The 53008-nt window shown below is 44.0% G+C and carries 66 protein-coding genes and 3 tRNA genes (2 of these 69 cut by a window edge); 31 read left to right on the forward strand and 38 right to left on the reverse strand.

What is annotated here, in order from left to right:
• From IAE16_RS09185 to IAE16_RS09210, 6 genes are all read right to left on the reverse strand, one after another.
• Window positions 1-785, reverse strand: partial view of a transketolase C-terminal domain-containing protein gene (locus IAE16_RS09185; protein WP_323700541.1) — the 5' portion only. The gene continues 421 nt to the left of window position 1, outside the view; the window shows 785 of its 1206 coding nt (coding positions 1-785); its start codon is at window positions 783-785; the stop codon falls past the left edge of the window.
• Between the two features lie 66 nt (window positions 786-851).
• On the reverse strand, window positions 852-1397 hold the full coding sequence (locus IAE16_RS09190) for a Uma2 family endonuclease (protein ID WP_323700542.1): 546 nt from the start codon (window positions 1395-1397) through the stop codon (window positions 852-854).
• The gene (locus IAE16_RS09195) at window positions 1394-1963 is read right to left on the reverse strand and encodes a carbon monoxide dehydrogenase beta subunit family protein (RefSeq protein ID WP_323700543.1); all 570 of its coding nucleotides are present in this window, start codon (window positions 1961-1963) and stop codon (window positions 1394-1396) included. Before IAE16_RS09195 ends, IAE16_RS09190 begins: the two co-directional genes overlap by 4 nt.
• 11 nt (window positions 1964-1974) lie before the next feature.
• Entirely contained in the window at window positions 1975-2517 is a 543-nt protein-coding gene (locus IAE16_RS09200) for a Uma2 family endonuclease (RefSeq protein ID WP_323700544.1), read from the reverse strand.
• Window positions 2518-2520: 3 nt separating this feature from the next.
• Window positions 2521-3081 carry a Uma2 family endonuclease gene (locus tag IAE16_RS09205; RefSeq protein ID WP_323700546.1) on the reverse strand — a complete coding sequence of 187 codons (561 nt, stop codon included), beginning with the start codon at window positions 3079-3081 and terminating at the stop codon, window positions 2521-2523.
• Window positions 3082-3084: 3 nt separating this feature from the next.
• The gene (locus IAE16_RS09210) at window positions 3085-3315 is read right to left on the reverse strand and encodes a 4Fe-4S dicluster domain-containing protein (protein WP_323700547.1); all 231 of its coding nucleotides are present in this window, start codon (window positions 3313-3315) and stop codon (window positions 3085-3087) included.
• A 115-nt stretch (window positions 3316-3430) separates the two neighbouring features.
• On the opposite strand from IAE16_RS09210, the gene IAE16_RS09215 reads away from it, so the two are divergent.
• Window positions 3431-4519 (forward strand): S41 family peptidase, encoded by a 1089-nt coding sequence (locus tag IAE16_RS09215; protein WP_323701646.1) that lies wholly within the window; start codon window positions 3431-3433, stop codon window positions 4517-4519.
• On the opposite strand, the gene IAE16_RS09220 is transcribed toward IAE16_RS09215, so the two are convergent.
• From IAE16_RS09220 to dapF, 4 genes are read right to left on the reverse strand one after another with little or no spacing between them, the layout of a single operon-like run.
• Complete coding sequence (locus IAE16_RS09220; protein ID WP_323700548.1) at window positions 4452-4994, reverse strand: P-loop nucleotide/nucleoside kinase family protein; 543 nt, start codon at window positions 4992-4994, stop codon at window positions 4452-4454. The genes IAE16_RS09215 and IAE16_RS09220 overlap by 68 nt on opposite strands.
• Window positions 4991-5488: a DsbC family protein gene (locus tag IAE16_RS09225; protein WP_323700550.1), complete on the reverse strand. Its 498-nt coding sequence runs from the start codon at window positions 5486-5488 to the stop codon at window positions 4991-4993. Before IAE16_RS09225 ends, IAE16_RS09220 begins: the two co-directional genes overlap by 4 nt.
• 3 nt (window positions 5489-5491) lie before the next feature.
• Window positions 5492-6352 (reverse strand): 4-hydroxy-3-methylbut-2-enyl diphosphate reductase, encoded by an 861-nt coding sequence (gene ispH / locus IAE16_RS09230; RefSeq protein WP_323700551.1) that lies wholly within the window; start codon window positions 6350-6352, stop codon window positions 5492-5494.
• 40 nt (window positions 6353-6392) lie between these two features.
• Window positions 6393-7238 carry a diaminopimelate epimerase gene (gene dapF, locus IAE16_RS09235; RefSeq protein WP_323700552.1) on the reverse strand — a complete coding sequence of 282 codons (846 nt, stop codon included), beginning with the start codon at window positions 7236-7238 and terminating at the stop codon, window positions 6393-6395.
• Window positions 7239-7332: 94 nt separating this feature from the next.
• Between dapF and hemE the strand changes: the two genes are divergently transcribed.
• Genes hemE through IAE16_RS09250 form a run of 3 tightly spaced genes read left to right on the forward strand, consistent with a single transcriptional unit; the run spans window position 7333 to window position 9969 of the window.
• The gene (hemE, locus tag IAE16_RS09240) at window positions 7333-8334 is read left to right on the forward strand and encodes a uroporphyrinogen decarboxylase (protein ID WP_323700553.1); all 1002 of its coding nucleotides are present in this window, start codon (window positions 7333-7335) and stop codon (window positions 8332-8334) included.
• On the forward strand, window positions 8331-9443 hold the full coding sequence (locus tag IAE16_RS09245) for a tRNA (guanine(10)-N(2))-dimethyltransferase (RefSeq protein ID WP_323700554.1): 1113 nt from the start codon (window positions 8331-8333) through the stop codon (window positions 9441-9443). The genes hemE and IAE16_RS09245 overlap by 4 nt, the downstream gene beginning before the upstream one ends.
• Window positions 9430-9969 (forward strand): hypothetical protein, encoded by a 540-nt coding sequence (locus IAE16_RS09250; protein ID WP_323700555.1) that lies wholly within the window; start codon window positions 9430-9432, stop codon window positions 9967-9969. The genes IAE16_RS09245 and IAE16_RS09250 overlap by 14 nt, the downstream gene beginning before the upstream one ends.
• On the opposite strand, the gene trpE is transcribed toward IAE16_RS09250, so the two are convergent.
• Window positions 9949-11436: an anthranilate synthase component I gene (trpE, locus tag IAE16_RS09255; protein WP_323700556.1), complete on the reverse strand. Its 1488-nt coding sequence runs from the start codon at window positions 11434-11436 to the stop codon at window positions 9949-9951. The genes IAE16_RS09250 and trpE overlap by 21 nt on opposite strands.
• 111 nt (window positions 11437-11547) lie before the next feature.
• On the opposite strand from trpE, the gene IAE16_RS09260 reads away from it, so the two are divergent.
• The 9 genes from IAE16_RS09260 (at window position 11548) to truB (ending at window position 17506) form a co-directional block, all read left to right on the forward strand.
• Window positions 11548-11835: an isoamylase early set domain-containing protein gene (locus IAE16_RS09260; RefSeq protein WP_323700557.1), complete on the forward strand. Its 288-nt coding sequence runs from the start codon at window positions 11548-11550 to the stop codon at window positions 11833-11835.
• Window positions 11836-11888: 53 nt separating this feature from the next.
• The gene (gene gap / locus IAE16_RS09265; protein WP_323700558.1) at window positions 11889-12887 is read left to right on the forward strand and encodes a type I glyceraldehyde-3-phosphate dehydrogenase; all 999 of its coding nucleotides are present in this window, start codon (window positions 11889-11891) and stop codon (window positions 12885-12887) included.
• Window positions 12888-12924: 37 nt separating this feature from the next.
• Window positions 12925-12997 (forward strand) — tRNA-Pro (locus IAE16_RS09270).
• Window positions 12998-13071: transfer RNA gene (locus IAE16_RS09275), tRNA-Arg, on the forward strand.
• Between the two features lie 39 nt (window positions 13072-13110).
• The gene (locus IAE16_RS09280) at window positions 13111-13683 is read left to right on the forward strand and encodes an alpha/beta fold hydrolase (RefSeq protein ID WP_323700559.1); all 573 of its coding nucleotides are present in this window, start codon (window positions 13111-13113) and stop codon (window positions 13681-13683) included.
• Window positions 13646-14302, forward strand: coding sequence for a methyltransferase domain-containing protein (locus IAE16_RS09285; RefSeq protein ID WP_323700560.1), 657 nt, complete (start codon window positions 13646-13648; stop codon window positions 14300-14302). The genes IAE16_RS09280 and IAE16_RS09285 overlap by 38 nt, the downstream gene beginning before the upstream one ends.
• Window positions 14299-15711 carry a Do family serine endopeptidase gene (locus IAE16_RS09290; protein WP_323700561.1) on the forward strand — a complete coding sequence of 471 codons (1413 nt, stop codon included), beginning with the start codon at window positions 14299-14301 and terminating at the stop codon, window positions 15709-15711. The genes IAE16_RS09285 and IAE16_RS09290 overlap by 4 nt, the downstream gene beginning before the upstream one ends.
• Window positions 15711-16643 (forward strand): sigma-70 family RNA polymerase sigma factor, encoded by a 933-nt coding sequence (locus IAE16_RS09295; RefSeq protein ID WP_323701647.1) that lies wholly within the window; start codon window positions 15711-15713, stop codon window positions 16641-16643. Before IAE16_RS09290 ends, IAE16_RS09295 begins: the two co-directional genes overlap by 1 nt.
• Window positions 16643-17506 (forward strand): tRNA pseudouridine(55) synthase TruB, encoded by an 864-nt coding sequence (gene truB / locus IAE16_RS09300; RefSeq protein ID WP_323700562.1) that lies wholly within the window; start codon window positions 16643-16645, stop codon window positions 17504-17506. The genes IAE16_RS09295 and truB overlap by 1 nt, the downstream gene beginning before the upstream one ends.
• Here the strand turns inward: truB and prfA are convergent.
• From prfA to alaS, 3 genes are read right to left on the reverse strand one after another with little or no spacing between them, the layout of a single operon-like run.
• Window positions 17490-18563, reverse strand: coding sequence for a peptide chain release factor 1 (gene prfA, locus IAE16_RS09305; protein ID WP_323700563.1), 1074 nt, complete (start codon window positions 18561-18563; stop codon window positions 17490-17492). The two genes, truB and prfA, sit on opposite strands and share 17 nt — an antisense overlap.
• On the reverse strand, window positions 18563-18748 hold the full coding sequence (gene rpmE, locus IAE16_RS09310; protein WP_323700564.1) for a 50S ribosomal protein L31: 186 nt from the start codon (window positions 18746-18748) through the stop codon (window positions 18563-18565). The genes prfA and rpmE overlap by 1 nt, the downstream gene beginning before the upstream one ends.
• Entirely contained in the window at window positions 18745-21357 is a 2613-nt protein-coding gene (gene alaS / locus IAE16_RS09315) for an alanine--tRNA ligase (RefSeq protein WP_323700565.1), read from the reverse strand. Before alaS ends, rpmE begins: the two co-directional genes overlap by 4 nt.
• Before the next feature lie 54 nt (window positions 21358-21411).
• On the opposite strand from alaS, the gene IAE16_RS09320 reads away from it, so the two are divergent.
• On the forward strand, window positions 21412-22104 hold the full coding sequence (locus tag IAE16_RS09320) for a hypothetical protein (RefSeq protein ID WP_323700566.1): 693 nt from the start codon (window positions 21412-21414) through the stop codon (window positions 22102-22104).
• On the opposite strand, the gene IAE16_RS09325 is transcribed toward IAE16_RS09320, so the two are convergent.
• The 8 genes from IAE16_RS09325 to IAE16_RS09360 all read right to left on the reverse strand — a co-directional run bounded on the left by IAE16_RS09325 (window position 22101) and on the right by IAE16_RS09360 (window position 29971).
• Complete coding sequence (locus tag IAE16_RS09325) at window positions 22101-24584, reverse strand: AMP-binding protein (protein WP_323700567.1); 2484 nt, start codon at window positions 24582-24584, stop codon at window positions 22101-22103. The two genes, IAE16_RS09320 and IAE16_RS09325, sit on opposite strands and share 4 nt — an antisense overlap.
• A 9-nt stretch (window positions 24585-24593) precedes the next feature.
• Window positions 24594-24935: a preprotein translocase subunit YajC gene (yajC, locus tag IAE16_RS09330; protein WP_323700568.1), complete on the reverse strand. Its 342-nt coding sequence runs from the start codon at window positions 24933-24935 to the stop codon at window positions 24594-24596.
• Window positions 24936-24944: 9 nt separating this feature from the next.
• A complete protein-coding gene (locus tag IAE16_RS09335; RefSeq protein WP_323700569.1) occupies window positions 24945-25505 on the reverse strand; it encodes a murein hydrolase activator EnvC family protein in 561 nt (186 codons plus the stop codon).
• Window positions 25468-26991 (reverse strand): NAD(P)H-hydrate dehydratase, encoded by a 1524-nt coding sequence (locus IAE16_RS09340; protein WP_323700570.1) that lies wholly within the window; start codon window positions 26989-26991, stop codon window positions 25468-25470. Before IAE16_RS09340 ends, IAE16_RS09335 begins: the two co-directional genes overlap by 38 nt.
• Complete coding sequence (locus tag IAE16_RS09345) at window positions 26988-28061, reverse strand: tetratricopeptide repeat protein (protein ID WP_323700571.1); 1074 nt, start codon at window positions 28059-28061, stop codon at window positions 26988-26990. Before IAE16_RS09345 ends, IAE16_RS09340 begins: the two co-directional genes overlap by 4 nt.
• A gap of 13 nt (window positions 28062-28074) precedes the next feature.
• Window positions 28075-28776: an SWIM zinc finger family protein gene (locus IAE16_RS09350; RefSeq protein WP_323700572.1), complete on the reverse strand. Its 702-nt coding sequence runs from the start codon at window positions 28774-28776 to the stop codon at window positions 28075-28077.
• Complete coding sequence (locus IAE16_RS09355) at window positions 28766-29335, reverse strand: hypothetical protein (RefSeq protein ID WP_323700573.1); 570 nt, start codon at window positions 29333-29335, stop codon at window positions 28766-28768. The genes IAE16_RS09350 and IAE16_RS09355 overlap by 11 nt, the downstream gene beginning before the upstream one ends.
• Window positions 29336-29398: 63 nt before the next feature.
• On the reverse strand, window positions 29399-29971 hold the full coding sequence (locus IAE16_RS09360) for a UbiX family flavin prenyltransferase (RefSeq protein ID WP_323700574.1): 573 nt from the start codon (window positions 29969-29971) through the stop codon (window positions 29399-29401).
• A gap of 38 nt (window positions 29972-30009) precedes the next feature.
• On the opposite strand from IAE16_RS09360, the gene accC reads away from it, so the two are divergent.
• The 4 genes from accC to IAE16_RS09380 are packed head-to-tail and all read left to right on the forward strand — an operon-like array spanning window position 30010 to window position 33919.
• A complete protein-coding gene (accC, locus tag IAE16_RS09365; protein ID WP_438617123.1) occupies window positions 30010-31341 on the forward strand; it encodes an acetyl-CoA carboxylase biotin carboxylase subunit in 1332 nt (443 codons plus the stop codon).
• Window positions 31338-32282, forward strand: a complete 945-nt coding sequence (locus IAE16_RS09370) for a DNA polymerase III subunit (RefSeq protein WP_323700575.1) — start codon at window positions 31338-31340, stop codon at window positions 32280-32282. Before accC ends, IAE16_RS09370 begins: the two co-directional genes overlap by 4 nt.
• A complete protein-coding gene (locus IAE16_RS09375; protein ID WP_323700576.1) occupies window positions 32257-33123 on the forward strand; it encodes a PSP1 domain-containing protein in 867 nt (288 codons plus the stop codon). The genes IAE16_RS09370 and IAE16_RS09375 overlap by 26 nt, the downstream gene beginning before the upstream one ends.
• On the forward strand, window positions 33098-33919 hold the full coding sequence (locus IAE16_RS09380; RefSeq protein WP_323700577.1) for a radical SAM protein: 822 nt from the start codon (window positions 33098-33100) through the stop codon (window positions 33917-33919). The genes IAE16_RS09375 and IAE16_RS09380 overlap by 26 nt, the downstream gene beginning before the upstream one ends.
• On the opposite strand, the gene IAE16_RS09385 is transcribed toward IAE16_RS09380, so the two are convergent.
• Window positions 33894-34316: a septal ring lytic transglycosylase RlpA family protein gene (locus IAE16_RS09385; protein ID WP_323700579.1), complete on the reverse strand. Its 423-nt coding sequence runs from the start codon at window positions 34314-34316 to the stop codon at window positions 33894-33896. The genes IAE16_RS09380 and IAE16_RS09385 overlap by 26 nt on opposite strands.
• 90 nt (window positions 34317-34406) lie before the next feature.
• On the opposite strand from IAE16_RS09385, the gene IAE16_RS09390 reads away from it, so the two are divergent.
• The gene (locus IAE16_RS09390) at window positions 34407-34679 is read left to right on the forward strand and encodes an acylphosphatase (protein ID WP_323700580.1); all 273 of its coding nucleotides are present in this window, start codon (window positions 34407-34409) and stop codon (window positions 34677-34679) included.
• A complete protein-coding gene (locus IAE16_RS09395; protein WP_323700581.1) occupies window positions 34648-36060 on the forward strand; it encodes a LysM peptidoglycan-binding domain-containing protein in 1413 nt (470 codons plus the stop codon). The genes IAE16_RS09390 and IAE16_RS09395 overlap by 32 nt, the downstream gene beginning before the upstream one ends.
• Here IAE16_RS09395 and upp read toward each other — a convergent pair.
• From upp to IAE16_RS09430, 7 genes are all read right to left on the reverse strand, one after another.
• Entirely contained in the window at window positions 36044-36670 is a 627-nt protein-coding gene (gene upp, locus IAE16_RS09400; RefSeq protein ID WP_323700583.1) for a uracil phosphoribosyltransferase, read from the reverse strand. The genes IAE16_RS09395 and upp overlap by 17 nt on opposite strands.
• Window positions 36651-37025, reverse strand: a complete 375-nt coding sequence (locus tag IAE16_RS09405; RefSeq protein ID WP_323700584.1) for a RusA family crossover junction endodeoxyribonuclease — start codon at window positions 37023-37025, stop codon at window positions 36651-36653. Before IAE16_RS09405 ends, upp begins: the two co-directional genes overlap by 20 nt.
• Window positions 37022-37414 carry a DUF4149 domain-containing protein gene (locus tag IAE16_RS09410; RefSeq protein ID WP_323700586.1) on the reverse strand — a complete coding sequence of 131 codons (393 nt, stop codon included), beginning with the start codon at window positions 37412-37414 and terminating at the stop codon, window positions 37022-37024. Before IAE16_RS09410 ends, IAE16_RS09405 begins: the two co-directional genes overlap by 4 nt.
• Window positions 37407-38297 carry a 4-hydroxy-tetrahydrodipicolinate synthase gene (gene dapA, locus IAE16_RS09415; protein ID WP_323700587.1) on the reverse strand — a complete coding sequence of 297 codons (891 nt, stop codon included), beginning with the start codon at window positions 38295-38297 and terminating at the stop codon, window positions 37407-37409. The genes IAE16_RS09410 and dapA overlap by 8 nt, the downstream gene beginning before the upstream one ends.
• Window positions 38298-38331: 34 nt before the next feature.
• Window positions 38332-38409, reverse strand: a tRNA-Asp gene (locus IAE16_RS09420).
• Window positions 38410-38428: 19 nt separating this feature from the next.
• Window positions 38429-38743, reverse strand: a complete 315-nt coding sequence (locus IAE16_RS09425) for a 4a-hydroxytetrahydrobiopterin dehydratase (RefSeq protein ID WP_323700589.1) — start codon at window positions 38741-38743, stop codon at window positions 38429-38431.
• The gene (locus IAE16_RS09430; protein ID WP_323700590.1) at window positions 38722-39150 is read right to left on the reverse strand and encodes a Fur family transcriptional regulator; all 429 of its coding nucleotides are present in this window, start codon (window positions 39148-39150) and stop codon (window positions 38722-38724) included. The genes IAE16_RS09425 and IAE16_RS09430 overlap by 22 nt, the downstream gene beginning before the upstream one ends.
• 20 nt (window positions 39151-39170) lie before the next feature.
• On the opposite strand from IAE16_RS09430, the gene IAE16_RS09435 reads away from it, so the two are divergent.
• Complete coding sequence (locus IAE16_RS09435) at window positions 39171-39548, forward strand: DUF192 domain-containing protein (RefSeq protein WP_323700591.1); 378 nt, start codon at window positions 39171-39173, stop codon at window positions 39546-39548.
• On the opposite strand, the gene mraY is transcribed toward IAE16_RS09435, so the two are convergent.
• Both mraY and IAE16_RS09445 read right to left on the reverse strand, forming a co-directional pair.
• Entirely contained in the window at window positions 39540-40619 is a 1080-nt protein-coding gene (gene mraY / locus IAE16_RS09440; protein ID WP_323700592.1) for a phospho-N-acetylmuramoyl-pentapeptide-transferase, read from the reverse strand. The genes IAE16_RS09435 and mraY overlap by 9 nt on opposite strands.
• Before the next feature lies 1 nt (window position 40620).
• Window positions 40621-41193, reverse strand: a complete 573-nt coding sequence (locus IAE16_RS09445; RefSeq protein ID WP_323700593.1) for an RNA methyltransferase — start codon at window positions 41191-41193, stop codon at window positions 40621-40623.
• Between the two features lie 17 nt (window positions 41194-41210).
• Between IAE16_RS09445 and IAE16_RS09450 the strand changes: the two genes are divergently transcribed.
• Window positions 41211-41993 (forward strand): glycosyltransferase family 9 protein, encoded by a 783-nt coding sequence (locus IAE16_RS09450; RefSeq protein ID WP_323700594.1) that lies wholly within the window; start codon window positions 41211-41213, stop codon window positions 41991-41993.
• 31 nt (window positions 41994-42024) lie between these two features.
• On the forward strand, window positions 42025-42738 hold the full coding sequence (locus tag IAE16_RS09455) for a hypothetical protein (protein WP_323700595.1): 714 nt from the start codon (window positions 42025-42027) through the stop codon (window positions 42736-42738).
• On the opposite strand, the gene IAE16_RS09460 is transcribed toward IAE16_RS09455, so the two are convergent.
• From IAE16_RS09460 to IAE16_RS09470, 3 genes are read right to left on the reverse strand one after another with little or no spacing between them, the layout of a single operon-like run.
• Window positions 42732-43061, reverse strand: coding sequence for a YraN family protein (locus IAE16_RS09460; protein ID WP_323700597.1), 330 nt, complete (start codon window positions 43059-43061; stop codon window positions 42732-42734). The two genes, IAE16_RS09455 and IAE16_RS09460, sit on opposite strands and share 7 nt — an antisense overlap.
• Entirely contained in the window at window positions 43039-43983 is a 945-nt protein-coding gene (rfaE1, locus tag IAE16_RS09465; RefSeq protein WP_323700598.1) for a D-glycero-beta-D-manno-heptose-7-phosphate kinase, read from the reverse strand. Before rfaE1 ends, IAE16_RS09460 begins: the two co-directional genes overlap by 23 nt.
• The gene (locus tag IAE16_RS09470) at window positions 43973-45211 is read right to left on the reverse strand and encodes an aspartate kinase (protein ID WP_323700599.1); all 1239 of its coding nucleotides are present in this window, start codon (window positions 45209-45211) and stop codon (window positions 43973-43975) included. Before IAE16_RS09470 ends, rfaE1 begins: the two co-directional genes overlap by 11 nt.
• Window positions 45212-45361: 150 nt before the next feature.
• Here IAE16_RS09470 and sfsA point away from each other — a divergent pair, with 150 nt between their 5' ends.
• Genes sfsA through IAE16_RS09485 form a run of 3 tightly spaced genes read left to right on the forward strand, consistent with a single transcriptional unit; the run spans window position 45362 to window position 46946 of the window.
• Window positions 45362-46006 (forward strand): DNA/RNA nuclease SfsA, encoded by a 645-nt coding sequence (gene sfsA / locus IAE16_RS09475; RefSeq protein ID WP_323700600.1) that lies wholly within the window; start codon window positions 45362-45364, stop codon window positions 46004-46006.
• Window positions 46003-46587 carry a nicotinamidase gene (locus IAE16_RS09480; protein ID WP_323700601.1) on the forward strand — a complete coding sequence of 195 codons (585 nt, stop codon included), beginning with the start codon at window positions 46003-46005 and terminating at the stop codon, window positions 46585-46587. The genes sfsA and IAE16_RS09480 overlap by 4 nt, the downstream gene beginning before the upstream one ends.
• Window positions 46584-46946: a hypothetical protein gene (locus IAE16_RS09485; RefSeq protein WP_323700602.1), complete on the forward strand. Its 363-nt coding sequence runs from the start codon at window positions 46584-46586 to the stop codon at window positions 46944-46946. The genes IAE16_RS09480 and IAE16_RS09485 overlap by 4 nt, the downstream gene beginning before the upstream one ends.
• A 2-nt stretch (window positions 46947-46948) precedes the next feature.
• Here IAE16_RS09485 and hpt read toward each other — a convergent pair whose 3' ends face one another.
• Genes hpt through IAE16_RS09500 form a run of 3 tightly spaced genes read right to left on the reverse strand, consistent with a single transcriptional unit; the run spans window position 46949 to window position 48274 of the window.
• Window positions 46949-47473, reverse strand: coding sequence for a hypoxanthine phosphoribosyltransferase (gene hpt / locus IAE16_RS09490; protein ID WP_323700603.1), 525 nt, complete (start codon window positions 47471-47473; stop codon window positions 46949-46951).
• Window positions 47433-47909, reverse strand: coding sequence for a ribosomal protein S18-alanine N-acetyltransferase (gene rimI / locus IAE16_RS09495; RefSeq protein WP_323700604.1), 477 nt, complete (start codon window positions 47907-47909; stop codon window positions 47433-47435). Before rimI ends, hpt begins: the two co-directional genes overlap by 41 nt.
• A complete protein-coding gene (locus IAE16_RS09500) occupies window positions 47906-48274 on the reverse strand; it encodes a Gfo/Idh/MocA family oxidoreductase (protein WP_323700605.1) in 369 nt (122 codons plus the stop codon). Before IAE16_RS09500 ends, rimI begins: the two co-directional genes overlap by 4 nt.
• A gap of 45 nt (window positions 48275-48319) precedes the next feature.
• On the opposite strand from IAE16_RS09500, the gene prfB reads away from it, so the two are divergent.
• The 5 genes in view from prfB to IAE16_RS09525 are tightly spaced (each overlapping or abutting the next) and all read left to right on the forward strand, a layout consistent with a single transcriptional unit that may run on beyond the window.
• Window positions 48320-49435, forward strand: a complete 1116-nt coding sequence (gene prfB, locus IAE16_RS09505) for a peptide chain release factor 2 (protein WP_323700606.1) — start codon at window positions 48320-48322, stop codon at window positions 49433-49435.
• Window positions 49399-50505, forward strand: coding sequence for a 4Fe-4S dicluster domain-containing protein (locus IAE16_RS09510; protein ID WP_323700607.1), 1107 nt, complete (start codon window positions 49399-49401; stop codon window positions 50503-50505). Before prfB ends, IAE16_RS09510 begins: the two co-directional genes overlap by 37 nt.
• Window positions 50492-51292, forward strand: coding sequence for an FAD/NAD(P)-binding protein (locus IAE16_RS09515; RefSeq protein ID WP_323700608.1), 801 nt, complete (start codon window positions 50492-50494; stop codon window positions 51290-51292). The genes IAE16_RS09510 and IAE16_RS09515 overlap by 14 nt, the downstream gene beginning before the upstream one ends.
• The gene (locus IAE16_RS09520; protein WP_323700609.1) at window positions 51289-52032 is read left to right on the forward strand and encodes an NADH-quinone oxidoreductase subunit B family protein; all 744 of its coding nucleotides are present in this window, start codon (window positions 51289-51291) and stop codon (window positions 52030-52032) included. Before IAE16_RS09515 ends, IAE16_RS09520 begins: the two co-directional genes overlap by 4 nt.
• Window positions 52029-53008 carry the 5' portion of a Ni/Fe hydrogenase subunit alpha gene (locus tag IAE16_RS09525; protein WP_323700610.1) on the forward strand. Its footprint extends 310 nt past the window's final position, so only the first 980 of its 1290 coding nucleotides appear in the window; it begins with the start codon at window positions 52029-52031; the stop codon falls past the right edge of the window. Before IAE16_RS09520 ends, IAE16_RS09525 begins: the two co-directional genes overlap by 4 nt.

Consider the following 53008-nt stretch of genomic DNA (forward strand, 5'->3'; position numbering starts at 1 on the left):
GACCTCACTTCCCACTGCCAGCTGGCATGGGTTGCGTAGGATATATAGTTAGACTTCATTACAAAGGGGTCTCTTAGAAATCTTCCCGGTGGCACTTCTGCGTCTATGACGGGCATGGGTGCCTTGTATGGGTTATAGGGTGGAAGGGCTATGTCATCTGGTGGGAGCATAACTGCTTCACGGGTATGAGAGACAAAAAAGCCGTCCACAACCGTTACAACAGGAACATGCACAGAAGGTTGCTCCGCCACCACAAAACCAGCCAATATCATATCAAAAAGGTCTTGTGCGTTCTCCGCATACCATATCATACAACCAGTATCAAGCAAAAAGCCCACTTCAAGGTTGTCAGGCTGTATAGAAAGTGGTGCGTTTACACCCCTTGCCATCAAGACAAGTTGCACTGGTATCCTTGTCCCCGCCCACATGGGGAAGTTTTCAAAAGCCCTAAGAGTTCCAGGTCCAGAGGTAGTGGTTATAGTCCTTGCACCTGCCAAAGCACACCCTGCCACCTCAGACATAACGCCAAACTCAGACTCACCTCTAAAGTATACACCCACATAGCCCTCAACCCAAAGTTCGCCTATAAGGTGTGCAGCTTCTGATTGGGGAGTTATGGGATATGAAACAGAGGCATCTACAGAAGCCCTCTTTACTGCTTCTTTTACCGCCTCAGAACCCGTCATAAAGTGCTTGGTTCTGGGTGCTTCAAAAAGAAGGTAGTCAGGTGAGACCACCCTCTGTCCTGCCCTGTTGTATATAACTCTCTCGGTAGATGTTTGCATGACCTTACCTCCTGCAGAAGTTTGTTTTAAATTTATAAAAGGCTATAATAAGCAAGCTGATTTTTATCACCGAAAGACCTCCTCAAGGTCAACACACAAACCCTCAACCACTTTTGAACACACCTTGCCCCTTTCACAGGCAAAGGAGAAAGCCCTGTATTCGCCCTCTTGAAGGGTAAGCACTTCAATGAGCCTTAGCTCTGGAAGCACAAGCCAGTATTCCTTTACACCATAGCCTGCGTATAGTTTCTTTTTGTCCTCTGTGTCCCTTTTGTAAGAGCTGGCAGACACAATTTCCACCACAAGGTCTGGAACACCAAAGATGCCTCTTTCTTGAACTATAGACAAGTTCTCCTTAAGCACCACCACAAGGTCTGGCTGGAGAACGTCCTTCTCCGAAAGCACCACGTCTATAGGAGCGTAAAGGACTTTCCCAAGAGAGCTCTCCACTATATGGTTGAAAAGTTTCACATACAACCTACCAGATATCTCTTGATGTCTAACGCTGGGTGCTGGCATTTCAAGTAGCTCCCCGTCAATTATCTCATACCTTTTTTCTTCCTCAAGGCTAAGGTAGTCCTCGTAAGTCCAGACCTTGTCCTGAGTTTTCATTTTCCAAGCTCCCTTTTTACCTCCTCTGCTATCCTTATGAACTTTTCCACCTCTTCCACATGTTGGTCTCTGAGGGTTATCATGGCATCTTCGTGTCCATCCATGCTACACATGGCTATGGTATAGCAGTCTGTCTCCGCCCTTATTATCTTCAAGGCGACGTTTGCATAGTGGCAATGCACACCTATGAATATGCATGCCTTTATCTTGTTGTGCCATATGGTAAGGTTGGGATGGTTAGGGTTTATTTCCACTGCTGGGTTTATCTTAGGATATTTGGGCCTGTAGTCATACATGGGGATTATTTTTGCACCAAGAACCTGTGCCATCTTCTTCACTAACTTTGCCTTTTCCTTAGCCTCTTCGTTCCAACCGTAGAGGACCTGAGGACCTGGGAATATGGTGGGGTTAGGTCTTGTGAGCATAGCTTTGGCAGCTTCTCTCATGGCAAGCTCTTCGTCCACTATTTCGTTATACATTAGAGCCTTGCCAGCTGGAGGGTTCAAAACACCCTCATAAACAGCCACAGAATATGGTGAAAAACCCGCTGGCCCAAGTGTTGCCATGGTTTACCTCCTTAAAAAATCTCTTCTAAATTTAGGAATAAGCCCTCGAGGAGCTTTGAACAAACCTTTCCACTTTCAAAGGCGTGGGAGAAAACTTCATACTCATTTCCCTCCAAGGTAAGCACCTCCACCACCCTTTCTTCTGGAAACACAAGCCAATACTCCTTTACACCATACTTGGCATACAGTTTTCTCTTGTCCTCCGTGTCCCTTTTGAAGGTAGAAGGAGAGACCACTTCCACCACAAGGTCTGGAGAGCCAAATATACCTCTACCCCTTGCTATAGAAAGCCTATCCTTTGAGATAAACACAAGGTCTGGCTGGACTACGTGTTCTTCAGAAAGAACCACATCCACTGGAGCAAGATAAAAATCTCCACAGTCTTTTTTCTCTTGATACCTCCTAAAGACATAGGCAAGATTCCAAATAACCTTCTGATGTTTTAGGCTTGGTGCTGGCATTTCAAGTAGCTCTCCGTCAATTATCTCATACCTTTTCTCTTCCTCAAGGCTGAGATAGTCCTCGTAAGTCCAAACTTTTTCCTTTACCGCCATAACTCACCTCTCTACAACTGCACCAAAGACACCTTCTAAATTTAGGCAGAAATCTTCAAGAAGTTTTGAACAAACCTTTCCACTTTCAAAGGCGTGGGAGAAAACCTCATACTCATTTCCCTCCAAGGTGAGCACCTCCACCACCCTTTCTTCTGGAAACACGAGCCAATACTCCTTTACACCATACTTGGCATATAGTTTTCTCTTGTCTTCTGTGTCCCTTTTGAAGGTAGAAGGAGAGACCACTTCTACCACAAGGTCTGGAGAGCCATGTATAGAGTTCTCTTTAAGGGTGTGATAGTTTTCCTTCAAGACCAGCACTATATCTGGCTGGACCACATGGTAAGGAGACAAAACCACATCCACTGGAGAAATGTAGACTTCTCCCAGGGCTTTTTCTTCTACATGCTGGGAAAGAAGTCTATAGAGCGTCCCTACTATTTTTTGATGCTTTAGACTTGGTGCTGGCATTTCAAGTAGCTCTCCGTCAATTATCTCATACCTTTTCTCTCCCTCAAGGCTAAGGTAGTCCTCGTAAGTCCAGAGCTTTTCTCTTATTGTCATACCTTACTTCTCCGCATGCACCTCTGGCATAATCATATGTATGGCGTTTCTCTTTAAAAGATTTACACAGACATAGACACACAAGGCACAGCCTTTGCACCGTTCTTGCACCACAAAGGCATGATGCTCTTCGTCAGTATACATAAGGGTGTTTGGCTCAGGGCAGAAAAGGGTGCACTGCTTGCAGTTATACTTACTGCACTCGTCGTTTATGACCTCTGCCACATAGTACATGCCTTGCCTCCTAAAAGATTAATATTCAGGTGTTTATAAGTTATAACCCTTGAAGTTTTTGTCAACAGAATTATATTTCTATAACTAAACTTCCATGGGTGTGTCCTTTTTGCTTGTGCTTTTGCTTCTGCATGTATCCTTTGCGGGTGAAGACTGCCCAAGGGAGGAACTATTAAAAAGAGTTGCTACTCTAATGGAAAGGCATTATCTTTGGTGGGATAGGATAAAGGATAGTCAGTGGAAAAGTGAGCAGGAGCTAATAGAACATCTAAGAAAGATAGGTGACCGTTGGACTTCTATAACAAGGCAGGAAGAAGACAGGCTTTGGTATTCAAGTTCAAAGATGGTGGGTCTTGGTGTGCGGTGGGATGACAAGGGTTATGTGGTTAAGGTTTTTCCCAAGTCTCCCGCAGAACAGCACGGTGTCAGAGAGGGTGACCTTATTTTAGCCATAAATGGTGTAAATGACAAAAACCAGTGGAGGAGAGTTATAAGGGAGGTAAGAAAGGGAGAAGTTATAAACCTTGAGATAATAAGGGATGGATTGTTTATGGAGATAGGTGTGGTGAAGGGAGAGTTCCTTGTGCCTGTAATAGAAGAAGTGAGGCTAATAGAGTATGGTGATAAAAAGGTGGGATATATAAAGCTCGTAAACTTCACACAGCCTGCGGTAGAGCAGTTTAGGGAGGCTATGGAAAAATTCAACACAGACAATATAGACCTTTTGATACTTGACCTAAGGGATAACGGTGGTGGGCTTATCTCTGTAGCCAAAAGTATAGTGGATATGCTAATAGGGGGTGAGGGTGTTATGTTTTACCTTGAGGGGCGGGGGAGAAACTTAGGGGTATATCAGTTTACAAACAGACAGGGCTTTAATAAACCAATTATTGTGCTTGTTAATAAACACACTGCCTCTGCATCGGAGCTGGTAGCCACTTTGCTTAGAAGGTATGCGGGTGCGGTTATAGTGGGGGAAAACACGGTAGGCAAGTATGTAGGGAGCAACATGTATGCTCTTGACGCTTGCGGTAATGTGTTAAGGCTTATAACCTTTGAGATGAAACTTCCAAGTGGTGAGCCTGTGGCTACAGACAAAGGCATAAACCCTGACTGCAGATTAGAAGATGGAAATCCTATAGAGCGTTCTCTTGAATGTTTTTCTTCTCATACTCTTGGAGTATCTCCTGCAGGACAGCCTTGAGTTCGTCCCTGCTATTGTTTGTATCTACGCGTATGGCATAAGGAGGAGGAACAAAGTTTTCTTTTTGTCTTAGATACACCTCAAGGTCCGCATCGGATATATCCTGCCTTTCCTTAAGCCTTTTTATTACTATTTGGTCTTCTGCGTAGGCAAGCAGAAATATAGCATTTGGAAAGTTTTTCCTTACCAGTTCTCTTTGCCAATCCTGAAGGAAAGTTGCATCAAGCACTACATTTTTACCACTACAGACCAATTCTTTAGCCCTTCTTATCATCTCCTCATAAACTCTTTTTGTCCATTCTTGTGAATATATACCTTCACCGTAGCCAGATTTAGCACTTTCATAGGGCTTTATACCAGCAAGCTCCTTTCTTATTAGGTCGCTCCTTAGCCACTCAAAGCCAAAGTCCTGATGGAGTATGCTTGCAAGGAAGGATTTGCCAGAGCCAGAAAGACCCATAACCACTACTATCATCTAATACCAAGATGTTCCAAGAGAGCTGGGCTATAGCCTTCTATAACCTTGTAGCTCCCAAGTATTATGTTGTATGGAGTTCCCTGCACATTTAACTTTTCCGCTATTTTTATGTGCTCATAAACAAGAGGACACTCCTTTACCTTTGGGGGTCTTCCGTCAAACTTTCCAGATAGGACTTCATCAAGTGCTTTTAGTTTGTCCTTTGAGCAGGCTATGTAATAAGACTTGGCGTGGCTTTCTGGAAAGCTCCTAAAAGGTAAAAGAAAAACATAGACCTTTACCTTGTCTAAGTGAGGTCTTAGAGCTTGCCACTCTCTCCTGCAGTGTCCACAGTCAGGGTTTATAAAGGTTATAAGCTCCCTTTTCCCTTTACCTACCACGATAGCCTTGTTGAGGGGTATTTCTTTAACTTGAGACCTTATAAACTCTGTGTATAGGTCTTGGGCAAGGCTTAGCTTCAAAAGTAGCAAGAGAGTTAATAAAAGTCTCATGGTTTATATTATAAGCTCTTTTATCCTGTCTACCACCGCCTGTATTATCCAGTCAGGGGTTGACGCACCAGCGGTAAGACCTATTTTTTGAGCTCCTTCAAACCATTCCCTTCTTAGCTCCTCTGGTGTTTCTATGTGGTAACTGTTAGGGTTGAGAGATTTGGATATCTCATAAAGCCTTCTTGTGTTTCCACTGTTTTTCCCACCTACTATAACCATCACATCCACTTGTGGAGCAAGCTCGTATACATCCTCTTGACGCTCAGAGGTGGCGTTGCATATGGTGTTTATCACTTTTACTTCCCTTGCCCACAGGGCTATTTCACCTACCACCTCTTTGAAAAACTGTTCGTTTTGAGTAGTTTGTGCCACTACGCCAACCTTTTCCTTTCCGAGAACCGCCTTTAGGTCTTCTTTGCTCTCCACCACCACGCCTTTGCCACCACACTCTTGTAAGTATCCCAAAGTGCCTATCACTTCTGGATGGTTTTTCTCTCCCACAAGCACCACAAAGTATCCCTCTTTACAGAGCTTTATTACCGCCTCATGAACCGCCTTTACAAAGGGGCATGTAGCGTCCACAAGCCTTACACCCTTTGAAAGGAGCTCCCTTTCCTTCTGTGGTGGTATGCCATGAGAACGCACTATTACCGTGCTGTTTTCATCCAGCATGCTTTCATCTTCTAAGAGCATAAGACCTTTGCCTTCAAGTCTTTTAACTTCCTGAGGGTTGTGTATGAGGGGTCCCATGCTGAGGACTTTTCTGTCTAAATGTGTATCCTTTACCGCCTCTTCCGCAAGGTTTATAGCCCTTCTTACTCCAAAACAAAAACCCGCATGCTCTGCCACTATTATCTGTGCCATAGGTAGAATTATAAGCTCCTATATTGTGCCTATCTGTGAGCTATCTCATGCAAAGCAGGTCTTCTTCTGAGAAAAAGCCTTCAAAGACCCTGCAAACCGCACCCTCAAGGAATACTTCCCTTAAGTCCTCGTTAAAGTCAATTCGGAGAATTTCACCACCTTTTGTATGCACTTCCACGGGCTTTTCCTTTACCAAACCCTTCATATAAGCCACTATGGCTGATGCGGTTGCTCCGGTTCCACAGGCAAGGGTCTCTCCTTCCACGCCTCTTTCGTAAGTTCTTATCCTTATAGCCTTGTCTGAGAGCTTCTCTATAAAGTTCACATTCGTGCCCTTAGGCTCAAACTCTTTGTGAAACCTTATAGCCCTTCCCAGCTTTACCACATTTAGGTCTTGCAGGTTTTCCACCACTGCCACAAAGTGAGGCACACCTGTGTTTATAAAGCTACCTTCAATATGGAGACCATCTACCTGCAAAGATACCTCTCTGTAGTCCTTTGGGCTTGTAAGCTGGACCTTTACCCTTTTTCCACCCTCCTTGACCCACGCTTTTATCACACCCGCAAGGGTTTCAAAACGCACTTCTTCGCCTACTATACCCTTCTCATAGGCAAACCTTACCGCACAGCGAGAGCCGTTGCCACACATCTCCGCCACAGAGCCATCGGAGTTGAAAAACTGCCATTTGAAGTGGTTTTTTGGGTCTTGAGGGTCTTCTATAAGGATAAGCCCATCCGCACCTACGCCCGTGTGTTGCTTGCAGAGTGCTATCACAAAGTCTTTTATATCAAGCTCAAGCCTCTTTAAAAGCTCGTATACCTTTCCATCCCTGTTATCTATGACTATAAAGTCGTTTCCAGACCCTTGCAATTTTGTAAAGTTCATGCTATATTATTATACCTCATACCCCAGCAACCCCATGGCTCACCTCCTCCCTCGCCCCCTCCCAGGGGGCGAAAATATGCTAAGATATTAAACCATGCTTCTTTTGAAAAGCCTTAAAGGAGAGAAAATTCCACGTTTTCCTGTTTGGCTTATGCGTCAAGCAGGTAGATATATGCCACAGTATAGAGAGCTAAGGGAAAAGGAAAGGGATTTTCTTAGCTTTTGCAAAAACGTAGACCTTGCAAGTAAGGTAAGCCTTTTGCCTGTGGAGCTTCTTCAAGTGGACGCGGTGATAATCTTTTCTGATATTCTTGTGCCACTTGAGCCTATGGGCGTTAAGGTGGAGTTTCTTGAAGGTGAGGGTCCAAGGCTTGAATGGGATGGAAGTGTGAAGAGTTTAAAGAAAATATCCTTTTCTCAGGTGGAGTTTGTGGGAGAGGTCATAAGAAGGGTAAAGGCTCAGGTCAAAGATGTGCCGGTGATAGGCTTTAGTGGTGCTCCTTTTACTCTTATGTCTTATATGGTAGAGGGACGCTCAAGCAAGGACTTTAAGAAGACCAAGCTCTTTATGTGGACTTCAGAGCAATATGCGGACCTTATGAAACTGCTTTGTGAAAACTTGCTTGAATACCTTCTTGGTCAAATAAGGGCTGGTGCGGACCTTTTGCAGGTCTTTGATAGCTGGGCAATGCACCTCTCTTACGAAGACTTTGAGGAGTATGTCTACACTTATCTAAAACCCTTCTTTGAAGAGCTAAAAAAACATACAGACAAACCAGTTATATACTTTTTCAGAGGCTCTGGTTCTTTTTTAAGAGCCCTTGAAAACTTGCCAGTGGATGCTCTTTCTGTAGACTGGACGGTGGATATGGTCTCTGCCATGAAAGAAAGCTCAAAAGCCTTTCAGGGAAACCTTGACCCTGCACTTCTTTACTGTGATGAGGAAAGCCTTCAAAAAAAGACCCTTGAGTTTCTCAGATGTATACCAAGAAAGACCAAGTATGTTTTTAACTTAGGACATGGTCTTATGCCAGATATGGAGCTAAGCAAAGTAAAACTTCTCGTAGATACGGTAAAGGGCTATCGCCTCTCATGATAAGAGAGGGAAAGGTCCTTTTGGATATTGAGCTTCCAGAGGTCGTCTCTTCAAAGATGCAAGTCTTTTATAACCCACACATGAGGGAAAACAGGGACATAAGCCTTCTTATGCTCTTGAACATGCCAAGCCAAGACCTTACAGTCTGCGACCCCATGGGTGCAAGCGGTATAAGGCTTATGAGGTTTTTGCTTGAGACCAACAAGGTTAAAAAAGCCATATACAATGACATAAGCCCCTCTGCGGTAGAGTTCTTCTTGAACCTTCTGAGGTCTCATAACATTCCAGAAGATAAAGTGGAAGTATACAAGGAAGATGCAAACCTTCTTCTTAGAAAACTCAGAAACTGCCACTATGTGGATATAGACCCCTTTGGCTCACCGGTGCCCTTCTTAGAAGGTGGTATACTGCCCTTGGCAAGGTATGGCTTGCTGGCTGTAAGTGCCACAGATACCTCTGTGCTTTCTGGCACATATCCAGAAACCTGTCAAAGAAGATATGGCTCAAAACCCCTGCTTAGTGCGGAGTTTTACCACGAGGTAGGCTTACGCATCCTCATAAAAAAGGTAGTAGAAGAAGGTGCAAAGATGGACTACGCTCTAAAGCCAGTGTTTTCCTATTCCTACAGGCATTATATGAGAGCCTTCTTCATAAAGGACATAGGACCAAAAAGGACCAACGCTCTTATAAGACAAATAGGCTTTTTGCTCTACTGCGATAGGTGTCTATACAGAGAGGGTGTGCAGGTGGAAGACATAAGGCATGAGTGTCCTCACTGCAAGAATAGACTTTTGGTTGCAGGACCTCTTTGGCTTGGAAACCTCTGGGATGAGGAGCTTGTCCAAAGGTTATGGGAAACGAGAGGCATGGTAGAAATCTCAGAAAACACCAATAAGCTCTTAAAAAGAATAAAAGATGAGTCAAAAGCTCAAACCTTGGGCTTTTATACTATCTCTTCCATATGCAAAACCTTTCGCATAGGACAAGCACCCACTATAGAAAGGTTTTTAGAGGTCTTTGAAGGCACAAGAACACATTTTAGCCCCGAGGGTTTTAGAACATTACTTAGCCACGAAGAGGTGCTAAAAAGAGCCCATGAGCTATTATAGAGAACTTAAGGACTTTATACTGCAGATAAAGGGAGACTTTTTTCTTTCGCCAAGAGATAGGTGGTTTTTGAAGTTTCTTGAAGAGGAAGGCTACCCCCTTGAAGTAGTGAAAGAAGGTATAAAAAGGTTTTTCCTTTTCCATCCTCCAAATAGAGCCTCAAAGCTACCACTTTTTATGAGCTTTGAGCAGATACAAAAACTGAAAAGGTTCTATATCAAGAAAACTTCACAAGGTCTGGACTGGAAGGAAAGGTTTCTCAAAAAACTAAGGCTTGCGGAAGAGATTTTAGGAAGAAAGATACAAGTAAAAATGCCAGAGGATATGCAAAGTGCGGAGGAAATCCTACAAAGCCTTTCTTCTGAAATAGCCAAAAAATTGTGGGATGAACTAAGCAGGGAGCAAAAAGCAAGCCTTATGAAGAAGTTTGCAAGTTTTAAGCAAGACCAAGAGCTCTTTAAGGCTATGATAAAAAGGGAACTCTTCAAGGAGAAGGGTATAAAGAGTTTATCTTTGTTCGTGGATTGACTCAGCCATAGCTACAGCCTTCATAAGAGCTTTTGCCTTATTTACAGTTTCTAACCACTCCTTTTCTGGGTCAGAGTCCGCCACTATGCCTGCACCCGCTTGAAGAAAAACCTGGTCCTTTAGTAGCACCGCAGTTCTTATGGCAATTGCCATATCCATATTTCCTTCAAAGGATATATAACCCACCGCCCCTGCGTATATGCTTCTTCTTTCCCTTTCAAGCTCCTCTATTATCTGCATGGCTCTAACCTTGGGTGCACCAGACACTGTCCCCGCAGGAAATAGAGCCTTCAAAACGTCCACCGCAGAAAGACCATCCTTTAGCTCACCTATTACATCGCTCACCATATGCGTAACATGAGAATACCTTTCTACCCTCATAAAGCCCTCTACCCTTACGCTTCCTGGCTTGCTTACACGTCCCACATCGTTTCTTGCCAGGTCTACAAGCATTAAGTGTTCCGCCCTTTCCTTCTCATCTTGCAGGAGCTCCCTCTCAAGAGCCAAGTCCTCCTCGGGAGTTTCTCCCCTCCTTCTTGTCCCCGCTATGGGTCTTGTTTCTATCCTGCTCCCCTCAAGCCTTACCAAGACCTCTGGAGAAGAGCCTATTACCTTTAGGTCTCCAAAGTCCATGTAATACATATAGGGTGATGGGTTTAGAAATCTCAAAGACCTGTATATGCCCTCTGGCTCTCCAGAAAAGACCTTACTAAACCTTTGAGACAAAACCACCTGCACTATATCTCCCTGCTCCACATACTCCTTTGCCCTTTTTACCAAACTCATAAACTCCTCTTTTGTGTAGTTTGAACGCCATTCTTTGAAGTCTATAGCTCTCTGAGGAAAGTGCATAGGATAGACGCAAGTAGTGAAAATCCTTTCTTTTATGTCTTCTATGAGCCCTTTTGCCCTTTCATATTCTTTTGATATGTCCCTATCTGCATGCAAAGGCACTATAACCTTCAAACTACCGCTTAGGTTGTCATGCACCACCACCACATCACTAAGGATAAAGAAAAGGTCAAAAACCTCAAGAGTGTCTGGCTTTTTGTCCTCTATAGGCTCGTAGCACTTTATAATGTCGTAGCCCACATAACCTGCAAAGCCTCCCCAGAACCTTGGAAGAGATGGGTCATGATAGGCTTTAAAGCTCTTGAGTAGGTGGTCTATGGGTCTCAGTGGGTCCTTTTCCTCAAATAGCTTGACCCTTCCCCCTTCGTATAGGTATGCTATACCGCTCTTCCAAGCGTAATGGAAAGTGTTTGCAAGTATCACAAAAGAATACCTGCCCCATTTGCTCCCACCCTCCGCACTTTCCAACAGCAGGCTATACTTCCAACCTTCCTTTAGCTTAAGGTATACAGATAGAGGCGTTTCCGTGTCCGCCATAAACTCTGCGTATATGGGTATTACCTTGTAGTCCTTTGACAGCCTATATACCTGTTCTTCATTTAGGTTTAGGTTCATCTTTTAGCTAAGGATTTATTATAGCACTTCTGGGCTGTTTTTAATCTCTTGAAAAAGCATATTCACATAACCCGCAAGTTGGGTTAAACTAAATCCTAAAGGAGGTGAACAATGGTAAAAAAGAGCTACCAACAAGGTAAAAACATATGTGTGGTAAGCTTTTATATCAAAAGAGACGATGCACAAAGCGTGGATCTTGTGGGCGAGTGGAATGATTGGAAACCAGAGCCTATGCAAAGGAAGAAGGATGGGACTTTTTGGATAAGCAAGAGACTAAAGACTGGCAGGAGCTACCGGTTTAAATACCTTATTGACGGACAATACTGGGAAAACGAGCTGTCCGCAGACCAGCAGGTTCCTAACTCCTTTGGCACCACAGACAGCCTGATTATTGTTTGAGCGTGATAAACCACTTAGCTGTGGAAAGCTCCTTTGGTATAATTTAAATTACTATGATAAGAGTAGGCATAAACGGTTTTGGTAGGATAGGAAGGTCCTTCTTTAGAGCCTGCTATGGGCACGAAGACATACAGATAGTAGCGGTAAATGACCTAACAGACACAAGAACGCTGGCACACCTTCTCAAGTATGACTCGGTGCATGGAAGGTTCAAAGGACACGTGGAAGCCAAGGACTCAAGCCTCGTGGTGGACGGAAAAGAACTCAAGGTCTTCTCGGTAAAAGACCCAGGGGAAATACCATGGGGAGACCTGGGGGTTGATGTGGTTATTGAGTCCACAGGAGCCTTCACAAGTAGAGAAAAGGCGGAGCTTCACCTAAGGGATACGGTAAAGAGAGTAATAATCTCCGCACCTGCCAAAAATCCAGACGTGACCATCGTCCTTGGTGTAAACGAGCATATGTATGACCCAGAAAAGCACAGGATAATATCCAACGCCTCTTGCACCACCAACTGTCTTGCACCCACTTTGAAGGTGCTTCATGAAAGGTTTGGAGTGAAAAAGGGCTATATGGTTACGGTGCATGCCTACACCAACGACCAGAGGGTTCTTGACCTGCCACACAAAGACCTAAGACGTGCTCGCTCCGCTGGAGTCAACATCATTCCAACCACCACAGGTGCTGCAAAAGCCATAGGTGAAGTTATACCAGAATTAAAGGGTAAACTTGATGGCACTGCAAGAAGAGTTCCAGTGGCGGATGGCTCTTTGATAGACCTCACAGTTATCGTAGAAAGACCACCCACATCCATAGAAGAGGTAAACACCTCCTTCAAGGAAGCATCAGAGAGCTATCTTAAGGGCATTTTGCAATACACAGAAGACCCGATAGTTTCTCAGGACATAATAGGTAACCCACACTCCGCCATCTTTGACGCAGGGCTAACGCAGGTTATAGAGGATATCGTCCACGTAGCTGCATGGTATGACAACGAATGGGGATACTCCTGCAGGCTCAGAGACCTTACCTTACTTGTGGAGAGGAGATAGCCAAATCTCAAGGTTTGGTTTATAATTATACTTTCCACGGGGTGTAGCTCAGGTGGGAGAGCGTTGGCTTTGGGAGCCAAAGGTCGCAGGTTCAAGTCCTGCCACCCCGAGGGTCCGTAGCTCAGCTGGACAGAGCAAGGGATTTCTAATCCCTAGGTCGGGGGTTCGAGTCCCTCCGGACCCGCTTTTCTTCCTTCATGGATGGGGTTTTAGCTCAAAGGTTTTGAAGGGTATTCCTTCTGTAGACCTTCCCTTTCACGGCAAAAGCCAGCTTAGATATGAAAATCTTCAAAGTCTTGTAAGGGATATGGCTCTAAGGATTCCAAGGGATTCTATTCTCATAGGCTGGTCTCTTGGTGCAAGTCTTTCTCTGCTTATGGCTTATATGTTTCCAGAAAAGTTCAGAGGGCTTGTGCTTATAGGTGGTAGCGCGTGCTTTGGTTGTTTATGGGACAAGAAAAACCTTAGAGGATTTCTCATAAGGCTTGAAAGAGAAGGAGAGAAGTTTCTCAAAGAGTTCAGGAGTTTATCCTATCCAAAAGCCTTTGAAGACCACATTGACCTACAGGGAGCAAAGACACTTCTCAAAGACTACATGGAGCTTGACATAAGGCACATACTACCACACATAAAACAAAGGGTCATTATCCTACACGGCACGCAGGACCCTATAACTCCTCTTTCTTCTGCACTTACACTTTACAATATGTTAAAAGGAGCTAAATTAATAACCTTCTTAGGAGGACATTTCCCAGAAGATGAAAGTCTTATCTTTGAGGTTCTCAAGAGCCTGTGATAGCTACGAGGAATGGGCACTCCCTCAGAAATACTCCGCACAAAGACTAAAAGCTCTTGAAAAGATAGAAGGTTCCGCTCTTGACATTGGCTGTGGGACTGGTATTCTCAGCGAAGGGCTTGATAATGTGGTTGGTATAGACATAGCCTTTGGCATGGCTAAGGCATACAAAGAGAAGTTTGGCAATGTAGTGCTCGGAGATGCCCATTACCTGCCTTTCAAGGACAAGAGCTTTGACTACGTAATAAGTAATTTTGCCCTTCATTGGACCGACTTAAAAAGGACCATACCCGAAGCTATCAGGGTTTGTAAAAAGTGCTTTTTATGTGCCATCCCCGTAGATGGAAGTCTGCCTCAGTTTGGCTTTCCCTTCCCAAAGGTAGAAGAGGTATTAAGCCTTCTTGAAGGTAAGGTTAAGTTAAGACACCTTTTCCTTGAAGATGTCCCTATACCCTTCAGCGGGTGGGATTTGATAAAGTTTTTCCATTATACGGGTTCTTCCTTTAACCCAACCGCCAAAGGTGGTATAATCTCAAGAAAGAGGATTGAAAGTATGATTTATGAAATTGACAAAGCAGTCTTTAGGGTTCTATTCTTTTCTTGTGAGGTTGGTAAATGAGGAGGAGGAAAATGGTGCTTTTTACTGCTCTTTTTATGAGCCTTCTGCTTATCTTAGGCTGTAAGGCACAGCAGGTTCAGAAGGTAGACACACCACCTCAACAACAGAATAAACCCGTAGTTTCCTCTCAGGTGCTTTCTCAATTTGAAGAAGAGCTAACCGCTATAGTGGAGGCGGTATCACCTTCTGTGGTAACCATATTTGCCACTCAAGAAGTGTCTGGTATTGAAACGCCTTTTCCCTTCCCCTTTCAGATACCACCTCAGGAGAGAAGGTCTTTGGGTTCTGGTGTGATAATAGACTATAAGAATGGTAAGCTCTATATACTCACAAACAGCCACGTGGTTCAAAACGCAAGGGCTATAAGGGTCAGGTTTGACAGACATACGGAAAAGAGAGCAAGGATAGTAGGCACAGACCCCAAGACGGATGTGGCAGTGATAGAAGTGGATGACAAGGATATTCCAAACCCAGAGAGCAGGATAGCAAAGCTTGGTGACTCAGACAAACTAAAGGTTGGCCAGTTGGCTATAGCCATTGGAAACCCCTACGGGCTTGAAAGGACGGTAACGGTGGGTGTTATATCTGCCTTGAGAAGGACAATAGGCATAACCCAATACGAGAGCTTTATTCAAACGGACGCTGCCATAAACCCGGGAAACTCTGGAGGTCCTTTGGTAAACATAAGGGGTGAAGTTATAGGTATAAACACCGCCATATTAGCTGAAGGTCAAGGGCTTGGCTTCGCCATACCTATAAACTTAGCCAAATGGGTCGCAGACCAGCTAATAGCTAAGGGTAAAGTTACGAGGGGTTGGCTTGGCGTAGTTATACAGGATATAACTCCCGAGATGGCAGAAAGCCTTGGAGTAAAAGAAGGTGTGATAATAGCCCAGATAATGCCCGGAAGTCCTGCAGACAAGGTAGGTCTTAAGGTAGGTGATATAGTGGTTGAAGTTGATGGTCAGAAGGTAAGCGAAGTGAGAGAGCTTCAGTTCAAGATAATGAGGACGGAGCCGGGCAAAGAGATAAACCTGAAAGTGGTAAGAGATGGTAAGGAGACAAGCCTTAAGATAAGGGTAGGGGAAATGCCAGAGGATAGACAAGTAGGAGAGGCTGAGCAGGGTCAGGCGGACTTGGGTCTTGTGCTGAGAGACCTGACGCAGGAAGAAGAGACAAGGCTCGGAGTTAAAGGAGTTCTTGTGGTAAGGGTTGCCCCCAACAGTCTTGCCATGCAGAGCGGTATAGCCCCAGGAGATGTTATACTTAGAGTTGGCAACAGACCTGTATCTAATGTGAGAGAATTCCAACAGAGCATAGAAGCCCTCAGACAGGCAGGCAGAGAGAGTGCACTATTACTTATAAGAAGAAGAGGCAACAATCTCTTTATTGTTCTGAGGTTAAGATGATGATACCAGATACTGAACAGGAAATAATAAACCAGTATCTTAAAAAGGTATCCAAGATACCCCTCCTCACTCCTGAGGAGGAGAAAGAAATCGCAAGGAGGGCAAAGGAAGGAGACCAGCAGGCTTTTAGAAGGCTTGTGGAGTCAAATCTTAGGTTCGTAATAAGTATAGCAAAGCAATATTTAGGCTATGGTCTCCCTCTTTCTGAGCTCATCGCTGCGGGCAACCACGGGCTTATAGAGGCAGCAAAAAGGTTTGACCCAGATAGAGGTGTGAAGTTCATATCTTATGCGGTTTGGTGGATAAGGCAGGCTATAATGCAAGCACTTTCTCAGCAGACGGGAGCTGTGAGGATTCCCATAAAACAGTCCCATCTTATAAACCGCATAAGCAGTATATACAGCAGGCTATATAGAGAGCTTGAAAAAGAGCCAACCTCTGAGGAGATAGCCTACGAATACACCAAAGAGGTGCTTTATAAAGAGTTGGAAAAGGAGCTTGGACGAGAACCTACGGAGGAGGAGATAGATAAAAAGATTAGAAAAGAAGGCTACAAGATAAGCCCAGAGGAGGTAGACAAATGCCTTCAACTTTGCAGAGTTCCCTTGTCTTTGGACGCTCCTGTTGGTGAGAACGAGGACACCTTCTTTGTGGACTTTCTCAGTCAGCATGGCACTGCTGATGTAGAAGAGAGAATAATAAGCGAGGTGTTAGAGAAGGAAATAGATGACCTTTTGGACAAACTTCCAGAGAAAGAGAGAAGGGTTATAGAGTTAAGGTTTGGTCTAAGGGGCGAAGAGCCAAGGACTCTAAGAGAAATAGGAGATATCTTGCAAATTTCCAGAGAAAGGGTGCGTCAGTTAGAGACAAGGGCACTCAGAAAGCTCAGAAACATGGCTATGAAAAGACACCTCAAAGATTTTCTAAGCTGATGGTCTCGGGTCTTCTCCTCGTAGATAAGCCGAAGGGTCCCACATCTGCTGAGGTTCTTGAAGGCATAAAAAGACGCTTTAAGGTGAAGGTAGGGCATGCTGGCACTCTTGACCCTATAGCTACTGGGCTGTTGATAGTTCTTGTTGGCGAAGGGACCAAGTTCTCTCAGTTCTTTACTGGGCTTGATAAAGCCTACAGGACAATGGCAAAGCTGGGTGAGATAACAGATACCTATGACGCAGAGGGTGATATTATTCAGTCAAGACCAGTGGAAGTTTCCTGCCAAGATATAGAGGCTGTGTTAAAGACTTTTACAGGAAAACTCCTTCAAAAACCTCCACCCTTTTCAGCAAAGAGGATAGGTGGCAAAAGGGCTTACGAGCTTGCAAGAAAGGGTTTAAAGGTTGATATAAAGCCTGTAGAGATTCATGTGTATAAGGCTGAGCTCTTAGAATGCAAACTACCCTTCGTGGAGCTCCTCTTTGAGGTCTCCTCTGGTACCTACATAAGAAGCCTTATTCATGACCTTGGACTGAAGCTGTCTTGCGGTGCACACGTGGTGGAGTTAAGAAGGTTAAGGATAGGTGGTTTCAATGTGGAAATGGCTATATCCTACAACAGACTTTTATCCTTGGAGGACCCTTCTGGACTTTTAATCCCAGTGGGAGAGGCACTAAGTTTTATGCCAAAAATAACCCTTGAGGGTGGACTTTCAAGAAGAATAAAGCATGGCTCTGCCATAAGGCTAAAGGAAAACCTAGAGAAGACCTTTGTGAGACTCTACGAAGGCGATACCTTCATAGGAGTGGGTCTTATTGAAGGCAATACCCTCAGACCCTACAGGCTTATGCAAGGGCTTTGAGTTTTTCTTCTATATAATGCTCCACCAAAGCCTCTATGAGTTCGTCCAGCTTGCCCTCAAGCACATCTCCAAGTCTGTATAGGGTTAGGTTTATTCTGTGGTCTGTAATTCTATTTTGTGGAAAGTTGTAGGTTCTTATCTTTTCACTTCTTTCTCCTGTGCCTACTTGCTGTCTTCTTTCTTTTGAAATTTCCTCTTCCTTTTGCCTCTCGTAGAAGTCCTTTAGCCTTGCATAGAGAATTTTGAGAGCTTTTTGCCTGTTTTGAAACTGAGACCTCTCGTCTTGACAGGATACGGTTATGCCGGTAGGAAGATGGGTTATTCTTACTGCGGTTTCTGTGGTGTTTACATACTGACCGCCTGCACCACTCGCCCTAAAGGTTTCTATTTTTAGGTCCTTTGGGTCTATTTGAATCTCCGTCTCGTCCGTCTCTGGGAGGACTGCCACCGTTGCAGTGGAAGTGTGTATCCTTCCTCCCGCTTCGGTTATTGGCACTCTCTGGACTCTGTGGACTCCGCTCTCAAACTTAAGCCTTGAATATACACCCTCACCCTCAATAAGGACAGACACTTCCTTGTAGCCTCCAAGACCCGTCCTATTGGTAGAAAGAAGGCTAAACCTCCAACCCTTTTCCTCCGCATACTTTTGATACATGTTAAGAAGGTCTGCCACGAAGAGCGCTGCCTCTTCACCACCTACGCCCGCCCTTATCTCCAATATAACGTTTTTGCTGTCCCTTGGGTCCTTAGGAAGCAAGAGGACTCTTATGTGTTTTTCTGTCTTCTCTAACTCCTGCGTAAGTCTTTCTATCTCTTCTTTTGCGAGGTCTTTTAGCTCTTCGTTTTTCAAAAGCTCTTTTGCCTGCTCAAGGTCAGAGAGCAGTTTTCTATACTCTTTGTATGCCTTATAAACTTCTTCTATATCCTTTAGCTCTTTTCCAAGTTTCGTGAGCTTTTCCCTGTCTGAGACTACCTCTGGACTGCTAAGCTGATACTGTAGCTCCAAATACTTTTGCTCTATGGATTTTAACCTTTCCTCAAGCTCAGGGCTTAGCATTATCCTTTGCCCTTTAGCTCCAAAAAGGCTGGCTTTACCCTTAGCTTACCTGTATAAAAGGGATGGCAGGCATTACAAGTCTCAAGGTAAACAGTCCCGCCTTTTGTGGAAAGCAGTGTAAAGCTATTGCCACAACCACAGACAAAATGAGTAGGTTTAAGCTCTGGATGTAAACCCTTCTTCATCCTTTCACCTCCGTGAAACTATCTATTATAACAGATTTTAGGTTCTCCACCGCAGTCTGCAACTGGTCAAGGCTTTTCACACTACCCTGCACCAAGTCATCCCTTCCACCACCACCACCACCAAGATACTTAGAAACCACCTTCATAAGCTCCCTTGCGGAAAGCTTATCTGTAAGCTCCTTAGAAAGGGCTATCAGGCATGACGCTTTTTCTCCCCTTTTGCTAAGGAGAAAGACCACCGCTCTGTCTGTGTTGTTTCTTATCCTGTCTGTAAGGACAAGCATATCCTTTGGCTCAACCTCCTCAAGCACGCCAAAATACAAATCTATCTCTCCCACCTTTTCCTTCTTTACCTCTGAGAGGTTATCCCCAGCAAGTAGCTTTTCCTTTAGTTTGCTTATTTCCCTTTCCTTTTCCCTTAGCTCTTCCGTAAGTCTTTGCACAGCCCTTGGAACATCCTCTGAGGAAACCCCAAGAGACCTGGCAATTTCAAGAAGCCTTCTCCTCTCCTCAAAGGCATGCTCTACCGCCCACCTTCCCGTTTTTGCAATAATGCGTCTTACACCCGCACCCACCGAGGATTCAGAGACTATCATGAAATATCCTATGTCCCCCGTTCTTTTCACATGAGTTCCACCGCAAAGCTCCTTTGAAAAGTCCCCCACGCTAAGGACTCTTACCCTCTCTCCATACTTTTCCTCAAAGATGGCTATGGCACCGCTTCTTATGGCGGACTGGTAGTCCATCTCTTCCACCAATACGGGCTGGTTTTTCATTATCTGCAGGTTTACAAGCTCCTCCACCTTCTTTATTTCCTCCTCCGTGAGAGGCTGAAAGTGTGTAAAGTCAAAACGCAGATACTGGTCCGCCACCAAAGACCCTGCCTGACGCACGTGTTCGCCAAGCACCTCTCTCAAAGCAGAGTGTAAAAGATGCGTTGCGGTATGGTTTCTTTTTATGTCCTCTCTCCTTTCCTCCTCTATGCGTGCAAAGGCTCTGTCTCCAAGCCTTATTGACCCCTTTGACACATAACCTATATGTGCTATCACACCCTCCACTGGCGACTGGGTATCCTCCACAAAAAAGAGACCCTCCGAGGTTTGTATAATACCCCTGTCTCCTATTTGACCACCCCTTTCTGCGTAAAAGGGAGTTTCCCTTAGAAACACCTCGCCCCTCTCTCCTTCCCTTAATTCAGAAACAAGCTCACCATCCTTTAACAGTGCTATAACCTCTGTGTGCAGGCTTGTCTCTTCGTAGCCCAGAAAGGTAGAGGTTTTTCCAAGCTCCTTTAAGTGTTGATAAACAGGCTTTGTAGCCTTTACCTCTATCTTAAAGTGTTTTCTTGCCTTTTCCCTTTGCTCCTCCATTTCCCTCTGGAAGCCTTCCATATCAACCTTTAGACCCTTCTCCCTTGCCATGTCTTCAAAGAGGTCAACAGGAAAGCCATAGGTATCGTAAAGACTAAACACAAGATTTCCTGGTATAAGACCCTCTTCCGCTTTTTGAAGAATCTCTTCTGCGTAAGGCATACCTCTTTTGAGAGTGTTTATAAACCTCTCCTCCTCTGCCTTGACTACAGACTTTACAAAGGACTTTAACTGAAGAAGTTCAGGATAAGGCTCTTTCATTATGTCCACCACAAGGTCAATACCCTTATAGAGAAAAGGCTCTTCTATTCCCAGCTTGTAGCCATATCTCATGGCACGTCTTAGAATTCTTCTTATCACATATCCCCTGCCTGCATTGGAAGGAAGAACACCATCACTTATGGCAAAGGTCAAAGCCCTAAGATGGTCCGCTATTACCCTTAAGGCACTATCTGTTTCAAAGTTTTCCCCATAAACCCTTCCAGAAAGCTCTTCACCAAAGGCTATAAGAGGTCTTATAAGGTCTATTTCAAAGTTGGTCTTTGTCCCCTGTAGCACGCTGGCAACTCTTTCAAGGCCCATACCCGTGTCTATGTTAGGCTTTGGCAAAGGAGTCAGGTTTCCCCTTTCATCCCTGTTGTATTGCATAAAGACCAAGTTCCATATTTCAAGGTATCTCTCCGGTTCGTATTCTGGACCCCTATCCACATATATCTCAGAAGAGGGACCGCAGGGACCCGTATCACCCATCTGCCAAAAGTTGTCCTCCTCTCCCATTTTCCATATGCGGTCTTCCGAAAGCCCTATGTGGTCTCTCCATATGAGAAAGGCTTCCTCATCCTCTCTGAAAACGCTTACGTATATACTCTCCTTTGGTAGCTTCAGATATTCGGTAACGAACTCCCAAGCGTATTCTATGACTTCCTTTTTAAAGTAGTCTCCAAAGGAGAAGTTTCCAAGCATTTCAAAAAAGGTATGATGTCTTGAGGTAAAACCTACGCTTTCAAGGTCGTTGTGCTTTCCAGAGACCCTAAGACATTTTTGACAAGAGACCGCCCTCGTGTATGGTCTTTTTTCTATGCCAAGAAAAACATCCTTAAAAGGCACCATACCAGCGTTTACAAATAGAAGAGTTGGGTCCTTTTCTGGAATAAGGCTTGCGGACTTTACCCTTGTATGCCCTTTTTTTTCAAAAAAGCTCAAGAAAAGCTCACGGATTTCATGCCCTGTCATAAGCATAGAATTATACACAAAGTGGTCCTACAGGCAAGCTCTTGGGTTATATTTATTAGCATGGGTTATGTTATCAACACCATAGAAGACCTTGAGAGGATACTCAGAGAAAATCCAGAGTGGCGTGAGAGAATAAGAAGTCTAATACTGGAAGAGGAACTAAGAAGGCTTCCTGCAAGGTTTGAAAGGTTTGTAGAAGAAGAGTTCAGACCACTGAAGGCGGACGTGGAGGTGCTGAAGGAAGATATGAAAGTGGTCAAGAGCGATGTGGAAGTGCTAAAGAGCGATGTGGAGATTCTCAAGAAAGACGTCGCTATCCTTAAGATAGATGTGGCAAAGCTAAGAGGAGAAAGTTTTGAAAGAAAGGTTAGAGAAAACGCACCTGCCTTCCTTGGTAGAGTTATAAGAAGACTAAGACCTATAGACAAGTTTACCCTTGCGGACATACTGGACGATGCTATAGATAGTGGTCTTATAGACGAAGACATGAAAGACTTTGCTCTAAAGGTTGACTTTGCTGGCAAAGGAAGGCTCAAGGAAACTGGAAAGGAGGTTCATGTAGCCCTTGAGGCAACTTTGACTCTTTATCCAGAGGATGTGGAAAAGGTCTTCAAGAGGGCTATGATAATCTCAAAGGCGGTAGGACAAGAAACCATTCCTGTGGTAGTTTATCTAAACGCAAAGGAGGAAGCCCTTTCCCTCGCAGAAGAGATAGGCGTTTTGGCAGTAAAGACTGTGGCGGAAGAAGCCTAAGAGAGTAGTCTTTCAATTTCCTTTCTTGTCTCTTCTACGATTTCTTCGTAGCTCTTTCCTTGAGGTTTTATAGGCTTTCCGAAGACCACCTCTATCTTTGCAGGTTTTGGAAACTTATCGTATAGAGACAGGGATTGGTAAGTCCCTTTTATAGCGGTAGGCACCACAGGAACCTCAAGCTCCTTGCTAAGTATGGCAAAGCCCTTTCTAAAGGGTAGAAGTTTTCCATCCCTCGTCCTTGCTCCTTCTGGAAAGATAACCACTACCTTACCAAGCCTCAAAGCCCATGCGGTTTTTTGAAGAGACTCTTTTAGCCTTTTGTCCAAGTTAACCGTTATCACATGGGCAAGCCTGCCAAAAACTGCACTCAAAGGATTTCTAAAGTATTCTTCCGCTCCAAGGAAGTAGGTTTTGAGGGCTATATCTTGTGGCAGTGCACAAGCCAATACAAAACCATCTAAATAGCTGGCATGATTTGGTGCAATTATAAAAGGTGGTTCAGGCAAGTTTTCAAGCCCATGAACCTCAAGGCGGTTGTATAGTTTAAAAAAGGTCTTGAGAATTAACCTGCCCGTGCTAAAGGCAAAAGTATACTCTTTTAACTGGTATGGCTTTCCTTTGAGGAGTATATCCTTCCAATGGACTTCTGAAAGCTCAAGTTTCTCCTTCCCTTCAGATACAAGCCTTACCACATCCTGCACCCTGGGATTGTTTATTAGGTCTTCTTCCCACAGGGAGACCCCAAAGGTAGATTCAAGAAAGCTCAGAAACTCCACCTTTCCTAAGGAGTCTAATCCAAGGTCAAGCTCAAGATGGTGGTATCCTTTTACTTCTCTTTGAGTTAGCCCTCGTAAAAAGGACCTTATAGTCTGACCCTCTTGAGTGTTCATTATATGGTCTTCCTGTCCCTCTTTGCTATAGGATTCTGTGGACTGATATATCTGAGGAAGTAAAAACCTCCTTAGTTTTCCAAGTCTTGTCTTTGGAAGCTCTTCCTTCACCACCCTAAACCCTGTTATCCTTTTCCATTCTGGAAGTTTCTGGTTTACCCGGTCTATGACCTGCCAGCGGACAAACTCCTCTATGTTAACAATACCCTCTTTCCTCAAAGTTTCAAAGTCTGGCAGGACAAGAGCCTTTACTGTTCCATCCACCTCAAGCACCGCTACTTCCCTTATAGCCCTTCCCTCTCTCATTATCAGAGCTTCCAGCTCTTCAGGGTTTACCTTCTTCCCACCAGAAAGCACAAGAATCTCTTTTTTTCTGCCTGTTATGTATAGATAGCCCTCCTTGTCAAGGTATCCAAGGTCTCCAGTGAGAAGCCAACCGTCCTTGAAAGCCCTCTGTGTCTCCTCTGGTTTTTTGTAATAGCCCTGCATTACGTTCACACCGCGCACAAGCACCTCTCCCTCTTCGCTAATCTTTACATAAACCTCCTCTATTGGCAGTCCTACAGAGCCGAGTTTAGGCTTTTGAGGCGGATTAAAGGAGACTATTGGAGACGTTTCTGTAAGACCGTAGCCTTCAAGGATGGTAAAGCCAAGCCTGTTTAGGTCAAGGGCTATTTCAAGAGGAAGTTTTGCCCCTCCGCTTACCATGTATTTTATCTTCCCTCCCAAAGCTCTGTGAGCCTTCACAAAGACCAGCTTCCTGAGACCTCTTGTCATGTAGGGTGAGAGCATAAAGAGTAGCCTACCTATAGCGTTGGCTCTTAGACCTTCCATCATTCTTTGATGTAAGAGCTGATAAAGCCTTGGAACACCTACAAGGATTGTAATCTTGTGTTCTCTTAAGGCTTTGAGGAGTTCTTCTGAGCTTAGTTTTTCTATGAAGACCACCGTTGCACCAAGATACAAAGGCACAAGCAAAGTAACCATAAGAGGATAGGAATGATGAAATGGCAAAAGGGCAAGAGTTCTGTCTTCTTTTCCTGCCACACCCACCTTCTCTATAGCCCTTATGTTAGAAAGCAGGTTCTTAAAGCTAAGCATAACACCCTTTGGCTGTCCAGTAGTGCCAGAGGTGTAAAGAATTAGGGCGGTTTCGCTCAAGCTCCTACTCATGGACTTTCCATGAGGTTTTGGAAGTATCAGAGCATCAAAGTTGTAAAAAAGAGGCTCTATTCCAGACCTTTGAAGGGCTTTTTTGACAGAGCTTTCCGTTTGCTGTGAACAAAAAACTACTGCAGGTTCTGTTTCTTTTAGGATGTATAGTATTTCGTCCACACTTGACATAAAGTCCACAGGAACTACCACCCCTCCCCTTTGCCACGCACCGTAGAGGGCATAAACCCACTCAGGTCTGTTTTCGGAGCATACAAGAACCCTCTCACCGGGTAGGATATCCACAAGGGTTGCGAAGGAAGAGATATTTTCTATAAGCTCGCTGTAGCTTATGCTTTGTTTACCCTTCACAAGAGCGGTTTTGCGGTGGTCTTCCAACTCTGGAAGAATTACCCCCTCCTCCAGCAACAGCTTCATAGAAAAAATTTATTCTTCCTTCTCTCTTTCTTCTTTCTTGTAGCCTGGCTGGTAGTGAGATATGGCTTCCTTTGTGAAGGTTATCCTTGTGTTGGCATCCACCTTAAGAGTTATTGTATCGTCCCCTATCTCCACCACCGTGCCCCATATACCGCCTGTGGTTACAACCCTATCACCCTTTTTGAGGTTTGCCAAAAATTCTTGATGCCTTTTCCTTGCCTTGCTCTGCGGTCTTATGAGGAGAAAGTAAAAAAGAGCAAAAAGGGCTATAAAGAATATAAGTTGGAAAAGGAGTGCTCCTACTGGGCTTGAACCGTGTCCTGTTTGCTGTGCAAAGGCTATGTCTATCATAATAGTTTATTATATCATAAGCTCAAAGTTTACTGGTCTTCCCTCTTGGTCTCTAACCTCAAAGAGGATACCGCAACTATCCCCAGAGTTCCCTACCCTACCCAAAGGCTGTCCCCTTTTTACCGTCTCTCCTCTCTTTACCAGCGAACCGCCTGCCCTTGCATACACATACACATAGCCATCTCCTGAGTCTACCATAACCACCCAACCCATATTCCTTATGTCATCCCCAGCATACAAAACTCTACCGTTGCTCACAGACCTAAAAAACTCATCGCAGGAAGTGGTAATAAAATATCCTCTTTCGGTGCGTGCAATTTTACCCCTCACAGGCATAGCAACTCTGAGAGTTCCTCCTTGAGGTTTCAAAGGCTGTGGGCTTTGTGCTTCTTTTGGAGTTTCTCCTTGAGGTTTTGTAGTAGGCTCTCCCCTTTGCTGAGTAGTTGGCTTTGTTTCTTGAGGACTTTGTGTCTTTCTAACCTCCCTTTGAGGACTTTTGTCCCTTATCTCAATCTGCACTATGCCACAGGCACTAAGGAATGTAAGTAAGAGAAAGACTATAGGCTTCATTCTCTATTAGATTATAGGCACTTGGAAGCTCTTCCACAAGGTCAAGGGCTCTTAGACTTTCTCTGTGTCTCTTGCTTTCCGCTATCTCACCTGCAAGACCGTGCAAGAAAACACCCAACTTCAAAGCTTCCTCTGTTGGTATACCTCTTCCAAGAAACGTGGTAAGGACGCCTGCAAGCACATCACCCACACCACCCTTTGCCATGGCAGGCGTGCCTCTTGTGGAAAGGAAAACTCTACCCTCTGGAGTAGCTATAACAGTCCTTGAGGACTTAAGAACCAGATAGCAGGCATACTTTACCGCAAACTCTTGAGCCACCTCTAAGAAGTTTTCCAAGATGTGGTTTTTTTCAAGACCTGTTAACCTTTGGAACTCACCCACATGCGGAGTAAGCACCGTTGTGCCTTCTCTTTCTTTCAAGACTTCTACTCCCAAGTCCGCAAGGTTGTTTAGAGCATCCGCATCCAAAAGCAAAGGCTTTTTAACATGCAAGAGGAGCTCCTTTATTATCTGTCGTCCCTCCTCATACCTATCCATACCCATACCTAAGCCAATGGCAGAAAACCTCTCTTGAATTTCTAAAACCTGCTTTATAGCCTCAAGGGAAAGCCTCTTTTGACCCTTTAGAGGAATGCTCATCTCTTCCACAAGGCTTGTTTCAAAGATGTGGTTTAGACCCTCTGGCACGCCCACGCTCACAAGCCCAGCACCCGCCCTTGTGGAGGCTTTGGCACTCATAATAACCGCACCCGTCTTTCCTACGCTCCCACCCACCAAAAGCACATGACCCATAAGCCCCTTGTGAGCGTTTGCAGGTCTATTAGGCACTTTTACCCTTGTGAGTAGCTCTGTTTTTATGTCCTGTGCAAGCCACTGAGGTATGCCAATATTTGCCACATATAGCTTTCCACAGCGTAGGCTAACAGGATGCAAAAGATGACAAGGCTTTGGAAATTGAAAGGTTATGGTAATAGTTCCTCTCACTGATGGCTCGTATTCCTTTGGACTATCCGCAGAAAGCCCAGAGGGAATGTCTACGCAAACCACAGGAAGCCCGCTCTTGTTTATAAGCTCTATCCACCTTATGGCTTCACCCCTAACGGGAGGCTCAAAGCCCGTGCCAAAGAGAGCATCCACCACAAGGTCAAATTCAGAAAAGCTAACCTCCCTTGCTGGCTCAAGCCCAAGCCTTCTCAAAATCTCAAGTTGAAGCCTTGCATCCCCCTTTAGGTCTTCACCAAGTGCAAGCACATAAGAAACCCTATAGCCCAGCAGATGCAAATGCCTCGCTACCACAAGCCCATCGCCCCCATTGTTTCCCTTGCCTGCAACCACCAAAACCCTCTTGGCACTTGGAAACTCCCTTCTTATGACCTCCACCACCGAAAGCCCCGCCTTTTCCATAAGCAAGAGAGAGGGAATACCCAGCTCCTCTATAGCCCTTCTGTCTATCTCCTGCATCTGCTTGGCTTTGACTATTTTCATTTCCTTTTCTGTGAACCCTTCTTGGGAGCTTGCTCTTGCTGTTGAGGAGTTTCTTCTTGCTTTTGAGAATCCTTAGCCTCAGCCACAAGCCTTTTAACACCGTCCCAGCTTTTTGCCTCCTCTACCGCCTTTAAAAGCTCACTGTCCCCTTTAGAAATCTCCTCAATGTAAGCCCTAAGCTCAGGTCTAATTAGCAAAATGGCAGATATGTATTCTATAGCATTAGAATTGTTATATCCCATTCTCTTACCAAGCTCATAAGCCATGTAAGCATACTCAAGAGATTTTTTGTAGTCTCTCATATCAAAGTAGAGGTAGGTAAAGTAATTGTATCCCACAAATTCCCAATAGCTATCTCCCACTCTTTTAACCCTCTCCAAGCCCTCAGAAAGCAATTCCTCTGCAAGTTTGTAGTTTTTCATTTTCCTATAAATATTCCCAAGGTTTAGCATCCTTCTACCAGCACCATGAAAGTCTCCGCTCTTTTCCGCAAGCTCTATTGCCTGTTTTAAATACCTCTCCGCATTTTTGTAGTCTCCAAGTTTGTCATAGACAATTCCTATGTTATTCAAGGTTGGAGCTTTTTCTCTTGGGTCATCCTTTAGGTTCAAAGACCTCATATAGTATTCAAGGGCTTTTTGGTAGTCGCCTTTGTTCTCGTATATAAGAGCTATGTTATTGAGTGCTATTGCCTCTCCCCTTCTATCCCCCATCTTTCTTGAAAGGCTCAAGTGTCTCATATGATACATAAGAGCAGTGTCAAGGTCTCCAAGTCTACTGTAAACCAGCCCCAAGCGGTTGTAAGCGGTTGAAAGCTCTTCGTCGTTCCTTGCCAGTCTTTCCAAAGCCTGTGCATGCTCCAGAGATTTCTGAAAGTCTCCAACTTCGTAGTAAGCCCTTGTCAAGCACAAGTGAGCCCAGTAGCTATTGGGATTTCTTCTGATTAGCTCCTGTCCTACTTGCACTGCCCTTGAGTAGTCTCCGGCATTTACAAGGCTTCTACATAGCTCTTCGTTAATGGCAAAGGCACTGCTCCACACAAAAAGCAAGGCAAAAAGCAGTTTTTTCATGGCTTGACTTCCTTTATAAAGTTTCACCTAAAAATGTTAATACAAAAGGATTTTCCCTAAGACTTATATCCTTCTCAATAGCCTTCCTGAGAACCTCTTTGTCCTTTTCCTCAAAAGTTTTTAGCACCTTTGCATGGCTACCTATTGGAAAATATTCATCAAAGGCATTGTAAATATCCAAAAAGAACCTTGCTCTGTCTCCACTTTCCAACCTTTCAACAAAAGGAACAATCAAATCATCAATCCTAAAATCTTCATAATAGCCATCCGCTACTTCTTTACAGAAATCCACAAGAGACTTCCATACACTATCCTTGTCAGTATTTTGCACTATATACAGCCACTCATCCTCATCAAAACTCAAAAATCCAGTGTTTTCAAGCTCCCTCAAAAGGTTTTTCATAAAAGTCTTAAGGTTTGGTTCTTTTCGCCTCTTTCCCTCCCCTTTATGCAACAAAAGAGCAACCGCATGCTTACAAAACTCCCCATAAGGACAAGTGCAGTTTGTATATAAATCACCATCCAAGTAAACCACTTCCACGCTGTAAAGCTCATTACCATAAACCTCACCATAAAGGTAGTTAGGATTTAAAAACTCCTTATTTACCACCAGCCCCTGTTTTGCATAGTTAATTCCCCTCTTTACCACACGCTCATCAAAATACTCCTCAATTAACTCTAAAAGCTCCTCCTCTTTTATATCCTTAAGAGACATAGCCCGCCCAATAGTATACTATAAGCCTCTTTTGGGTTTTGAGGTCTCTTTTTTTGAAAACCTCTTGGTCGCTCTGGTCTGCCCTTTTGGAAAGTGGCACATGCTCGTAGATGAGAATTGTTTCAAAAAAGCGGTCTGTAAGAGTTATTCTCAATTCTCCAAAATCCCATTCTATATTTTCATCTATTCCTCTACTTACTTGTGTTGGATCCCCATATTTTAGCTTTAGATGTTTATACAGCACTTCAAAATCACCACTATACATATTAAATGGAAAAATGTAGTCTATCTTAAAGAGCTTGCCTTCAAAAAACCAAAAGGTAGCACTTTGCAAGCCGTCCACAGGCAAGCCTTTTACCCCTACCCCCTCAATATTAGGGCTTACTATATCACCCTTTATTATCCTATAGCCACTATCCACAACCCTTCCACCCTCTTTTTTTATCACTTGCAGGGTCTCTTCCTTTGTAGACACTCCCAGCTTTAAGCCAAAGGGCTCTGGCGTATTCTGAGCCATCACAAGGCTAACAAAAGCCAAAAGCAAAAGGAGAAACTTCATAGCCTACCTCCTGTGAGTTTCTACAAAGAATATTAAACCCTCCATTAGGCTAAATTTCTGACACTACTCCCTCCACCTTCTGTATAGGTTATGCTCTATCCTCAGACTATCAAGCACTTTACCCACCACAAAGTCTACAAGCTCTTGCAGGCTTTTGGGTCTGTGATAAAAACCCGGGCTTGCGGGCATGACTATTGCACCTGCTTGTGAAACTTCAAGCATGTTTTTAAGATGAATCAAAGAGTAGGGTGCTTCTCTTACCAACAAAACAAGAGGAACTCTTTCCTTTAGTGCAACTTCGCATACTCTGTGGATAAGGTTTTGGTTAGTCCCACAGGCTACATGAGAGAGGGTGCTCATGGAGCAGGGTGCTACCACCACACCCCTATAAAAGATAAGCCTTGAGCCACTGGCTACTGGATTGGCTATGTCCTTTTCTGGAATGAGCCTTACCTTTGGAAACTCCCTGAGTATCTCTGCCTTGGTTAGGTCAAGCTCTTGCTTTAGAACCACCCAGCCAGAAGAGGAGACTATAAGGTCTATCTCAAAGTCCATTGAACTTAGAACCTGTAAGAGCCTATAGCCATATATGGCACCGCTTGCTCCTGTAATGCATACTACTATCTTGTTTGACATGTGAAAATTGTATAGCCTTTGTGTGTAAAATAGTCTTGATGCAAAGCCTTCTTATAGCCAATAGAGGTGAGATAGCGGTTAGAGTTATAAGAACCGCCAAAGAAATGGGCATAAGGACTATAGCCATATACTCAGAAGCGGATGCAAACAGCATGCACGTAAAACTTGCAGACAAAGGCATATGCATAGGACCTCCAGAACCCTCAAAGAGCTATTTAGACACGCCCAGAATAATGTCTGCCCTTGAGGTCTCGGGTGCAGATGCGGTCCACCCGGGATACGGCTTTTTGTCAGAAAACCCCAAGTTTGCAGAAATAGTTAGGGCGAGTGGTAAGATCTTTGTGGGTCCTTCTGCGGAAACCCTTGAACTAATCGGTGATAAAGTAAAGGCAAAAGAGGTGGCAAAAAAGGTTGGACTTCCCCTTGTGCCGGGAAGCGATGGACCTGTGGACTTTCAGAAGGCTCTTGAGGTGGCAAGCAAGATAGGTTATCCAATAGTTATAAAAGCCGCCGCAGGTGGAGGAGGAAGAGGCATAAGAGTTATAAACAACGAAAAGGAGCTAAGGGAGAAATTACCTTTAGCCATGCAGGAGGCACAAGTAGCCTTTGGAGATGGAAGAGTATACATTGAAAAGTATCTCATAAACCCCAAACACATAGAAATCCAAGTCCTTGCAGACAAATATGGAAAGGTGCTTACCCTCGGAGAAAGGGAGTGCTCCATCCAAAGAAGACATCAAAAACTCATAGAAGAAGCTCCAAGTTCTTATCTTACAGAAGAAAAGAGAAGAGAAATGGAAGAACTTGTGGCTGAATTTTGCAGAGAGATAGGATATGAGGGTGCAGGCACGGTGGAATTTCTTGTAGACCAAGAGGGCAACTTCTATTTTATGGAGATGAACGGACGCATACAGGTAGAGCATCCTGTCACGGAGATAGTCTATGGCATAGACTTGGTAGAGTGGCAGATAAGAATAGCAAGGGGTGAAAAATTAAACATACAAAAGCCAGAAAGAAGAGGCTACGCCATAGAGTGTAGAATAAATGCGGAGGACCCAAATACCTTTTTACCCTCTCCTGGCATGGTAGAAGAGTTATATCTCCCAGGAGGCTATGGTGTTAGGGTAGACACTCACCTATACTGTGGCTACTCTGTGCCACCCTATTATGACTCTCTCCTTGCCAAGCTCATATGCTGGGGGCAAACAAGAGAAGAGGCTATAAAGAGGTCTATAAGAGCCCTTGAGGAGTTTAGAATATCTGGCAGTGGACTAAAGACCAACATAGAATTTCACAAGAGGGTTCTCTCCAGTAGAGAATTCCAACAGGGAAAACATCACATAAGGTTTGTAGAAGAGCTTATGATATGAGGGAGAGGTTCAGACAATTCTTAAGTAGACTCTTTTACCAAAGACGTGTGCCAGCATCACTTCTAATGTATGGAAAGGAAGGCATAGGAAAAAGGGATATAGCCTTTGAATTTGCAAGTTCCCTTTTGTGTCTACAAGAAAAATACCCACCCTGTGGAGAGTGTGAGTCTTGCTTCCATATGAAGGACTTTAAAGAGAAAAAGGAAGAGGAGTTAGCCTTCTACGGAGAGGACAAGAGAGGTAAAAAGGTTTATCTCTACCTCCAAGGAGACCACCCAGACTTTATATACCTCAAGCCAGAAAAGGCTGAGATAAAGATAGACCAAATAAGAGGCGTTAAGGACTTTGTATATCTTAAACCCGCCCTATCTAAAAGAAAGGTAGTTCTTATAGAGCCTGCGGATGCTATGAACATGCAGGCACAGAATGCCCTTTTGAAGGTTCTTGAAGAGCCTCCCGAGGATACCCATTTTCTCTTGGTAGCCAACAAGCTCCAAAAAATACTGCCTACCATAAAATCCCGCAGCTTTCTCCTTGAAGTTCCACCGTTGAGCGAAGAAGAATTGAAAGAAAAAACAGGAATAGATGACCCACTAATCCTTGAACTTTCTGAAGGAAGCCTTGAGATAGCTCTGAAGTTAAAGGAGGACATAGAGCTAATAAACACCGCAAAGGCTTTGCTTGAAGGCGATATACTTACACTATACAAAAAAGCCCTTGAGGTAGAAAACTGGGAATATGAGAGACAAGCCTTGCTTTTGAAAGTTATCATAAGCCTGCTTCACAAAAAATATTTGGAAACAAGGCAAGAGGTTTACCAGCAATCTCTTGACAAAGCGTCCATGGGGTTAGAATATTTAAGCAAAGGTATAAGGTTGAGCCTTTTGCTTTTTCAGCTTAGAGGAGGTGTGAATAATGTCTTACATAAAGGCAAAGTTTAAGGATACCAATAAGGTGCTTCAGGTTGAAGGTGTATGGGAAAAGGATGTATCCCGGGGCGAGCTTCTTGTAGTTCAATCAGAAAAGGGAGAGGAGGTGGTAAGGGTGCTTGGCACTTCAAAGGAGCCCTCTTCTTATAGAGCCATATTCCTTAGAAAGGCAAAAAGAGAAGACATACAGAGGATGGAAGAAAACGAAGAGAAAGCCAAGGAGGCAATGGCAGTATGCAAAAAGAAGATAATTGAACATGGGCTTGACATGAAGCTCATAAAGACCTACATACCCTTAGACAAGAGTAAGATATTCTTCTACTATACTTCCGACCATAGGGTAGACTTTAGGAACCTTGTCAGAGACCTTGCAAAGATATTCAAAAAAAGGATAGAGATGAGGCAGGTGGGAGTGAGAGACGCGGTGCAGATGCTCGGATGGGTTGGTGCATGCGGAGATATGCCTTGCTGTATAAGATTTCAGGAAGAGTTCCAGTCTGTGTCTTTACGCGATATAGAGGAGCAAAACCTCCCCCTATCGCCTCAGAAGTTTACAGGTCCTTGCGGAAGACTTATGTGTTGTTTGGTCTTTGAAAGGGAAAACTACCTCATAAAGTCCATACTACCCGAGGCAGGAAGTGAACTTTGCTACGGAGGCAAAGTCTACAAAGTTCTGCATGTTGACCCCATAAAGTGGAAGATAAGTCTTGTCTCAGAAGATTCAAAAAAGGAGATAGACTTAGAAGACGTATTGCCGGGGGGCTACGAAAAGGCTCTCAAACACTGCCAAACTTGTGGCGGTTGTTGTAGAAGGGCTTCTGTGGAAAATGAGGCTTTTGCAGGAATTGAGTAGTAATCTTAACAGGCTGTTTCTCCTTGAGCTTCATGACGGAAGTAGGGTTGAAGCAGTCTACTATAGAGGTGATACCCTCTGTATATCCACTCAAGTGGGTTGTGCAATAGGCTGTCCCTTTTGCCTTTCAGGTAAGGGTGGGCTTTTGAGAAACCTTTCTGCGGAGGAGATAATACTGCAATATGAACTTTTGAAAGATAGGCTTGAAATAAGAGGTATAGCCTTTGCGGGTATAGGTGAGCCTCTTATGAACTGGGAAGCGGTAAAGAAAGCCTTCTGGCACTTTAAGGCTTTGGGCTTGAGGGTGAGCTTCTACACAACAGGATACCCAGTTAAAAAACTTAGAGAGCTTTTAGCCTTACCTCATAGAGGAGTTAGCATATCTGTGCATTCTGTGAAAGAAGAAACAAGGAAAAGACTGCTTCCTTATGCTGGTAGTTTGGAAGATCTTATACAAACCTTAAGAGAAGAGCTTTCCAGTATGTCTTTGAGGAAGAGGAAAAAGATAAGCCTCGCTTACTTGCTTCTTAAAGGAGTAAACGATACGGAAGAGGAGCTGAAGGATTTTGCCATGCTTGTAAAATCCTTGGGAGTGAGTGCCACATTGTTGAGGTATAACCAAACAGTAGGCAAATTCAAGGATGTGGAGGACTGGGAGTATGAGAGAGCCTTTCTACTTTTGAAATCTTATGGCATAAGGGTTACGCTCTCCAACAGATTTAGAAAAGACCCTCTTGGAGGATGCGGGACGCTTGTAGCAAACAGAAACCCTACAATGTGTTTAGAAGGTCTCTAATAATCTCTTCGTGAACCTCCTCGCTAAGTTCATCACCCTTTACCGCACAGTAGAGGGGCATTACCTGAACCTTAGCTACACCTTGCCTTAGCATTCCTATCTTTTCCGCTGCGGATTTTGAGAGGTCTATTATTCTGCTCCTTTTGGCTGGTCCCCTATCTGTTACTACCACAACTACTTCTTCCCCATTACTGAGGTTCTTAACCAGTAGATAGGTTCCAAGGGGGTAATCTCTTGACGCTGCGGTAAACTTGTGCTTATTGAAAACCTCTCCTGAGCTTGTTTTCCTACCATGAAACTTTCCACCATACCAGCTTGCATAGCCCTCTTGAACCTTACAGTCCTGAGCGAGGGCAAAGGAAAAAAATAGCAAGGCTGTAAGTATGGCTGTTTTCATGAAAATACCTCCTGTAGGTTGTAGTTCTTTAATGATACTACATATCCTTTTGACTTTTCAACTGAGTTTTTCTGATGTAAAATTCTATAGATGATAGCTCTAAAAATATATGTAAGTGGTATAGTGCAAGGTGTAGGTTATAGGGCTTTTACAAAAAGGATTGCTCAGAGTTATGGTCTTACTGGTTGGGTTAAAAACTTGCCCGATGGAAGGGTTGAGGTTTTTGTTCAGGGAGATAAGGAGGTGGTATGGGAGTTTTTGAAACAACTTTGGGAGGGTCCTCCTGCGGGAAGAGTTGACCGCATGGAGATCCTCAAGGAGGTGCCAAGCCATGAGGAAAGGGATTTTACTATTAGGTATTAGTCTTAGCTTTTCCTTTGCCCTGGAATGTAAAAACTATAGGGTAAAAGAAGGGGACACTCTGGAAAGGATAGCCAGGAGAGAGGGAATAGATATAAACACCCTAAAGTCTGCCAACAGAGGTATTGATGAGAGAAGGCTAAGAGTTGGTCAAACAATATGCATACCAGTAAAAGCCACACAAGTAAGGTCTACAGAAAAATACGCCATATATGAGGTAAAGAGAGGAGATACTCTACAGAGGATAGCAAATAGCTTTGGTGTTGATGTAAAAACTCTTAAGGAATTTAATAACTTGAAAGATGATAGAATTGTGGAAGGTCAGAAGATAAGGATTCCTGCAAGAACAAGTGCTAATAGAATAGAAGGATCTACAATAGAAAATCATGATATCTACACAGTAAGAAGAGGTGGAAGGCTTGAGCATGTGGCACAAGCGACAGGTGTCCCTCTTAGAGATTTAGAAAGGCTCAATCCAGAGTTAAGGGGTAAATGGCTTCCTGCAGGCACAAAGGTGAGAGTGCCTAAGGGTAGCTTGCAAGCAAAAACAGAAGGGAGAGAAAGCCCAGGAGAAAAGTATGAGATTTATACCGTTAAAAGAGGTGGAAGGCTTGAGCATGTGGCACAGGCGACAGGTGTCCCTCTTAGAGATTTAGAAAGGCTCAATCCAGAGTTAAGGGGTAAATGGCTTCCTGCAGGCACAAAAGTAAAAGTGCCTGTAAGAGAAAGGCAATTGGCGGAGGCAAGAAGGAGGCAAGAAAATTATGATATATATAAAGTTAGGAGAGGAGGCAGACTTAGCGATGTTTCTAGGGTGACAGGCGTTCCGCTTAGGGAATTGGAAAGATTAAACCCAGAGCTAAAGGGTAAATTTTTAAGGGCTGGGACAGAGGTAAAAATTCCTAAGAGAGAAACCCTAACCGCAGAAGGACCAACACAGGATAGAAGACAGCAGGTCAGTAGGAGAGAGGAAAGGGCTGTATTAGCAGAGCCAGAGAGGGAGACGCCTACCATCTTAGCACCAAGAAATCTAAATATACCAATACCTGTTGAAGGTAAGGTTGTCAAAGTGCCAAAAGGTATAGAAATCTCTGCACCCTGCTCATCACCTGTAAGAGCTGTTGAAGAAGGCAGAGTAATTTATAGCGGAGGTGACCTACAGGCTTATGGAAATATGGTCATAGTTGAGCATGAAAACTTTATATCCCTGTATGCCTACAACGAGACAAATCTCGTTAGAAGAGGAGAGAGAGTAAGCAGGGGACAGGTTATAGCTAAAGTGGGCAAGAAAAACAACTCTGAAGAGTGCATACTAAGGTTTGAGCTGAGAAATAAGGAGGGTGTCCCCCTCGACCCAACAGAATACATTAGAGACCTTCAGTAAAGAGCCTATCACCTATATCTCCAACTCCTGGGACTATGTAGCCTGCGGGGTTTAGACCCTCATCTATGTTAAGAATAAAAAGGTCAACATCCGGATGTTCTGAAATTATCCTTTCAACTCCTTCAGGTGAGGCAACAAGGTTTAGAGATATGAGTCTTTTGGGCTTCAGAGGTTTTAATTCACTCAGGGCAAGGTTAAGAGTGCCTCCCGTCGCTAACATGGGGTCAAGCAAAACCACACATTTGCCTTCCAAGGATGGCAGTCTTTTGTAAAAGAGCTCTGCCTCTAAGTTTTGCTCCTTCCTTTTTATAGCTAAGAACCCTACCCCTGCACCCGGCAATGCCTGTAGAGCACCATTTAACAGAGGAAGACCAGCTCTAAGTATGCAAACAAACACAAAATCCTCTTCTTCCACAAACTCAAAATCCCCAACACCTGTAGGTGTCTCAATTCTTTCTACTCTTATAGGGATATCTTCAAATATTAGAGGCATGCTCATAAGGGCTATTTCCTCAAGAAGAGTTCTTAACTTATCTGGTGGAGTTTGTTTTTGCCTCACAATATTTAGCTTGTGCTTTAGTAATGGATTGTTAAGAACCCTCAGTGCCATAATTAAATTCTCCCAATCTTATTATGGTCCCTTGCAGACCTTTTACAACTTTCTTTATAGTTCTTACCTCGTATATCTGACTGTCGTTTTTTATCACGCCACCCCTTTCTAAGATATCCCACAGGCTTTTTAGCATATTGTCTATGTCTCTTCTCCTATGGTTAGGAAGCACAAGCTCCACATAAACTGACAGTTTACCTTCTAATGGCTCTCCTTTGTATTGCTCCCTTATCTCCCACAAAGCACTAACTTCCCAGTTTTTTACCCTTGGAGGTTTGAACACTCTGCCACCTCTTCTCCTTATATACCTATTGCTCTTAGGCACTGGAAGCATGGAAAGTCTCAATTCTATCATTTTCTCATAAGAACTATGCATATAAGAAGCGTAAGGAAAAGGCTCAGTAAATTCATACCCATGGATATACCATGCCACTTCATAAAGGCTTGATAGTCTACCATCTTTAGATTATGAGCGGTGGGAAGCACGTAAAAGATATGGAGTGCATGGGTTAAAGCGTTTACAAGAGCCAATCCGAATATTAGCTTACCGTATTTAAAGCCAAGTATTAAGGTAATAAGAGAAACTACAAGCCCAAGGCTAAAGTATACAGGGAAAACCTTCTCCACCACCACACCCGCCTGTTCTTTTTGAAGCACCTTAAAAAGAGTGGGAGCAATAAAGAAACTAAAGAAAGAGCCAAGCCCAAGGTATAGGGAGTTTATAAATAGCAAAAACTTAAGCATCTCTAACCACGGGAAGTTTGTATTTTTTAAGAGTTTGTATGAGCTTTTCTTCGTTTTCTGGCTTCATGGGACAAAGGGGAAGCCTGAACTCCTTTTCACACATTCCAAGAGCCCAGCAGGCGGTCTTTACAGGAATGGGATTCGTCTCTATAAAGAGCACTTTAAAGAGGTCAAAAAGGTAATAGTGCAGTTCCCTTGCCTTTTGAAAATCACCCTTTAGAGCATAGTCCACAAGGGCTTTCACTTCTCTCGGCATTATATTGTTGGCAACAGATACTACACCCTTTGCACCCAAAGCCATCATGGGTAAAGTAAGGGAATCGTCTCCAGATAGTATGGTAAAGTTTTCTCCTAAGAGCCTTTTTAGTTCAGAAATCCTGTCCATGCTTGGTGTAGACTCCTTTGAGCCTATTATGTTGGGACAGTCCTTTACAAGCCTGTATATTGTCTCTGGGGATATTTCCACTCCAGTCCTTGAAGGTATATTGTAGAGAATTATTGGAATGTCCACCTCATCCGCTACAGTTTTGAAGTGTTGGTATAGTCCCTCTTGGGTAGGTTTGTTGTAGTAGGGGACTACAAGAAGACAGGCATCCGCACCCACCCTTTTTGCATGAGATGTGAGCTCTATGGCTTCATGAGTGGCGTTTGCACCCGTGCCTGCAATTACCTTTATCCTTCCGTTAGCATACTTGACCGCATGCTCCACTACCCTCTCATGCTCTTCAAAGGTAAGAGTAGGAGACTCTCCAGTTGTCCCGCACACTAAAATAGCATCCGTGTGGTTGTTTACATGAAAGTCTATTAGGCTCTCAAGGGCTTTAAAATCAACCTCTCCGTCCTTAAAGGGTGTTATGAGAGCGACGATTGAACCTTGAAACATAAGAAAGATTATAACATATGACTTTTTACAAGAGTGGCGGAGCCGACGGGATTTGAACCCGCGCCCTTCGGCTTGACAGGCCGACGTTCTGACCGGGCTGAACTACGGCTCCTTTAGAGAGTTATATTATATCACCTTTTGAGTAAAAGTGAAGAGATTTTTTCTATCTCTTTGGCAAGCTCAAAGTCTCTGTCTGTTACACCATTGGCTTCGTGGGTGGTTAGCTTGACCCTCAGCTTCTTAAAGCTCACCTCTGCGTCTGGATGATGCCAGTGGGCTTCCGCAAGGCTTGCAATAGCGTTGAAGAGAAAGACCGTTTCCTTCCAGTTCTTGGTTTCAAAGTCTTTTAATATGTATCCCTTTTCATAACGCCAGAGTGGAAGTTCTTTGAGTTTTTCTTCAATCTCTTGTTGTGAGTAAACTCTCAGTTCTCTCTCGCCTGACATTTAGGGCATACTCCGTATATGTGTAGGGAATACTTGTGAACTCTGTAGCCTTCCATGTATGCGGGTGGTGTCCAATCTATGCAAAACTCCACATCTCTTATGGCTCCACACTGGGTGCATATAAGGTGATGATGGTCGCTTACATTAGCGTCATATCTTACAGAACCACCCCAATACGCAACCTTTTTCACGAACCCGAGCTCTTCCAAGGTTTCTACAGTTCTGTATACGGTAGCAAGAGACACAAAGGGATACTTCTTCTTTATCTCGTTGTATATCTCCTCAACTGTGGGGTGGTCATCCCTGCTTAGTAATACTTCATAAACTGCCACCCTTTGGGGCGTAATCTTTAGCCCCATGTTTTTGCACGCCTCTATAAACTCTTGAAGTTTCTCTTCCTTAAGCATGGTTATATAATATAAACCAGATGCTAATAATTTTCAATATCATCCTGTTCCTTTTAGTCTCTCTTTCTCAGGGGCAAGTGCGTGAATGCAGGCTTCTTGTGGCGGACACACCAGAAAAACATGAAAGAGGGCTCATGCATATAAGGTCTCTTGTAGGTTATGACGGAATGGTTTTTCTTTACAAGGACAGAGCCATAAGGCATTTCTGGAACAAAAACACCTATCTTGAGCTTTATGTTTACTGGATTGACCGAGATAAACTGGTAGGCAAGTCCTATTTACCTCCTGAGGAGAAGGCAGGCCCGGTCATAGTGTCTTCTCCAAAGCCTGTGGATACGGTGGTGGAGCTTCTAAAGGGAAGAACCTGCACCTACAAAAACATATTGCTATCACCTTAGTTTGAGAGTGGCAAGGGCGAGAATACCCAAAAGGAGAGACACAATCCACATCCTTACCACGATCTTTGGCTCTGGAACTCCAGAGAGCTCAAGATGATGATGAAAAGGAGCCATCTTAAAGAGCCTTTTGCCTTTTGTGAGCTTAAAGTAGACAACCTGAAGTATAACAGAAAGAGTCTCAAGGACAAAAATACCCCCTGCAATAGGAAGTAAAAGCTCGGACTTGGACACTAAGGCCATCACACCAAGCCCAGCACCCAAAGCCAAAGCTCCCACATCTCCCATAAAAAGTTGAGCTGGAAAGGCATTAAACCACAAAAAGCCAAGCCCTGCACCTAATATGGCAAAGCATAAAACTGTAAGGTCTCCTGCGTAGGGAACATAGGGAATATTCAGATAGTTGGCAATGTCCATATGACCTACCGCATAGGCTATTATACCCACACTTGCAGCGGTAGTCATCACAGGACCTATAGCAAGACCATCAAGCCCGTCTGTAAGGTTTACTGCGTTAGAAGTGGCAACTATAACCAGCATACCGAAGGGAATGTATAAGAACCCAAGGTCTATCTGAAGATTTTTGAATAGAGGAAAGTATAGCTTTGTGTCAACGCCACTGTATAGGTATATAAGGGTTGATGTCAGCCCAGCAACAAGAACCTGTGCCAAGAATTTTTGCTTGGCGGATATGCCTTTTTTGTTCCTTAGCTTAACAAAGTCGTCCCAGAAGCCTATTAGAGCAAAACCCAGTATACAAAAAGCGATAACCCAAAAATAGATAAGGTCAAGCCTCATAAGAAGCAAAGAAGTCAAAAGAACAGAAAGGACTATGATAATGCCACCCATAGTGGGAACATATTTTTTTACAAGATGCCCCTCTGGCGTGTATTCTCTTATGTAGCCCTTGAATAGCCTTTGAATGGCTTTCATCTTTCTCATAAAGATAGGTGTTAGGATAAGGGTAATGGAAAAGGCAATAAAGACTGCCAAAAAGGAACGAAAGGTTATGTATTTAAACACATTGAAGGCAAAGAGGTAATCTCTTAGATATAAGGCTATGTGGTAAAGCATCTCAGCACCTGTTTCTACTCAAAAGTCTATCAAGTATTATAGCTACTGCGTTTCTCACCGATAAATGGTTCCAATCTCCTGCACCATATACGGGTTCAAGGATGTAGTCAAAGGTATTCATAAGAGACGGTGGGATGCCATAACCCGTGCCAAAAACTATAAGAAAATCCTTCTCTCTTTTGTGAATTTCCTCTGAAAGCCAGCGATAAGAAACTGTATTAGTATAGGTTCTTGCATCCGTGCCTACTATTATAGGTCTTCTGCCCCTTTGTGCTTGCAGGTCTTCAAGGACTTCGTCAAAGGTATAACACAGCTTTACCATTTTTACCACTTCATTTCTTGTAGGGTTAGTCCTTAGACCTTCTTGTGAGAGCCAATATTCAATCTGCTTTTTTATTATGTATCTTTGACCGTCCACAGGTTGAACTATGTAGTAGGTGTTTATCTCGTATGCCCTTGCGGGGCGAGCTATATCATGAAGGTCCATGGTGGTGAAGGAAGTAATAATCGTCCTACCCTCTCTGTCCATTGCAGGATAGTGAAGAAGTGCTATAAATACGTTGTGGTTTATCATAAATTCCTTATTATAGCATGTGGGTTTTGTATCGCCGTGGTGGTCTTGGAGATACCCTTTTAACCTTTCCTATCCTTGAGCTTCTAAAAAGGTCTGGAAGAAAGGTCTGGGTGGTAGGAAACACGGACTACTTCGTTATTGCCAAAGAGGTAGGTTGGGCGGATATGGTAAGTTCGGAAATGCCAAAGACTGAGTTTAAAGGAAAGATTTTGATATCCTATGAGGGAAATGTGAAACCTTTTCCAGAAAAGAGAATGTGGATAGTGGAGCACTACCTTCAGAGCTTGTCCTTAAGAGGAGAGTTTTCAAAGGTTTTGCCTCTTGAGCCTGCAGAGAAAAGCCCCCTCAAAGGTTGTGCGGTGCTTCACCCCTCAAGTGGTTCATGGAAGAAAAACCCATCCCTTGAGCTTTTTTTCAGGATTGAGCATTTCCTAAAAAAGGAAGGCTACAAAACCATCTATCTCATAGGTGAAGCGGATAGCTGGCTAAAGGACCATATAAAAAGCTACTTTGAGAGCTACTCACCCCTTGAGATAGCAAAGGCACTAAGGGCTGCTCTGTTTTTTGTAGGTCTTGACAGCGGACTTTCTCATCTCGCCAGCTATTGTGGAATCCCTACCTTTATCTTTTATGGTCCTACAGACCCTATTGTCTGGAAACCTATAGGAGAAAGAATTTTCCAAATAAGCCTTGAGCTTCCCTGTAGTCCATGTTTTCCAGAAGTTTGCGAAGAAAGAAGCTGTTTCCACGCAAAAGCACTTTTTGCTAAGTTTCTGAGAACCTTTAATGCTTTAAGTTGACTTTCTCAAGACATGGTTATATGATTTATCTATGACCTTTGAGCTTGTTATAGGAATAATAACCGTAGTCGGTGCGGTAGTGGGAGTGGGCGTTTTTCTTATGATGCACATAGACAAGAGGCTTGATGACTTTGCGTCAAAACTTTTAGAGATTAAGGAAGATGTAAGGCTTTTAAGACAAGAGCTAAATGACCACAAAATTGATACCACGAGAAGGTTTGAGGAGGTAAAAGGGGACATAAGACTTTTAAGACAGGAGCTGAATGAACATAAAGCAGATACCGCAAGAAGGTTTGAAGAAGTAAAGGAAGACATAAAACTTTTAAGACAAGAACTGAACGAACATAAGCTGGAAACCGCAAGAAGGTTTGAAGAGGTAAGGGAAGACATAAAATTTGTAAAGGCGGAAGCGGATAAGAAGTTTGAACTTCTGAGACAAGAACTCAACGAATACAAAACCGATACTGCAAGAAGATTTGAGGAGGTAAGGGAAGACATAAAACTTCTAAGACAGGAACTGAATGAGCATAAAGCCGATACAGCAAGAAAGTTTGAAGAAGTAAAGGAAGAACTAAGGGACTTGAGGCAGGAAACAAGGTCGCTTAGAAATGAGTTTTCCTTCAAGATCGAAGAGCAAAGGCAGGAAGTAAGAGAGCTCAAGGCAGATATAAGGGAAGTAAGGCAGGTTCTCTTTAGAGTCCTTGATGTCCCTTATACTGGAGGTAAAGAAGAAGGGCATCAATAGAGCTCCACACCCTTTATATGTTCAATTTCTCCATTCCTTATAACTATCACATCAAGCCTGTAGTCTTCCGATGGATATTTATGGAGATAGTGTTCTATGCATCTAAGTAGTCTCTCCATCTTTTTTCTATCCACTCTCTCCGCTGGGTCTCCAAAGTCTGTGGTTTTACCTCCTTTTACCTCTACAAAGACTACCGTATCACCATCAAGGGCAATAATGTCTATTTCACCAACCCTGCAGTGGTAGTTTCTGTGAATAACCTTGTAGCCTATGCCTTCAAGGTATTTTACCGCAAGCTCTTCAAACTCTGCACCCTTCCTCAAGGCTTTGGAGTATCTCCTCTGGCTTTACCACTGCAGTGCCAAGCTTTCCTACCACTATACCAGCACAGAGGTTGGCAAGCTCGCAGGCACTATCCCAGTCCACACCCGCAAGGGCACAGGCGGTAAGCACCGCAATCACAGTATCGCCTGCACCAGAGACGTCGTAAACCTGTTTAGCCTTTGCAGGAAAAACCTTAAATTCCTTTTCAAAGAGAGCCATACCCCTCGCACCGAGGGTTATAACAAGGGTCTCAAGCCTTAGCTCCCTCTTTAGTCCCCAGCCAAGTCTCTGAAGGCTTTCCTCAGAAAACATACTCCTCGCTTCCTTTTCGTTGGGCGTCATTAAGTTTGCTCCTATGTAGAGCCTTTTGTTTTGAGGTCTTGGGTCAACAGAGAAGAATACTCCTTTCTCTTTGACTCTATCCATAACATCCCTGCAAACCACCCCCTTAGCGTAATCGGATACCACTATGCCATCCACATTTAAGTCCATCTTTTGAAGAACTTCTTCAAGAGGTCTGCCTTCAAGAGGTTTTCTGCTTTCGCTGTCTATCCTCAAAAGTTGTTGAGAAAGGGCTACTATGCGCGCCTTTTCTGTGGTAGGTCTTTGTGGGTCTTCCACAAGCAAGTCTTCTACGCTTGCTTCTTTTAGCAGTCCTTTTATTATGTGCCTTCCGTAGTCTTGTCCCACCACGCCAAGTAGGTAAGTTTTTACACCAAGACTTGCCAAGTTATTGGCTACGTTTCCCGCACCACCCAACCTAAATTCTTCCCTCTGGACTTCCACCACTGGCACTGGAGCTTCTGGAGATATTCTTTCCACCTTTCCGAAGACATATCTGTCAAGTATCACGTCCCCCACCACAAGTATCTTTAAACTTTTGAACCTCTCAAGGATCTCTCTGACCCTTTCAGGGCTCATTGACCACCTTTACTTCTTCGCCCTCTTCTATGAACGCCTGATGTAGCTCCCTAACTGCTAACTCTCCGTATTTGTCCTCTATAAGGCAGGATATCTTTATCTCAGAGGTAGATATAGCCATTATGTTTATACCGTTTTTGTAGAGAACTTCAAACATCTTTGCAGCGGTCCCATATGAACTCCTCATGCCTATGCCTACCACAGAGACCTTTGCTATTCTGTCATCTCTGACCACTTCCTTTGCTCCTATGCTTTGGGCAACCTTTCTGACTATCTCTTCCGCCTTTGGTGCATCTGACTTGTTTACCGTAAAGGACATATCCGTATAACCTTCGTGAGATACATTTTGCACAATCATATCTACCACTATATGTGCATCACCAAGGGCTTTGAATATGCTGTAGGCTATGCCCGGTTTGTCTGGCACACGCACCACGGTTATTCTTGACTCGTTTCTTTCAAGGGTTATGGCTCTTACTACGCTTTTCTCCATTACTTCCTCCTCTGGGACTATCCATGTCCCTTCGCTGTCAATAAAAGAACTTCTTACATGTATCCTTACACCATACTTCATAGCAAATTCTATACTCCTTGCCTGCATAACCTTTGCGCCCAAGGATGCCATCTCAAGCATCTCTTCATAAGATATGACGGGTATCTTTTTGGCATTTGGCACTATCCTTGGGTCTGCGGTAAAAACTCCCTCCACGTCCGTAAATATTTCACAGTCCGCGCCAAGAGCATAGGCAAGTGCAACCGCAGAGAGGTCTGAACCACCTCTACCAAGAGTGGTTATCTCCCAATCTTCTGTCACACCCTGAAAGCCAGCTACCACAGGCGCGTAGCCTTCTTGAAGTAGGTTTTTTAGCCTCTGGACACCTATTTTCTGTATCCTTGCCTTTGTGTGAATCTTGTCGGTAATTATCGGCACTTGCCAACCACAAAGGCTTACCGCAGGGACGCCTAATTTCTGCAAGGTCATGGCAAAGAGGGCTATAGCCTGCTGTTCGCCTGTGGATATTAGCATATCAACTTCACGCTCAGAAGGCATAGCTTCCACCTGCTTTGCGAGGTTTATGAGCCTGTCCGTTTCCCCAGCCATGGCAGAGGAGACCACTACCACCTTGTAGCCCTCCCTTAACTTTTCAACCACCCTTTTTGCAGAGTTGTATATCCTTTCAAGGCTTCCTACAGAAGTTCCACCAAATTTGACTACCAAGATTTTCATCCATACTATTTTATACTACCCCTTGACAAAGAGAAAAATTTTCGTATAATAATACCTATACAGATAAAGAAGTTAGGGGAAGTTAGAAACTCCCTCCCCCTCCCTCCCCTAATTGTTTTGCCCCACCGCCCGGTGGGGCCTTTCTAAAAAATGAGGTTTCCGGAGCTTAAGAAAGCAAAGTTTATAAAAAGGCTTAACAGGTTTGTGGGTCTTGTGTCTCTTGAAGATAAGGTCCACAGTGCCTATATAAGAAACACGGGAAGACTAAGGGAGCTTTTGTCAGAAGGCAACGAGGTTTACGTGGCAAAGAGAGAAAGTGGAAAACATCCCTTTGAGATAGTGCTCGCAAGGATGGGTCAAAACCTTGTATGCATAGATTCTCATATAACTCCCAAGCTGTATGCGGAGTATGTGAACCTGCCCTTGTCCTTTGAGCCTCGCTTTGACAACAAGAGGTTTGACCTTTTGGTGGAAGGAAGACCCGTTGAGGTAAAGTCGGTAAACCTTGTAGAGGGAGAAACCGCACTTTTCCCAGATGCTCCCACGAAAAGAGGAAAAGAGCACATAGAAAAGCTCATAGAACTATCAAAGGAAGGCTACAAGCCACTCGTGGTCTTTGTAGTCCAAAGAGAAGATGCAAGAGTATTCTCCCCAAACTGGAGGGTGGACCCAGAATTTTCTAAAGCACTACTGGACTACTTTCAACTTGGACTTGAAATAAGAGCCTACAAGTGCACAGTAAGCCTTGAAGAGATTAAATTAAAAGAGGAGATACCCGTGGAGGTTTTGCCATGAAGATAAGGCTGACTGTCAAGGATGCCCTCATTGTGGTAGATATGCAAAGAGACTTTATGCCAGGGGGTGCTCTACCAGTGCAGGAAGGAGACAAGATAGTCCCAAGACTTAACCAATACATAAGGCTGTTTTTTGAAAGAGGTCTGCCCGTGTTTTTTACGAGGGATTGGCATCCCCCAAACCATATATCCTTCAAAGACCAAGGAGGAGTTTGGCCCCCACATTGCGTCCAAGACACAGAAGGTGCAAAGTTTCACCCAGACCTATACATACCTCCAGACAATCGCTTTATAATCTCAAAGGGAACAAGCAAAGACTTTGATGCCTACTCTGGCTTTCAGGGAACAATGCTGGACCAACTTTTAAAGGAAAGAGGTATAAGGAGGGTCTTTGTGGGTGGTGTTGCCACAGACTATTGTGTGAAAAACACGGTGCTTGGTGCCATAAACCTGGGATATGAGGCATTTTTGCTACTTGATGGTATAAAGGGTGTGGATGTAAAACAGGGAGACTCCGAAAGGGCTATAGAAGATATGCTTGGTGCGGGTGCGATAGGTGTGGAGTATGAAGAAGTAAGATGATAAGATGGAAAAAGATGGGAGTATTAATACTCACAAATCTTTCCTGTGTTCCTGCCATAGACTACGAAAAGGCACAACCATATCCAATATATATAAGGGAAACAAAAATAGAGGACTTGGTTTTCAAATCGGGAGATATCAGGAAAAAGGCTACTTTTGTGGTTATAAATAGCACGAAGCATAACTGTCAACTTATATGTGTTGAATATGGAGCTGGTGGAAGAAAAATAGAAAAAACCTGCACCAAAATAGGAAACTACCCTCCTTCCAAATCCTTAACTATTACAGCATTCGCACCGAAGATAAACCCTCCATATTCAGCGTGGTGTTATACCAATGTGGTTCCCCTGAATAGGTAAAACTACTCTACCGCATATATGCCTCTTAGGTTTCTTCCCTCTTCGTCCCAATCAAGCCCATAACCTACAAGGAAGAGGTTTGGCACTTCAAAGCCCACAAAGTCTGCGTTGAAGTTTACTTTTCTTCTTTCCTTCTTATCAAGCAAAACACAGGTTTTTATCTCCCTTGCTCCTTTTAGTTCCAAAAGCCTGTAGACCTCTGCAAGAGTGTAGCCCGTGTCTAATATATCATCCACGAGTAAAACCCTTAGACCCTCTATATCTCTGTCTAAGTCTTTGACCACCTTTACATGACCTTGACTTTCCTGCATAGAGCCATAGCTGGAGACCCACATAAAGTCCACCTGCACGGGGATATCAAAAGCCCTAATGAGGTCTGCGGTAAAGACAAAAGCACCCTTTAAAAGACCCACCACCAAAAAGGGTTCACCAAAATAGTCTTGTATCTCCTTGGCAAGCCCTTTTATCCTGTTGGCTATCTCCTCTTCACTTACCAACAGCCTCAGAGGTCTTCCCTTTATTTTCATCTTTTACCTCCAACTCAAGCACCATTTGAAGGGCGTTTTCACCGTCAGAGTAATACTTTTTCCTTTCTGAAACTATTTTAAAACCCAAAGACTGATAAAGTCTGATAGCCCTTATGTTAGACCGTCTCACATCCAGCAAAAAACGCTCCGCTTTTCCACTAAGGTAGTCTATAAGAAAACCCATAAGCCTTTTGCCGTAGCCTCTGCCCCATCGGTCTTTCCTTATAGCTATGGACATTAGAGTGGCATCCTCAAAGATTTTCCACACAACCGCATAGCCTACTATTTTTCCGTCCTCCTCAAGCACAAACTTATAGGAATGTTTAAGTTCAAACTCTCTCTCAAAAGCCTTTCTGCTCCATGCGTCAGAATTAAAACACTCTTGATTTATACTCAGCACTTCCTCTATGTCTTCTGATTTCATCTCCCTTATCATCTGGTATACTCTTTTGCACCCTCCGTTATAAGGCTCCATATAAGGTAAGCAACGGGCTCTGGAACTATAACCGTCTTTTTGTTTCCAGTTTTTACTAGTACTTCATGAAGGTCGCTTTTTACTACCGCATCACCCGTAAGCTCAAAGAGCACATCGATACTATCTTCAAGGGACTCCAACATACTCCTTGCATCTCTGAAGTAGGCTATGCCCTTCTCCTTGGCAAGTTTTACGCTCTGTAGGTCTTCTTTTGGCTCTGCCACCGCTATAACCCTTACATTGTCTGACCGCACACTCAAAAGGGCATCAAGAAACTGACTTCCTACCCTTCCAAGACCTGCTATGGCTACACTTATCCTCCGCATTTTTTACCTCCACAAAGGCTTCATTTGAGATTATATTAAATTCTTATGATAGCGGAGACAAAAGAAAAGTTGGAAGAGCTAAAGGCGAAGTTTGAGGACTTAAAATCTACCTTGGACCCTCAAGTCTTGAAAGAGGAGTTAGAAGCAATAGATAAAAAAATGGCTAACGCAGATTTCTGGGAAGATACCGAAGGGGCAAAGAGCCTTACTCAAAGAAGAAGGTGGCTTGAGGAGAACATAAGGGAGCTTGAAGAAATACAAAAGGTCCTCCAAGACGTGGAGGAAATACTCCAGATTACACCAGAAGAAGACTTAGAAACTCTCCAGATGCTAAGGGAGGAGTTAGAGAGGATAGAAAAGCCCATAAGGGACTTGGAGATAAAGGCTTTTCTCTCCGATGAGATGGATTCAAAGAACGCTTACCTGACAATTCAAGCAGGTGCTGGTGGCACGGAAGCCTGCGATTGGGCGAATATGCTACTCCGAATGTATAAACGCTGGGCGGAAAGGCATGGCTACGAGGTTGAAGTGATAGATATAAACCCAGACGATGTGGCGGGAATAAAAAGTGCAACTCTTCTAATAAAAGGTCCATACGCCTACGGATACCTCAAAGGTGAGCACGGGGTCCATAGGCTTGTGAGGATATCTCCCTTTGATGCTAACGCAAGAAGACACACATCCTTCGCCAGCGTGAGCGTAACTCCACAGATAGATGAGACTATAAACATAGAGATAAGGGAAGAGGATATTGAGATGGAAACCTTCAGAGCAAGTGGTGCGGGAGGTCAATATGTAAACAAGACAGACACTGCGGTGAGGCTCAGGCACAAGCCAACAGGCATAGTGGTATCCTGCCAGCAAGAGAGGTCTCAGCTCCAGAACAGGCTGAAAGCCCTTGAGCTTCTCAAGGCTAAGCTCTACCAGCTTGAACTTCAAAAACTTGAGGAAAAAAAGAAAGCCCTTGAGGGTGAAAAAACAGACATAGGCTGGGGCTATCAGATAAGGTCCTATATATTCCAACCCTACCAGCTTGTGAAGGACCTTAGAACTGGTCTTGAGATAGGCAATGTCTCGGAGGTAATGGAGGGCGACATAGACCCCTTTATAGAGGAGTATCTCAGATGGAAGGCAAAGGAAAAGGCAGGAGCTACCTCTTAAGCCTTGAGGGGATTAGGGAGCTATTTGAAGCATTAAAGGATGGCTACATAGTCTTGGCTCCTAAGCTAAGGGATGGGCTTATTGCCCTCTCTGAGGTCCAGAGCCTTGAGGAGCTACCTCTTGGCTATAGGAACATAGAAGCACCTGGCTTTTGCGTGATAGAAAAGGTAGAGGGCTACTTTACCTACACGCACCCTTATAACTCCTTTAAAAGTTTTTTACATCCCACGGAGCTTCCGCTCATTAGAGTGAGGAAAGAAAGAGAAGATTTGAATTTTCAAACCCTTGTGCCAGAGGAAAAGGCTATGTGCCTCTTTGATATAAGAGCCTGTGATTTATCTGCTCTTAAAGTGCTTGACACAGTCTTTCTTTACAAAAACCCCCATCCTGACCCCTATTATGCAAGTTTGAGAGAGGGTCTTTTCGTGCTTGCGGTAAACTGTTCTTATGCCACTTCAACCTGTTTTTGCACCACTATGGAGACGGGTCCAGAGGTAAAAGAAGGATACGACCTGCTTATCACGGAGCTTTCTGAAGGCTTTTTAACAGAGGTAGGCTCAGAGAAGGGTAAAAGGATAATAGAAAAGGTAAAGGATAAAAGAGAGGCGGAAGGTAAGCATTTTGAAGAGAAGAGAAAGATACTTGAAAAAACAGAGCTTACGATGAAGAGGGCTTTTCAGACGGAAGGTCTCACAAAAAGGCTATATGAAAGAATGGATGCGAAATACTGGGAGCATATAGAAAAACGCTGTGTTGCCTGCACCTCTTGCACTCAAGCGTGCCCTACCTGTTTTTGCTTTGATATCATTGAAAGAAACAACCTTGAGTTAGAGGAAAGTCTAAGGGTAAGGGTCTGGGACTCTTGCTTTTCACCCTCTTTTGCCACAGTCCACCGCTTCAATCTAAGACAGAGCGTCCACTCAAGATACAGACAGTGGCTCATGCATAAGTTTGCCTATTGGGTAGGCCAGTTTGACTGTTTTGGTTGTGTGGGTTGTGGAAGGTGCATAACATGGTGTCCAGTAGGTATAGACATAAGGGAGGAGGTAAGAAGAATTGCCTACGCTTGAGAACCCCTACCTTTTGAAGGCAGGAAGGGTGGAGAAAGTGATAAAGGAGTGTGATGGAGTTTATACCTTTCATGTAAGGACTCAAGAGCCTGCCTATCCAGGGCAGTATAACATGCTATACGCCTTTGGTGTGGGAGAAGCACCTATCACAATAGCCAGCATGGAAGAAGGCTACATAGTCCACACAGTGAGAGCGGTGGGTGATGTAACAAGACATATAGACCAGCTAAGGGAAGGAGACTACCTCTATTGGAGGGGTCCATATGGCAATCGCTGGGAGATAGAAAGGGCTTATAACAAGACCCTCCTTATAATCTCGGGAGGTCTTGGTCTTGCAGCAACAAGATGGGTCTTTGAAGAGGCTCTCAACAAACCCATTAAGAGACTTGTTCATCTTTACGGTTCAAAGGACTACGATAGCCTTCTTTACAGATACCTTTATGAAAACTGGAGCTCAAAGGTGGAGTTTTACATAACCCTCGGCAAACCAGACCCAAGATGGAAGGGAAGGGTAGGTCTTATAACGGAAATATTGAAGGACTTGGAGCTTGACAAGGACACGGTGGTTTTTGCCTGCGGACCGGACCCTATGGTAAAGGCTTGCGTGAAGATTCTTGAGGAAAAGGGTTTGCTTCTGGAAAACCTTTACGCGTCTTTGGAAAGACATATGAAATGTTCTGTTGGAACCTGTGGACACTGCATGATAGGTCCATACTTTGTTTGCAAGGATGGTCCCATATTCCGGTATGACCTCATAAGAGAATACTTTGAGAGGAAAGAGGTATGAGGGTAGGTGTTTTCAAGTTTTCTTCCTGCGATGGCTGTCAGCTCGCCTTTTTTGAGCTTGAGGAGGAACTCTTAAGGCTTTCTGAAAGGCTTGAGATACAATACTTCCTTGAAGCATCCTCTAAGAACACATGGGACTACTTTGACCTTGCCTTCGTGGAAGGCTCCATATCCACCCCAGAGGAGGAGGAAAGGATAAGGAGGATAAGAGAGAGCTCAAGGTCTCTTGTAGCCATAGGTGCTTGTGCGGTTTCTGGAGGCATTCAATCCGCAAGGAACTTTGAAAACTTTTCAGAGGTATACTTTTCAGTGTATTCTGGAAGATACGAAGTGAACCCCCTTTCAAAACCTCTCTCTGACTTTGTAAAGGTAGACTTGGAAATAAGAGGTTGTCCCATAAACAAGGAAGCCTTAAGGGAAGTGCTTATAGCCCTTCTGCAAGGCAAAAGCCCACAACTCCCATCTTATCCTGTTTGTTTGGAGTGCAAAAGGAAGGGTAATCCCTGCGTGGTGGTAGCCAAAGGGCTCATCTGTCTTGGACCAATAACCGTGGCGGGTTGTGGAGCTCTCTGTCCCACTTTTGAAAGAGGTTGTTATGGCTGTTATGGTCCTGTGGAGAAACCAAACCTGCAAGCACTCCTTGAAGGCTACAGTAGGCTAAGGGTATCTCAAGAACTTCTAAAGGAGCTTTTGAGGATTTCCTTCAATGGTTACAATAAAAGCATAAGGGAATGGCTATGAAGGTTCAGATAGAAGCCCTCACAAGGGTAGAGGGAGAAGGTAGCCTTGAGGTGTTTTTAAGGGATGGAAAACCAGAAAGTCTAAGGCTTTCAATATACGAGCCACCAAGGTTCATAGAAGGTATACTCAAAGGAAAGCCTTACCAAGTTATACCAGACATTACCGCACGCATATGTGGAATATGCCCCATCGCTTATCAGATGAGCGGTGCTCAGGCTATAGAGGACGCCTTCTGCGTCAAAATACCAGAAGATATAGAAGAAATTAGAAGGCTAATGTATTTTGGAGAGTGGGTTCAGAGCCACGCATTGCACGTATTTTTCCTACATCTTCCCGATTTTTTCAACGTCCCATCAATTATTGAGCTTTCCAAAATAGACAAGGGTCTTGTGCTTGCAGGGATGGAGATAAAAAGGGCAGGGAGCCTTATAATCCAAGCTCTCGGAGGAAGAACTTCTCATCCAGTTTCTGTTGTCCCAGGTGGCTTTAGTGCTCTTCCCGAGAGCCTTTCGGAGCTAAAGGAGACCCTTGAAAAGGCTCTTGAAAAAGCTCTATGGACTGTGGAAAAACTAAAGGCTCTTACTTTTCCAGACTTTGAACTCAAGGAGGTTTTATTTGTCTCTCTCATAGAGGAGGATTATCCAATACTTAAGGGAGATATCTATCTTGAAGGCGTAAGGGTTAGTCCAAGAGAGTTCAAGAGTGTCTTTGTAGAGTTTGAAGTCCCCTATTCCACCGCCAAGCATGCCATGACAAAGGATGGAAGGGTTTACTTGGTAGGTCCTATAGCTCGTTTTAACAACGCCTTTGAAAAGCTCTCACCACTTGCCATAGAGACCGCTCATAAACTAAGCCTTGAACCCATGGTAAAAAACCCCCACAAAGGCATTTTTGTAAGAATTGTAGAGATAGTCCATGCCCTTGAAAGGTCTATTCGGATAGTGAAGGACTACAAAAAGCCACAAAAAAGTAAAGT

The sequence above is a fragment of the Hydrogenobacter sp. T-2 genome (genome assembly GCF_033971325.1).
Lineage (GTDB): Bacteria > Aquificota > Aquificia > Aquificales > Aquificaceae > Pampinifervens > Pampinifervens diazotrophicum.

Coding starts and splice junctions, on each gene's coding strand:
- IAE16_RS09190 (WP_323700542.1), bottom strand. CDS start 1,397: ATGAAAACTCAGGACAAGGTCTGGACTTACGAGGACTACCTTAGCCTT.
- IAE16_RS09195 (WP_323700543.1), bottom strand. CDS start 1,963: ATGGCAACACTTGGGCCAGCGGGTTTTTCACCATATTCTGTGGCTGTT.
- IAE16_RS09200 (WP_323700544.1), bottom strand. CDS start 2,517: ATGGCGGTAAAGGAAAAAGTTTGGACTTACGAGGACTATCTCAGCCTT.
- IAE16_RS09205 (WP_323700546.1), bottom strand. CDS start 3,081: ATGACAATAAGAGAAAAGCTCTGGACTTACGAGGACTACCTTAGCCTT.
- IAE16_RS09210 (WP_323700547.1), bottom strand. CDS start 3,315: ATGTACTATGTGGCAGAGGTCATAAACGACGAGTGCAGTAAGTATAAC.
- IAE16_RS09220 (WP_323700548.1), bottom strand. CDS start 4,994: ATGATAGTAGTGGTTATGGGTCTTTCTGGCTCTGGCAAATCCTTCCTT.
- IAE16_RS09225 (WP_323700550.1), bottom strand. CDS start 5,488: ATGAGACTTTTATTAACTCTCTTGCTACTTTTGAAGCTAAGCCTTGCC.
- ispH (WP_323700551.1), bottom strand. CDS start 6,352: ATGGCACAGATAATAGTGGCAGAGCATGCGGGTTTTTGTTTTGGAGTA.
- dapF (WP_323700552.1), bottom strand. CDS start 7,238: ATGAACTTTACAAAATTGCAAGGGTCTGGAAACGACTTTATAGTCATA.
- hemE (WP_323700553.1), top strand. CDS start 7,333: ATGCTTCTTTTGAAAAGCCTTAAAGGAGAGAAAATTCCACGTTTTCCT.
- IAE16_RS09245 (WP_323700554.1), top strand. CDS start 8,331: ATGATAAGAGAGGGAAAGGTCCTTTTGGATATTGAGCTTCCAGAGGTC.
- IAE16_RS09250 (WP_323700555.1), top strand. CDS start 9,430: ATGAGCTATTATAGAGAACTTAAGGACTTTATACTGCAGATAAAGGGA.
- trpE (WP_323700556.1), bottom strand. CDS start 11,436: ATGAACCTAAACCTAAATGAAGAACAGGTATATAGGCTGTCAAAGGAC.
- IAE16_RS09260 (WP_323700557.1), top strand. CDS start 11,548: ATGGTAAAAAAGAGCTACCAACAAGGTAAAAACATATGTGTGGTAAGC.
- gap (WP_323700558.1), top strand. CDS start 11,889: ATGATAAGAGTAGGCATAAACGGTTTTGGTAGGATAGGAAGGTCCTTC.
- IAE16_RS09285 (WP_323700560.1), top strand. CDS start 13,646: ATGAAAGTCTTATCTTTGAGGTTCTCAAGAGCCTGTGATAGCTACGAG.
- IAE16_RS09290 (WP_323700561.1), top strand. CDS start 14,299: ATGAGGAGGAGGAAAATGGTGCTTTTTACTGCTCTTTTTATGAGCCTT.
- IAE16_RS09295 (WP_323701647.1), top strand. CDS start 15,711: ATGATACCAGATACTGAACAGGAAATAATAAACCAGTATCTTAAAAAG.
- truB (WP_323700562.1), top strand. CDS start 16,643: ATGGTCTCGGGTCTTCTCCTCGTAGATAAGCCGAAGGGTCCCACATCT.
- prfA (WP_323700563.1), bottom strand. CDS start 18,563: ATGCTAAGCCCTGAGCTTGAGGAAAGGTTAAAATCCATAGAGCAAAAG.
- rpmE (WP_323700564.1), bottom strand. CDS start 18,748: ATGAAGAAGGGTTTACATCCAGAGCTTAAACCTACTCATTTTGTCTGT.
- alaS (WP_323700565.1), bottom strand. CDS start 21,357: ATGCTTATGACAGGGCATGAAATCCGTGAGCTTTTCTTGAGCTTTTTT.
- IAE16_RS09320 (WP_323700566.1), top strand. CDS start 21,412: ATGGGTTATGTTATCAACACCATAGAAGACCTTGAGAGGATACTCAGA.
- IAE16_RS09325 (WP_323700567.1), bottom strand. CDS start 24,584: ATGAAGCTGTTGCTGGAGGAGGGGGTAATTCTTCCAGAGTTGGAAGAC.
- yajC (WP_323700568.1), bottom strand. CDS start 24,935: ATGATAGACATAGCCTTTGCACAGCAAACAGGACACGGTTCAAGCCCA.
- IAE16_RS09335 (WP_323700569.1), bottom strand. CDS start 25,505: ATGAAGCCTATAGTCTTTCTCTTACTTACATTCCTTAGTGCCTGTGGC.
- IAE16_RS09340 (WP_323700570.1), bottom strand. CDS start 26,991: ATGAAAATAGTCAAAGCCAAGCAGATGCAGGAGATAGACAGAAGGGCT.
- IAE16_RS09345 (WP_323700571.1), bottom strand. CDS start 28,061: ATGAAAAAACTGCTTTTTGCCTTGCTTTTTGTGTGGAGCAGTGCCTTT.
- IAE16_RS09350 (WP_323700572.1), bottom strand. CDS start 28,776: ATGTCTCTTAAGGATATAAAAGAGGAGGAGCTTTTAGAGTTAATTGAG.
- IAE16_RS09355 (WP_323700573.1), bottom strand. CDS start 29,335: ATGAAGTTTCTCCTTTTGCTTTTGGCTTTTGTTAGCCTTGTGATGGCT.
- IAE16_RS09360 (WP_323700574.1), bottom strand. CDS start 29,971: ATGTCAAACAAGATAGTAGTATGCATTACAGGAGCAAGCGGTGCCATA.
- accC (WP_438617123.1), top strand. CDS start 30,010: ATGCAAAGCCTTCTTATAGCCAATAGAGGTGAGATAGCGGTTAGAGTT.
- IAE16_RS09370 (WP_323700575.1), top strand. CDS start 31,338: ATGAGGGAGAGGTTCAGACAATTCTTAAGTAGACTCTTTTACCAAAGA.
- IAE16_RS09375 (WP_323700576.1), top strand. CDS start 32,257: ATGTCTTACATAAAGGCAAAGTTTAAGGATACCAATAAGGTGCTTCAG.
- IAE16_RS09380 (WP_323700577.1), top strand. CDS start 33,098: ATGAGGCTTTTGCAGGAATTGAGTAGTAATCTTAACAGGCTGTTTCTC.
- IAE16_RS09385 (WP_323700579.1), bottom strand. CDS start 34,316: ATGAAAACAGCCATACTTACAGCCTTGCTATTTTTTTCCTTTGCCCTC.
- IAE16_RS09390 (WP_323700580.1), top strand. CDS start 34,407: ATGATAGCTCTAAAAATATATGTAAGTGGTATAGTGCAAGGTGTAGGT.
- IAE16_RS09395 (WP_323700581.1), top strand. CDS start 34,648: ATGAGGAAAGGGATTTTACTATTAGGTATTAGTCTTAGCTTTTCCTTT.
- upp (WP_323700583.1), bottom strand. CDS start 36,670: ATGGCACTGAGGGTTCTTAACAATCCATTACTAAAGCACAAGCTAAAT.
- IAE16_RS09405 (WP_323700584.1), bottom strand. CDS start 37,025: ATGATAGAATTGAGACTTTCCATGCTTCCAGTGCCTAAGAGCAATAGG.
- IAE16_RS09410 (WP_323700586.1), bottom strand. CDS start 37,414: ATGCTTAAGTTTTTGCTATTTATAAACTCCCTATACCTTGGGCTTGGC.
- dapA (WP_323700587.1), bottom strand. CDS start 38,297: ATGTTTCAAGGTTCAATCGTCGCTCTCATAACACCCTTTAAGGACGGA.
- IAE16_RS09425 (WP_323700589.1), bottom strand. CDS start 38,743: ATGTCAGGCGAGAGAGAACTGAGAGTTTACTCACAACAAGAGATTGAA.
- IAE16_RS09430 (WP_323700590.1), bottom strand. CDS start 39,150: ATGCTTAAGGAAGAGAAACTTCAAGAGTTTATAGAGGCGTGCAAAAAC.
- IAE16_RS09435 (WP_323700591.1), top strand. CDS start 39,171: ATGCTAATAATTTTCAATATCATCCTGTTCCTTTTAGTCTCTCTTTCT.
- mraY (WP_323700592.1), bottom strand. CDS start 40,619: ATGCTTTACCACATAGCCTTATATCTAAGAGATTACCTCTTTGCCTTC.
- IAE16_RS09445 (WP_323700593.1), bottom strand. CDS start 41,193: ATGATAAACCACAACGTATTTATAGCACTTCTTCACTATCCTGCAATG.
- IAE16_RS09450 (WP_323700594.1), top strand. CDS start 41,211: ATGTGGGTTTTGTATCGCCGTGGTGGTCTTGGAGATACCCTTTTAACC.
- IAE16_RS09455 (WP_323700595.1), top strand. CDS start 42,025: ATGACCTTTGAGCTTGTTATAGGAATAATAACCGTAGTCGGTGCGGTA.
- rfaE1 (WP_323700598.1), bottom strand. CDS start 43,983: ATGAGCCCTGAAAGGGTCAGAGAGATCCTTGAGAGGTTCAAAAGTTTA.
- IAE16_RS09470 (WP_323700599.1), bottom strand. CDS start 45,211: ATGAAAATCTTGGTAGTCAAATTTGGTGGAACTTCTGTAGGAAGCCTT.
- sfsA (WP_323700600.1), top strand. CDS start 45,362: ATGAGGTTTCCGGAGCTTAAGAAAGCAAAGTTTATAAAAAGGCTTAAC.
- IAE16_RS09480 (WP_323700601.1), top strand. CDS start 46,003: ATGAAGATAAGGCTGACTGTCAAGGATGCCCTCATTGTGGTAGATATG.
- IAE16_RS09485 (WP_323700602.1), top strand. CDS start 46,584: ATGATAAGATGGAAAAAGATGGGAGTATTAATACTCACAAATCTTTCC.
- hpt (WP_323700603.1), bottom strand. CDS start 47,473: ATGAAAATAAAGGGAAGACCTCTGAGGCTGTTGGTAAGTGAAGAGGAG.
- rimI (WP_323700604.1), bottom strand. CDS start 47,909: ATGATAAGGGAGATGAAATCAGAAGACATAGAGGAAGTGCTGAGTATA.
- IAE16_RS09500 (WP_323700605.1), bottom strand. CDS start 48,274: ATGCGGAGGATAAGTGTAGCCATAGCAGGTCTTGGAAGGGTAGGAAGT.
- prfB (WP_323700606.1), top strand. CDS start 48,320: ATGATAGCGGAGACAAAAGAAAAGTTGGAAGAGCTAAAGGCGAAGTTT.
- IAE16_RS09510 (WP_323700607.1), top strand. CDS start 49,399: ATGGAAGGCAAAGGAAAAGGCAGGAGCTACCTCTTAAGCCTTGAGGGG.
- IAE16_RS09520 (WP_323700609.1), top strand. CDS start 51,289: ATGAGGGTAGGTGTTTTCAAGTTTTCTTCCTGCGATGGCTGTCAGCTC.